We start from the raw sequence: 55,465 nt of genomic DNA, 5'->3' as shown, positions 1-55,465 counted from the left end.
GGTCGCGTGGCTCAATGACGGTGACCAGGACTGCCCTAGTTATGTCCGGGCGGCCATGGCCCACTTCAACCTGGTCAAGATCCACCCCTGGCGTGACGGCAACGGCCGGATGTCCCGCGCGCTGCAGACGCTCGTCCTGGGCCGGGACCAGATCACGCTGCCGGAGTTCTCCTCCATCGAGGAGTGGCTCGGCCAGCAGCGCACCACCATCGACTACTACGACGTGCTCGGCCAGGTCGGCGGGCGGCGATGGAGCCCTCACGGGAGCACGTTGCCGTGGGTGCGCTTCTGCCTAAAGGCGCATCACATGCAGGCCCAGCGGGTCCTCCAGCGTCTCGGCGAGGCCGGGGAGATCTGGATGCTGCTGGAGGAGCAGGTCGACGGCGACGGTCTCAACAGCCGGAGCGTCTCCGCCCTCTACGAGGTGTTCGTCAACAGGCGTCTGCGCCGGAGTCGCTACCAGGCCGACGAAGGGCTCAGTCAGGGCCAGGCCGCCCGCGACCTGCGCGACCTTGCCGCCAAGGGCTGGCTCCAGCCGTACGGCGAGACCAAGGGCCGCTTCTACGCCCCCGGTCCGCGGATGGCCAGGATCAAGGCCGACTTCGCCGAACGCGTCACCCCGCTGCGCGACCCCTACCGCCGGATGACTGACGCGAACGCGTAGCGTGGCCGACCCATCACCCGCAGACCGCCGACCAATCGCGGGCCCCCGACCGACCGCAGACCCCCGACCGACCGCAGACCCCCGACCGACCGCAGACCCCCGACCGACCGCAGACCCCCGGCTAACCGAAGATCACGGTGTCCAGGCCGGATCCCGGCCGATGAGGCCCAGCAGGCGGTCGAACGCCGGGGCGTCGTTCGGTACCGCCACCGGCGGCCCGAAGACGCCGCGCTGCCTGCCCATCTCCACCATCCGGTCGGTGAAGTCCAGCGCCCGCGTGACGGCCTCGGGCTCCGGCTCGTACTCCTGACCGGTGGCCTTGGCCAGGTCCCAGCCGTGCACGACCAGGTCGATAAGGTACATGTGGGCCAGCGCGGTCATCGGCATACCCATGTCGGGGCTGGTTCCCTCCCACGCCTCGCGCCGTGACCAGGCGGCGAGCGTGCGTTCCGCTCGCTCGGGGAAGTCGCCCGCGTAGGGCCCCTGCTCCAGGCGCGGCCCCTTGCGCGCCAGCGACTCGAACATCTCCGCCACCCACTCCAGGTGGTTGATCAACTCTTTGACGTCGAACTTCGCGCATGGCGTCGGTGACCCGAACTGTTCCTCTCGCACCGCGGCCACCAATCCCGAGGCACGTTCGGTGGCACGCGTCATCAGCGGCATCATGTCGTCCATGGCAGCCATGGTGCCCCGCCCACCGCAGGCGCGGCTTGTAGAAACGCGACAGCGCGGCTGGGTCGACCCGTACGCGGGACTCAACGCCTTCAATTTCTCCCGCCAGGCGCCATTGCCCGAAATTTCGGCGTATGTGGAGCACTTCTGGGTCGTCACCTGGACCGACCTCCCCGAGCCGTACGAACAGCGCATCGTCTCCCATCCCACCGTGAACATGACCATCACCCGGGACTTCCACCGGATCGCGGGAGTGATCAGGGGCGGGTTCTCGTACACGATGCGGGGCAGCGGCCGGGTGCTCGGCACGCGCTTCCGCCCCGGCGGCTTCCGGCCGTTCCTCGGCGGCCCGGTTTCCGAGCTGACCAGCCGCTTCGTGGAGATCGGCGAGATGTTCGGTGCGGCGGGCACGACCTTGGTCGAGCGGGTCCTGGCAGAACCCGACCCCCGGGCCGCTATAGCGCTAATCGAGACGTTCCTGCTGAGTATGGGGCCGGAGCCGGATCCGCTGGCCGAGGAGGTCGCGGCGCTGGTGTCGATGGTGGAGGACGACGTGTCCATGACCAGGGTCGACGAGCTGGCCGCCAACTCGGGGCGGTCGGTGCGCTCGCTGCAGCGGTTGTTCCGGGACTATGTCGGTATCGGCCCCAAGTGGGTGATCCGCCGTTTCCGGCTGCACGAGGCCGCGGAACGCGTCTACCAGGGCCTCGATCTCGCCACACTGGCCACCGAACTCGGCTACACCGACCAGGCGCACCTGACCCGAGACTTCACCGCCGCGGTCGGTATGCCACCCGCGGCCTACGCCCGGCTCAGAGGCTATACACCTGATCCTCACGTCCGCCAAGAGTCCTCTCCCCTGACCGGGAGGTAGAGGCGCGCGGTTGGTCTAGTCGGGCGGTTGGTCTGAGCGGGCGGTGGAGGCGGGCGGCTGGTCTTATCGGGAGGTAGAGGCGTGCAGCTGGTCGAGTAGTTCGGCGGCGACGGCCAGGATGCGGCACTCCGCCGGGGTGAGCCGCTGGGCCATCGCCTTGGCCAGCCACACGTCCGTGGTGCCGGCCTGCTCGGTGAGGATCGCGGTGCCGCGTTCGGTGAGGACGATCTGGTGCCGGCGGCGGTCGTCCTCGTCGCGGGAGCGGCGGATCAGGCCCTGTTCGTCCAGCGCGGCCAGGACGCGGGTGACGGACTGCGGTTGCAGGTGTTCGGCCGATGCCAGCTCTCCGGCGGTCATGGCGCCGCGCCGGTGCAGGTGGCCGAGCAGCGAGAGGGCCAGGGCGCCGAGGCCGTGTGCGGGGCGCTCCTCGCGCAGGCGCCGCGCCAGGCCGACGGCTGCGCGGCGGAGTGACACGGCCGTGGCTCGTAGTTCCGCATCGTCCATGATTATTACGTTAGCACTTACTAAATGTCCGTCTGTACTTGGTGTTCACGTGGTATTTACTACGCAATGCGTATAGATAGTGCTAGGCTCCCGCGTCGGGAGGTGTCGACGTGGGGATCGAGACGCGACGTATGATCGCCGCCGCGCTGGGGCTCGGCGGGCCGGTCGCGTGGGGTGTCGCCGCCGGACATCCCGACCTGGGCGCGCTGGCCGCCATCGGCGCCCTCGCCGTGAGCGGGGTTTCCCTGAGCGGAGGCCGGGCGGTGGTGACCCTGAGCGGAGGCCGGGCGGTGGTGAGCGGAGTCTCCGTGGGCGGAGGCTTGGCGGGCATGACACGCGCCGACGGCGTCGCCGCACCCACCAGGGGCGCCTCTTTGGCTGAGGGGCTGGTGCGCGGAGGTTACGCACTGGTGGCCACGACCGGGGCGGGGCTCGTCGGTGTCATCGCTGGCGGGCACGGCTGGATCACGGCGGTGACCGTCGTGCTCGTCGCGGCCGTGGTGGCGGTGGTGGGCGGGATGAGCCGTCCCATGGCCGAGCACACGACGCGCTTCATCGTCTTCATGGTCATCACGACCGGCCTGGGCGCCCAGGGCGCCGCTCCCGTCGCCGCCGCCGTACTGCTCGCCGAAGGGGCGATCTGGGGCCTACTGGTCACGGCCCTCGTCACGGCACTGCCCACCGCGCCAGCCACCGCACCGCCCACCGCGGTGGGCGCCCGAACACGACGACCACCCCAAAGGGAGCGCACATCCACGAGCAGAGCGCTTCTGAAGCGCTGGTGGCGGACGCTCGGGACCGTGCGCGGCTGGCAGTACGCCATCCGCCTGACCACCTGCCTGGCCGCCGCCGAGGTCATCGGCCTGGTGTGGCCGCAGCCGAACGCCTCCTGGATCGCCGTCACCGTCGTGATCGTGGTCAGGCGACAGCTGGACGGCGCGCTGCGGCGGGCGATCGAGCGGGCCGCGGGCACCGCCGCCGGAGTGCTGGCCGGGTCCGCCGTGCTGCTGTGGGTGCCGCCGTCGTGGCTGTTCGTGCTGCTCGTCTCAGTACTGGCCGCGGTCCGCCCGGTGCTCAAGGATCGCCAGTACACCCTGTACGCGACCGTCATGACGCCGCTCGTCCTGCTGCTCATGGAGGGCGGCGGAAGAGTGGCCCCCGCCACGATCGGGTACCGGCTGGCGGACACGGCCATAGGCTGCGTGCTGGCTCTGGGGATCGGCTATCTACCCTGGACAGTACGCCGGGAGAGGAGCGTACGTGCCATCGTGGACTGACCATGCGATCTGGTGGCAGGTCTACCCGCTCGGCTTCACCGGAGCGCCGGCCACCGCCCAGGAGGGTGTGCGGCACCGGCTGCGCCACCTGGAGGCGTGGCTGGACTATGTCGTTGAGCTCGGCTGCTCGGGGCTGCAGCTCGGGCCGATCTTCGCCGCCGAGACCCACGGCTACGACACCGTCGATCACTTCAGGATCGACCCGCGCCTCGGTGACGACGCCGACTTCGACTCCCTCGTCGCCGAGGCGCGGCGGCGCGGGCTCCGGATCATCCTCGACGGCGTGTTCAACCACGTCGGCCGGTCGTTCCAGGCGGACGAGCGATGGTTCAGGAGGGGGCCCGACGGCTACGAGGTATTCGAAGGGCACCCGGGGCTTATCGCGCTCGACCACACCGAACCGGCCGTGCGAGACCACGTCGCCGCCGTACTGAACCACTGGCTCGACCGCGGCGCGGCGGGCTGGCGGCTCGACGCGGCCTATGCCGTTCCGGCGTCGTTCTGGCGGGAGGTGCTGCCCGAGGTGCGGGCGCGGCACCCGGAGGCGTGGTTCGGCGGCGAGGTGATCCACGGCGACTATGCCGGATATGTCGCCGAGTCGGGGCTCGACTCCGTCACCCAGTACGAGCTGTGGAAGGCCATCTGGAGCTCCCTGAACGACCGGAACCTCTTCGAGCTGGCCTGGGCCCTCGACCGCCACGACGGATTGCTGGACAGCTTCGTCCCCCTCACCTTCGTCGGGAACCACGACGTCACCAGGCTCGCCACCCGCCTCGAGAATCCCCTCCACCTCGGCCACGCCCTGGCCGTGCTCTTCACCGTCGGCGGCCTGCCGAGCGTCTACTACGGCGACGAGCAGGCGTTCCAGGGACTGAAGGAGGAGCGGGCGGGTGGTGACGACGCGATCAGGCCGGAGTTCCCGGCGGAGCCCGGCGGCCTCGCCCCGGACGGGATCGAGGTCTACCGGTTGCACCAGCGGCTCATCGGCCTGCGCAGGCGCCACCCGTGGCTGGTCAGAGCCCGTACCACCGCCGAGCACCTGACCAACACGGCCGTGGCCCTTCGCTCCCGCCCGCGCGACGGCGGCGGCGACGGGACGGAGATCGTCACGCTGCTGAACCTCGGCGACCAGCCGCACCACTTCCCGCTCGGCCGGGCCGACCCGGCCGAGCCGCGGCACGGCGTGATCGATCCGGCCGTCGTCCCGGCGCACAGCTGGAGTGTCGTGACGCAGGTCACCGAGGAAGTAGGGAATAGCGGGAAGCAGTCAGGCCGTTAACAATGGCGTGAACGAGGCATACGTGACAGACCAGAGCGCCCGCAGCGGCGCCGGATGTTGCTGTATGGGGCGAATGTCCGCTATGGGCTGCCAGGTCCGCTAACCAGCCGTCCCTCCTCGAAGGTCACCCATGCTTACTCCCAGTTTCGTGCTGCGCAGGTTGAGCCACCTGCCCTTCCACCCCGGCACCCGTTAGACCGCCCGCCCGCGGGCCCTCCAACGATGTTGATGTCGATTTCAGCGGCGTGCTGCCGCTCTTAGTGGTGGGGATTTTTCGTGATTCAGGCGTCCGGCCTGCGCAAGGTGTACGGGAACACCGTCGCTCTCGACGGCGTCGACATACACGTACGCGAAGGTGAGATCTACGGCGTGCTCGGTCAGAGCGGCGCGGGCAAGAGCACCCTCCTGCGCTGCGTCAACCTGCTCGAACGCCCCACAGCGGGCACCGTCACCGTCGCCGGACAGGACCTGACCGCGCTGCGCAGCGGCGAGCTCAACCGCGCCAGGCAGCGCATCGGCATGATCCACCAGCACTTCGCGCTGCTCTCCTCGCGCACGGTCGCCGGGAACGTCGCCTTCCCGCTGGAGGTCATGGGCGTGCCCAGGGCCGAGCGGGAACGCCGCGTCGCCGAACTCCTCGACCTGGTCGGCCTCGGCGGCCGGGGCGGCGACCGCCCGAACCAGCTCTCGGGCGGGCAGAAGCAGCGCGTCGGCATCGCCAGGGCACTCGCGGGCAACCCGTCGGTCCTGCTGTCGGACGAGGCCACGTCGGCGCTCGACCCGGCCACCACGCAGTCGATCCTGGCCCTGCTCAAGCGGCTCAACACCGAGCTGGGCCTGACGATCCTGCTGATCACCCACGAGATGAACGTCGTCAAGAGCATCTGCGACTCGGTCGCCATCATGTCGGACGGCCGCGTCGAGGAATCGGGCACGATCGCCGACCTGATCAGGACGCCGGGATCGCGACTGACGCGCGAGATCTTCCCGCTGCCCGAACCGGCGCCCGCGGGCTCGGTCACGCTCACCTTCACCGGCGACCCGCGACAGGCGGTGGTGTCGGAGGTGGTGCGCAAGTTCGACGTGGACGTGAACATCCTGGGCGGCTCGATCGAGGACCTCGCGGGTGGCGCCGTCGGCCGCCTGCGGGTGTCCTTCTCGGGGGGCGAGGAGGCCGGCGCGCTGGACTTCCTGCGCTCGCGGGGGGTGCTGGTGTCGTGATGAAAACCAACATTCTTCTTGTACGGCACAGCACGGTGGGCCCCACCCGCCGTCCGGGGCGGGCGTCTGTCCAGGGACACGCTCCTCCGGTGGAGGTGGCTGAGCGCCGTGACGTGCGCCTTCTTGGCCCCGGTCCGTGGTTTTCCGGGAAAGGCCCCGATCCCTGGCTTTCGGAGGAGGACCCGGTTCGTGGGTCTTCGGGGGAGGACCCGGTCCGTGAGTTTTCGGGGGAGGAGTCGGCATGACCTGGGATGAGATGGGGCCGTTGCTCTGGGAGGCGGCCGGGCAGACCGCGCAGATGGTCGGCTGGTCGACCCTCTTCACGGTGCTGTTCGGGCTGCCGCTGGGCGTGGCGCTCGTGGTGTTCGATCGCGGGGGGCTGCGGCCGGTGCCGGCGTTGAAGTCGGTGCTGGGCGTCGTGGTGAATGTGGGGCGGTCGCTGCCGTTCATCGTGCTGATGATCGCCATCATTCCCTTCACCCGGCTCGTCGTGGGCACCACCATCGGCACCGCGGCCGTGGTCGTGCCGCTCACCGTGGGGGCGGTGCCGTTCTTCGCCAGGCTGGTGGAGACGGCGCTGCGCGAGGTGGGCGCCGACGTGGTGCAGGCGGCTCAAGCGATGGGCGCCGGTCGTACCACGATCGTGCGCAAGGTGCTGCTGCCCGAGGCGCTGCCCGGCCTCGTCGCGGCGGTGACCGTCACCGTCGTCGCGCTCATCGGCTACTCCGCCATGGCCGGGACCATCGGCGGGGGCGGGCTGGGGGACCTCGCCGTCAGGTACGGGTACCAGCGGTTCGAGACCCTGCTCATGATCGTCACTGTCGTGCTGCTCGTCGTACTGGTGCAGCTGATCCAGAGCCTGGGCGACCTGGTCGCCCGCCGGCTATCGCATAAGTAAGGAAAAAAATAATGAAATTTCGGACCATTGTGGGCTCTATTGCCCTTGCCCTGTTGCTCGCCGCATGCGGAACGTCGCAGGGAGCGACGAGCAAGACCGCCGAGTCGGCCGACACCGTGCTGAAGGTGGGCGCCAGCCCGGTCCCGCACGCCGAGATCCTGAACTTCGTCAAGCAGAACCTGGCTCCGGCGGCCGGGCTGAAGCTGGACATCGTGGAGTTCACGGACTACGTGCAGCCGAACGTACAGCTCAGTGAGGGCCAGCTGGACGCGAACTTCTTCCAGCACAAGCCCTACCTGGACGACTTCAACGCCTCCAAGGGCACCAAGCTGAGCTTCGTGGCGCCGGTGCACCTTGAGCCGCTGGGGCTGTACTCCAAGAAGGTGACCGCCTTGGCCGCCCTGCCGCAGGGCGCCACCGTGGCCGTGCCCAACGACGCCACGAACCTGGGCCGCGCCCTCAAGCTGCTCGCCGACAACGGCGTGGTCAAGCTCAAGGACGGCGCCGGCACCGCGGCGACCGAGCGTGACGTGACCGACAACCCGAAGAAGCTGGTGTTCAAGCCGCTGGAGGCCGCGCAGCTGCCCCGCTCGCTCGACGACGTCGACGCCGCGGTCATCAACGGCAACTACGCCATCGAGGCCGGACTCAAGCCCGCTTCGCAAGCCCTGGTGCTGGAGAAGGCCGAGGGGAACCCGTACGTCAATGGGCTGGTTGTGGCCGCTGGGCATGAAAAGGACGCGAATATCGTGACCTTGGGCAAGCTCCTTCAGGACCCGAAGGTCAAGGAATTCATCAAGCAGAAGTACGCCGGTTCCGTGATCGCTGCCGGATAATAACCGATAAATCCGGAAGATCGGGAAAATCCTCTTATCCCGTCACCTGTGGTGTTAAGTCGGTTGAAAGTGCGTGGCAATCGGTCAGACGTACGAAGGCTGGGTCAGCAATACCTCTCCCGAGGAGGCCCTCGTGCGATTCGTTTCGCGAATCCTGATCGGCGTCGCAGCCACCACCGTGGTGGCCATCGGCGCACCGGCAGCGGCCACTGCCACCACCGTCACCACCGCCACTCCAGCCACGACCTCGTCGAGCTTCTACGACGCGAGCTGGGGACCCTACTTCTCCAGCGATCACAAGGCCAAGGCGGAAGGCCACGTGAGCGTGGACAAGAAGCGGTTCAAGTTCTGGCACTGGAAGACGTTCTTCGTCAAGACGAAGGTGTGCACCTTCGACAAGAAGACGCACAAGAAGCACTGCGAGTTCGTCGTCAAGAAGATCAAGAAGCGCGTGTGGGAGTGGCGGTTCAGCTACTTCTTCACCGTCGACAGCACTCTCACCAACTACAAGTGGTGGGGCCACAACAAGTGCGCGTGGGAGACCTTCAAGGTCGTCGGCAGCGACGGTCACGCGTCGTTCAAGTCCTTCTCCACGTGCGGCAGGCACCCCGCGGAGTTCTCCTTCTCGGGTAAGGACGCCGCCCACATCTTTGTGGACGTGAGCAGGGGCAACCGGCACGGACCGACAGGGTTCCACTCCGGGTGGCAGGACGTGTATCACGCCGCCTGAGCAGAACGCGGAGCCGCGATCTCGACGCTGAGATCGCGGCTCCGCCGTATTCACCGGGCCTTCCGAGATCGCTGGCATTGCGCGCACGTTCCCGAATAGTGTTCGGTCATGTACCCGGGAGCCATCGCGGCCGTCACCCCCGACAAGCCCGCTGTGATCATGGCCGGCTCCGGCCAGGTGGTCACCTACCGGCAGCTGGACGAGGAGTCGAACCGGCTGGCCCACTTGTTCCGCGCCGCCGGGCTACGGCCGGGTGACCACGTCGCCTTCATGCTCCCCAACCATCCCCTCTTCCTGGCCATCGCCTGGGCGGCGCAGCGGTCGGGCCTGTACTACACGGCGATCAGCTCCCGGCTGGGCACCGACGAGCTCGCGTACATCGTGAACAACTGCGGCGCCCGGGTGTTCATCTCGGACGCCAGCCTGGCGGAGGTCGCCACTTCGATCACCGCCGTGACGCCCGGTGTCGAGCTGCGCCTCATGCTGGACGGCGCCGCCGAGGGCTACGACTCCTACGAGCAGGCGGTGGCGGGTCAGCCGGCCACGCCGATCGCCGACGAGTGCCAGGGCTCCGACATGCTCTACTCCTCCGGCACCACCGGCAGGCCCAAGGGCGTCAAGCCCCCTCTGCCGCGTACACCGCTGACGGAGCCGAACATGCTGCTCCAGCTCATCCAGGGCCTGTTCGCGCCGACGGCCGACAGCGTCTATCTGTCGCCCGCGCCGCTCTACCACGCCGCGCCGCTGCGCTACTGCCTGAGCTTCCAGCGGCTCGGCGCGACGATCGTGGTGATGGAGCGCTTCGATCCCGAACGCTATCTGGAGCTGGTCGAGAAGTACGGGGTGACGCATTCGCAGCTCGTCCCGACCATGTTCATCAAGATGCTCAAACTGCCCACCGAGATCCGGAAAAAGTACGACCTGTCATCCCTGCAGTGCGCCATCCACGCCGCCGCCCCCTGCCCCATCCCCGTCAAGGAGCAGATGATCGCCTGGTGGGGCCCGATCATCCACGAGTACTACGCGGGCACCGAGGGCAACGGCTTCCTCTACACCGGCTCGCAGGACTGGCTGGAGCACCGGGGCACCGTCGGCCGCTCGCTGCTCGGCACCGTGCGCGTCTGCGACGAGGACGGCAATGAACTGCCGGCCGGCGAACACGGCACGATCTACTTCGACAGCTCCACCCGCTTCGAATACCACGGCGACCCGGACAAGACCCGCTCCGTCCAGGACCCGCAGGGGAGGGGCTGGACCACGCTCGGCGACATCGGCTACCTGGACGCCGACGGCTTCCTCTACCTCACGGACCGCCGCTCGTACATGATCATCTCGGGCGGCGTGAACATCTACCCGCAGGAGGCGGAGAACATCCTGTGCCTGCACCCGAAGGTCGCCGACGTGGCCGTCTTCGGAGTGCCGGACGAGGAGATGGGCGAGCAGGTCAAGGCCGTGGTGCAGCCGGCGTCGATGGCCGAGGCGGGGCCGGAGCTGGAGGCGGAGCTGATCGAGTATTGCCGGGCGCGACTGGCCCACTACAAGTGTCCCAAGTCGGTGGACTTCCGCGTGGAGCTCCCGCGCCACCCCACGGGCAAGCTCTACAAGCGGTTGCTGAAGGACGAGTACTGGCCCACCGGCGCGTAGGCCCCGCGCCCGCGCCGAGCGCGCGTACTTGACCTCTGACCGGCCGCTTTCCGTCAAGATCCGGCTAAAGATCGACCGCGCGCCCGCCGCCGAACGGGCGCTGCCGCGCCATTGACACCGCTGGGGAGACGACCTAGCTTGCTTATTGCAGACGTGTTTCGTCTAAATTAACCGCGGCTCCACCTATCTCTCCCCACGCCGCTTCCGAGAGCAGCTCCATCGCGGAACTCCCCCGAAGCCGCAGCTCGGCTGCCGAAGCAGCCCGACCCCCCTCACGTACCAAGTCGCCACATCGGACCTCCGCATTCTCGAGAGCGGATGGCCCGGTTCACTTCCCCCATTTCTCCTTCGCCCCCCGGAAGGAACCCATCATGGTGAGCGAGAGCGTCCCCTTGCAGCCCGAACCGATCACCGCACCGGCCACGGCGGGCAAAACCCGTCCAGTCGTGGCCTGGGGCATGACGGTGATGCTGGTCGGCGTCATGCTGATCGCGTACCTCGACAAGGCGATCCTCGGGCTCGTAGCCCAGCCGGCCATGGCCGACCTGGGGCTCACGGCGGCCGAGTTCGGGGCCATCGGCAGCGCCGCGGGCCTGCTCGGCCCGCTCTCGGTCTTCCTGTACGCGCTGGTGGCCGACAGGTTGCCCGTCAAGACGACCCTCTTCACCGTCGTCCTCATCTGGTGCCTGCTCCAGCTGCCCGTCTTCTTCGCCGCGTCAGGAGGACTGCTCCTGGCGACGCGGTTCCTGCTCGGCCTGGCCGAGGGGCCCGCGACGCCGACGGCGTACGCGACCGCGTACAGCTGGTGGCCGAACGAACGGCGTGGCCTGCCCACGGCGCTGCTGACGACCGGGGCCTCGTTCGGCAAGCTGCTCTTCGCCCCGCCGCTGGCGCTCATCATCGCCGCCTTCAGCTGGGAGGCGGGGTTCCTCGCCGTCGCGATCCTCGGCCTGCTCTGGGCCGTGGGCTGGCTGTTCATCGGGCGCGAGGGACCCTACAGCCAGGCGGTCACCACCAAAGCGCGGCCGGAGGCTCCGGCGGCGCCCGGGCCGCGCGCGCCCGTCCGCGCCATCCTGCTGACCGGCACCTTCGCCGGCTTCGTGATCGCCAACGGCGCCGCCGCGATGATCGCGATCGTGGTCCTCACCTGGCTGCCCTCCTACTTCCAGGTGGGCCTGGGGTTCTCCGCGGTGACGGCGGGCTCGCTGTTCGGCGTGCCGAGCATCGCCGCCATGGTGTTCCTGTACGGGTGCGGCGCCTGGAGCGACCGGCTGCTCAAGCGGGGGACGACGGCCCGGCGCGCCCGAGGGCTGATGGGCGGCGCGGTGCTGGGGCTGGGCGGGGTCTTCCTCGCGGCTCTGCCCCTCGCCTCCGGAGTGGCGTTCCCGATGGGCCTGCTGATGCTGGGCTACGGGCTGGCCATGACCGTCAACGCCATGACCAACCCGGCTCTCGTGCAGATAGCGCCGGTGGGCCAGCAGAGGAGCATCCTGTCGATCGGACTGGCCGTGACCGGCATCGTGGCGGCCGGCGGGCCGTTGCTCACGGGCCGCGTGCTGGACAGCGCGCGGGCGACGGGTGCGCTCGCCGAGGGCTACACCACGGTCTTCGCGCTGATGGGCGGCATCGCCATCGTGGGCGGGCTGCTGTTCGCCCTGGTGGTGAACCCCGAGCGCGACGCGGCCAAGGTGGAGGCGGCCCGGCTCGCGCGCTAGCGGCGGTCCTGACGGCGGTCCAGCAGCCGCTGAGCCAGGCGGTCGAGTGATCACAGGTGCCAGCCGAGCAGGTTCCAGTGCTGGCAGAACCAGAGGAGGGCGAGCAGTCCCGCCAGCACGACCACCTGGTGGCCGCGGGCCAGGACGCCCGCGCGCCGCCAGGCCCTCACGGTGGTGGCGACCCCGGCGACGGTGAGTGCGAGGACCAGCAGCGGCAGCACCAGGAGGACCTGGACGTTGGCCGGCACGCCGTACAGGATGCTCGTGTCGCCGGTCAGGACCAGCGTGAACAGCACCACGAACACCAGCCCGACCGCGGCGGCGAGCCCGGCCAGGACACGCCCGGTGCGCCAGGCACGCGGAACGGGACGCTTCTTGACCAGGCGGACCACAGCGGCCACCGGCACGCCGAGCACGGCGGTCAGGGCGGTGACGGCGAACAACAGGACGATGACGACGTTGACCGGCGGGGTGTCCCACCAGGGGACGCGTTGGTAGGCGGGGCCGTCCGTGGCCACGTACGCGACACCGCTTCCGCCGGCCACCAGCGCCAGCCGCCGCGTGCCGCCGTCCTGCTGATAAAGCCCGGGCCCCAGCGGGCTCCACGTCGAGCCCCCGAAGACGAGCTTCCCGCCCGCCACCCGCAGCCGGGTGGAACTGGTCAGGGCGACCACCTTCTCGATGCTGGACTCGGCGGACCGGGTGAGCTTGTAGAAGCCTTCGACAGGCATGACGGGAGCGCCGCCGTCGGGCACGGCGCGCTTTCCGGGCAGGAAGCGGTCGAAGAAGGCAGGAATGATCTTGGTGGCGGCATCGGTCCCGCCCGGACTGTTGGTGGAGATGAACAGGCCGAGGTCGGCGTCGGGCACCAGCAGCAACGCGCTCTCGAAGCGCTCCCAGCCGCCGTCGTGCATGATCACGCGATGCCCGTTGAGCGTCTGCTCCTTGAACCCGTGGGCGTACCCGTCGATGCGCGGATCGGCCGCGAACGTCCGCCGGTGCATGAGCCGGCCCGTGGGCTCGTCGAGGATGCGCTGGTCGCCGAAGCGTCCGTCCCGCAGGTGGGCGATCATGAAGTGGGCCATGTCGTTCGCGGTGGCGCTGATCGACCCGTCGGGGGCGAGGTTGTCGAAGACGAACGGCTTGCGCCGGTACGCCCCGCCCTCGTAGTCGTAGCTGCGCGCCAGATCCCCGGCCAAGGGGGCGGGGGCGGGCTCGGCGGCCGTGCTGTGCCGCATCGCGAGCGGTTCGAGGATGTGGTCGCGTATGTACTCGTCGTACGGCTGCCCGCTCACCCGCGACACGATGTATCCGGCCAGCGCCGCCCCATAGTTCGAGTACGCCGACACCTCGCCGGGCGGGCGCACCCGCGCGGGCATGTTGTCGGCGAGATAGTCCCCCAAGGGCGGCACGTCGTCTTTGCTCCGCGCCCCCACGCCGATCGCGCGGTCCTCGAATCCGGCCGTGTGGTCCATCAGGTCCTGCAGCGTGATCGGCCGGGGGAAGGTCGCGGGGATCCGGAACGCGGTGAGGTAGCGGTTCACGTCCGCCTTCAGGTCCAGCTTGCCCCGCTGGACCTGCTGCATCACCGCGGTCCAGGTGAACAGCTTGGTGATCGAGGCGATCCGGACCATTGAGGTGCCGGGGTCGAAGGGCCTGCGGTTCTCGACGTCGGCCAGTCCGTACCCCTTGCTGAAGAGGATCTTCCCGCCGCCCACCACCGAGACGACCGCGCCCGGCACGTGGTTGGCCGCCAGCCCGTCCGCCATCGCGGCGTCGAAGAAGTCTGCCAGAGCACGTTCGGTCGGAATATCGGTAGCTGCCGCGGCGGGACGCGGCACGAGGATCGTCAGCGCCGCGCACACCGCGACGAGCATCGAACGGAAGACATACACGGGACGACTCCTCACCCTGTCGAGGCCATCCACGGTGCGGCCGGCGAGGGGGCGGCCGCATCGCCATCGCGGCCATAGCCGTCTCCGACGAAAGTGGGAGACGGCCCGGCGTCCGGCACCGACGCTGGTATGAGGTGGCGCGCCGCCGCCCTGACTACGCTGGACCGATGCTGTTGTACCGCGCGGCGTCGCGGCGGTCGGCCGCGCTCGGGCCCCACGCGATCAGCGCGGCCTCCGTGGCGCTCTGCCTGTTCCTCACCGTCCTGGCGGTCAAGACGCCGTGGGCGCCGCTGCCGCGACCGGTCATCGCCGCCGCCGGGCTGGCAGGCACGGGTGCGGTGTGGTTCCGGGGCCGGTGGCCGGTCGCGGTGGCCGTCGTCGGGGCGGGCGCGTACGTGCTGTCGGGCAACCCGGGGCCGCTGCTGATCAGCCTGTTCTCCGGCGCGGGCACGCGTTTCCTGGCGCTGGCGGCGATCGGCATGGCGGGGTTCCTGGCCCAGCAGTGGGTGGACGGCGGCCGGTTGGGCACGGACGCGCTGATCTCGGCGGTGACCGCCACCGGGGTCACGCTGGCGGCAGGGGCGTACGCCGCCACCCGCCGCGAGCTGACCCGATCACTGCGCGAGCGCGCCGAACGCGCCGAGACCGAGCAGCGGCTGCGCAACGAGCAGGCGAGGTCCGCCGAGCGCGGCCGGATCGCCCGGGAGATGCACGACGTGCTCGCGCACAAGGTCACGCTCATCTCGCTGCACGCCGGCGGCCTGGAGGTGAACGCGAGCGCCGGGCCGGAGCGCGTCGAGCGGGAGGCGGCGCTGATCCGGGTCAGCGCGCAGGAGGCGCTCGAAGAGCTGCGCAAGATCCTCGGCGTGCTGCGCGCCGGGCCCGACGATGACGACGACGGCTTCCCCGACCTGCGGCGGCTGGTCGACTCCTGGGTATCGATCGGCGGCACCGTCACCCTGCACGGCGATATCGGCACGTGGCCGCCGGAGACGGCCAGGGCCGCCCATCGCCTCGTCCAGGAGGGCCTGACCAACGCGCACAAGCACGCCCACGGAGCCCCGATCACGGTCACGGCGACCGGGAGCAGGGAAGACGGTGTCACGATCGCGGTGGTCAACGGACGATCGCTTCAGCCAAGTCTGGAGACCGGCGCCGGGGTCGGTCTGGTGGGCCTGGCGGAGCGTTTCCGGCTGATCGGCGGAAGGGTGCGCGGCGGGCCCGACGATGCGGGAGGCTGGCGTCTTGAGGGCCGGCTGCCGTGGCACGCCGCGGACACATCGCCGGGGGAATCACATGATCAGGACGCTGCTGGTTGACGACGAGTCGCTGATCCGCGCGGGGCTGCGGTTCATCATCGAGTCCGCACCCGACGTGGAGATCGTGGGCGAGGCCGAGGACGGCAACCAGGCCGTCGAGGCGGTCCGCCGCCTCGGGCCCGACGTCGTCCTGATGGACATCAGGATGCCCCGGTACGACGGCCTGGCCGCCACCGGGGCCATCCGCCGGCTCGACCGGGCACCCGCGGTGATCATCCTGACCACGTTCGACAGCGACGAGCACGTCTTCGCCGCCCTGGAGGCCGGGGCCTGCGGGTTCCTGCTCAAGGACACCTCGCCGCACGACCTGATCCGGGCGATCCGCCTCGCGCACGGCGGCGACTCGATGCTGTCCCCGCGGGTAACCCGGCGGCTGATCCACCGGCTCACCACTGACCAGCCCATTCGGCGCCGCCGTGACGCGCTCGCCCGGCTGGAGGCCCTGACCGCCCGCGAGCGCGAGGTGCTCACCGAGGTCGGGTTCGGCCGCTCCAACACCGAGATCGCGGCCCGCCTGAACATGAGCGAGGCCACGGTCAAGAGCCACATCTCCCATCTGTTCGACAAGCTCGCCGTCACGAACCGCGTACAGGTGGCCATCGCCGCCTACCGCGCCGGTCTGGTCGACTGACTCAGCCCAGCCTCGTCTCGAATAAAGATCTGGAACATCTTTACAGACGGCTTTCGTCTATATACATTTCGGGGGGCGAAAGGAGTGAACATGTCGATGAACCTCGATGCCGTCGGACAGACCTGGGAGTCGGGCGAGCACACGTGGACCTCGAAAGACGCCATCCTGTACGCCCTGGGGGTCGGCGCCGGAGCGCAGGATCCGCTGGCCGAGCTGCCCTTCACCACCGAGAACTCACACGGGATCGCCCAGCAGGTGCTGCCCACCTTCGCCGTGATGCTCGGCGGCGGCGGAGGCGGCCCCAAACTGGGCGACTTCGACTTCGCGCAGATCCTGCACGCCGAGCAGTCGATCCGGCTGGCCGGTCCGCTGCCCGTGGACGGCCGGGTGCGCTCGACCTCCCACGTGGCGGGCATCTACGACAAGGGCAGCGGCGCGCTGGCCATCATGGAGTCCACGATCGTCGACGCCGATACGGGCGCGCCGGTCGTGGAGGTCAGAACCGGGATCTTCGTCCGTGGCGAGGGCGGTTTCGGCGGAGAGCGGGGGGAGTCGGCCCCGTGGGAGCGGCCCGACCGCCCGGCCGACCACGTCGTCGTCTACCCGACCCGCATCGATCAGGCGCTTCTGTACCGGCTGAGCGGGGACCGCAACCCCTTGCACTCCGACCCGTGGCTGGCCGCCCGCGCCGGCTTCGAACGCCCCATCCTGCACGGGCTGTGCACGTACGGGTTCACCGGCCGGGCCCTGCTGCACACGCTGTGCGGCTCGGACCCGGCGGCGTTCGGCGGGATGTCGGCCCGCTTCGCCGCTCCGGTGGTGCCCGGACAGGAGCTCGCCGTGCACATCTGGGACGACGGCCGGTTCATCACCAAGGTGGGAGACACCGTGGTGCTCGACCGCGGCGTGTTCACCGGGGCGTCGCGGTGAAGCCGCAGCCCACGCCGGAGACGGCGCCTTACTGGGAAGGCGCCCGCCAAGGCGAGCTGCGGGTGCAGCGCTGCGGCGCCTGTGACCGTCACTACTTCTACCCGCGCCCGTCCTGCCGCTACTGCTTCTCGCAGGAGGTGCATTGGGTGACCGTGTCCGGCCGGGCGCGCCTCGTGTCCTACGTCATCAACCAGCGGCCGATGAAGGGCCTGGAGGGACTGTCGCCGGTGATCGCGCTGGTCGAACTGGACGAAGGACCACGCCTCATGACCAACATCGTGGGCGTCGAGCCCACACCGGAGAACCTGCCGCTGGACCTGCGGCTACAGGTCTGCTTTCAGGATGACGTGCCGGTCTTCCAGCCGGAGGGAGTGACGGCATGAGCATGCACGGAGGCGATGTCGCGATCGTCGGAGCGGCGGAGACCGAGCAGGTCGGCGTACTGCCCGACGTCTCCATGATCGAGCTGCACGCGCGGGCGGCGCGCCGCGCCCTCAAGGACGCCGGCCTGACGCCGGCGGACGTGGACGGCATCGCCACCGCCGGCCCGCTGGCCATGGAGGTCTCCCACCACCTGGGCATCACGCCCCGCTGGCTGGACGGCACCATGGTCGGCGGCTGCAGCTTCATGCTGCACGTCCGGCACGCCGCCGCCGCGATCGCGGCCGGGGCCGCCGACGTGGTGCTCATCACGCACGGCGAGTCGGGCAGATCACGCGTGGGCATGCCGCAGTACGGCATGAACGCGGCCTCCGCCGGGGGCCAGTTCGAGATGCCGTACGGGGCGGTGCTGCCGTACGCCACCTTCACCCTGCCCGCCCTGCGCTTCCTGCACGAGCGCGACATGGGCCGGGAGGACCTGGCCCAGGTGGTGGTGGCCCAGCGGGAATGGGCGGCCAAGAACCCGCGCGCCATGCGCCGCGACATCGTGACCGTGGACGAGGTGCTGGCCGGGCCGGTGATCGCCTACCCGTTCACCAAGGACATGTGCTGCGTGGTCACCGACGGCGGCGGCGCCCTGGTGCTGACCAGCGCCGAGCGGGCGGCCGATCTGCCCGGGCGCCCGGTGTACCTGCTGGGCTCGGGCGAGTCGGCCGAAGGCGCGCTGGTCTCCCAGATGGAGGATCCAGGCTCCAGCCTGGCCTTCCGGCGCTCCAGCGCGGAGGCGTTCGCCACGGCCGGGGTGAGCCACGGGGACATCGACCACTTGATGTGCTACGACGCCTTCGCCCACGTACCGCTGTACATGCTCGAGGACCTCGGCTTCGTCGGCCGCGGCGAGTCGGGCGCCTTCATCGCCGACGGCCACACCCGGCCGGGCGGCTCGCTGCCCATGAACACCAACGGCGGCGGGCTCAGTTACACCCACACCGGGATGTACGGGATGTTCGCCATCCAGGAGTCCGTCCGCCAGCTCAGGGGCGAGGCGGACGCGCAGGTACCGGATGTGGAGATCGGGTTCGTGCAGGGCGTGGGGATGTTCTTCGCGGCCTCGGGGAGCCTGGTGCTGTCCAACCGCAGGCCCTGAACCTTTCCTGATCCAGAGCCGCAGGTCCTGAACCCGAACGCCAACCACAGGCCCTGAGCCAGAACGACCCAGCAACGCGACAACAGGAGGACAAAGCCCATATGAGCGGTATCTGTGAAGGCCGGGTGGCGATCGTGACCGGCGCGGGGCGCGGTCTCGGCCGTACACACGCGCTGGAACTGGCGCGGCAGGGGGCCCACGTGGTGGTCAACGACCTCGGCGGCGCCACGGACGGCACCGGGTCCGACGCCGGCGCGGCGCAACTGGTGGTGGACGAGATCGTGGCGACGGGCGGTAAGGCCGTCGCCAACACCGACGACGTCGCCGACTGGCAGGGCGCGAAGCGGCTCATCGACCAGGCGATCGGCGAGTTCGGCGGCCTGGACGTCCTGGTGAACAACGCCGGCATCCTGCGCGACCAGACCATCGCGTCCATGACGGAGGAGAACTGGGACGCGGTGATCCGGGTCCACCTGCGTGGCACCGCCGGGCCGACCCATTTCGCCGCCGAGTACTGGCGCGCGCGGGCCAAGGAGAGCGGGCAGTCACTGCGCGCCCGGCTCATCAACACCACCTCGGCCTCGGGCATCTACGGCAACTTCGGCCAGTCCAACTATGGCGCGGCCAAGGCCGGCATCGCCGCGTTCACCCTCATCGCGGCCACGGAGCTCGGCCGCTACGGTGTGACCGCGAACGCCGTCGCGCCCGCCGCGTTCACCCGGCTCACCGAGGCCGTCATGCCGGTCGATTACGCCGCCGGTCTCGGGCCCGAGCAGGTCTCGCCGCTGGTGGCCTGGCTGGCCAGTACGGAGAGCGACGCCGTCACCGGGCGGGTGTTCGACGTCGGCGGCGGGCGAATCGGTGTCGCCGAGGCGTGGCGGCTCGGCCCGGAGGTGACCAAGCAAGACCTTTGGGACGCCGCGGACCTCGGCAGCGTGATCCCGGACCTGGTCGCCAAGGCCGCGCCCAACGTCGACATGAGCGGTCGACCGGCCGCCGGTTGACCTTCCCCACTGAGGTGGCGGCGTACTGCAGCGTCCGCGCCGCTACGAGCTCCGCTCCGACCTGAGGCCATACGAGCGCGTCGATGTACGCTGCCCCCACGAGTAACCTCCCACTCGGCTTGGAGGGCCATGTTCGGCATCGGCGTTATCGAGCTCATCATCGCGTTAGCCGCGATCCTGGCCATCGCGATGTTCGTTTTCGTGGTGATGGTCGCCAACCGCCGCAAGAGATGAGGCAGTAGCGCCCTCGAGATGAAGCCGGCATAGCTGTGACGGGCAGTTAGTCGAAGGGGATGCCGTCGAAGGTGCCCGACAGGGACGGGTGGGTGGAGAACGCCGTCCAGGTCAGCGTTATCTCGTGGGTGCGCTCGCCAGTCTCGGCACGGAGCGTGGCGGTGGCGCGGCCGTCGGAGGTGAGCTTGATCGGTCCGCTGACCCGCAGGTCGCGCACGAACCGTACCTCGTCGAGTGTGATGTCCTGACCGAAGGTGACCTGGCCGCCGCGCAGCCCTGGTTCGTTCTGCAGCCTTGCATAGACGTAGCCGTTGGGGTTACGGCGGGCGGTGGCGTCCGTGGCGGTGGCGAAGGTGGCCGCGAGCACCCGCCGCTGGGCGATGCTGAGCTCGCGGGCCGGAGCCGGCGGCACCTCTTCGACGGTCTGGGGGAAGGCGCCGAGGGCGCGATAGTTCTCGCCGGTGCAGTGCTGGTCGGTCACCTTCTTGGTGGTCAAGAAGGTACGCAGCATGCCACGCACGCAATCACCCATCGGCGATGTGCCAGAGGTCAGCGCATGCGGCCCGAATGGGACCCGCACGATGGTCGCGTTCGGGAAGGCCCGCAGCGATTGGGTTACTTCGGCGGGGCTGTTCATGTCAATCTCCCCGGCCATCACCAGGACGGGTACGGCGGGCAGTGCCTGTCCAGCTGGGCGCGGCGGGCTGTGGCGCGGAGTCGGCCAGTTGACGCACGGCTCGACGCTACCGATCCCAGAGGGAAGAATGTCGGTGATCTGATACGGCCCCAGCGGGCGTACCCGCTCGTAATAGCGCTCGGCCTGAACCTGGCGCTCGGCCGCCGAGGCAAGTCGGTCGAAGGGGAACGTACCGTCGCCGCAGCGAAAGCCCAAATATCCGGCAACGTCCGGATCATTGGCCGGTGGAAGCGTCGCGGGAATCAGTCGGGCCAGGCGGTGCAGCGGAGCTGGGTCGCCGCGCAGATAGGCGTCCGCGGCCGCGGTGGCCTCCCGGCCGAACACCGGCTCCCACACGTTGCTGAGCGCTACGGTCTGGAATACCGACACCTTCGGATCGGGCCGCTCCCGCAGCCGATCCACCAACCGAGTCCAATTGTCGGAAGCGCTGCCCGGCAGCGCGTCGCACGCCGTCGACCGTGCGCAGACGAGATCAAGTTGGCGGAGCCTGGACCAGTAGTTCTTCCAGCTCGCGTATCCGTCGCGGTCCACGACCACGGAGCTGTCCAGGAAGATCGCGTCCAGGCTACCTGGATACCGAGCGGCGTACGCCTGGGCGTACAGGGTGCCGTAGGAATTGCCGTAGAAACTCACCTTGCCCAGACCAAGCGCCCGCCGAATCGCGTCAAGATCGTGCGAGGCCTGGTCGGCGGTGAAGTACGCGCCCCGCGGACCCACGCTCTTGGCACAGGCGGCGATGGTCTCGGGCTTCTCGAGGCCGGCTCCTGGGCAGAGCAGCGGCGAGGACTTCCCCATCCCGCGCGGATCCATGACCAGGAGGTTCTTGCGTTCGAGCACAGGTCCGAGTACCCGCTGCATCTCGGGAACGGTCAGCAGAGTCTGCCCTGGCCCCCCGAGGTTGGCGACCACGGTCCCGTCGGCGTCCTTGGCCGGCATCCAGGCGAAGGCTACGGAAATGCGCTCGGAGGAGGGATTTTCCCAATCGAGAGGGACATCGAGGCTGCCGTCGCAGCGGGTGGTCGCATTCGCGCAGTCATGCGGGCCGGTCGAAGCGGCTGGGGTACCAGGCAACAGGGCCGCAGCCAGCGCGAATCCCAAGGCTTTTGCGATCATGCCGATAGCTTCGTCTGCCGTGCACCGGATTTCCTCGGCCTGCCGGAGGATTCCCCCTGGGAGCCAGCTCCCAGGGCTGTGAGCGACTAAGGGATGATCTCGGTTCCCTGCTCCAGGTAAGGACGCCTTATCGCCTGGTCGACGGGGTTGCCTGGAAGCCCTTTGGCACAACGATGAGATTTGCTGGAGTGTTCGGGAACTGCCAGAGTGACGAAATGTCACGACTTGTCCCTGAACTGATCTGCTCCGACATCCAAGCCAGTCTGGCCTTCTATCGTCTGCTGGGCTTCGAGATTCGCTACGAGCGCCCCCAGGAGCGATTCGCTTACCTTGAACGTGACGGGGCGGCGGACTTGATGTTGGAGCAGCCGTGGAGCCAGGACCGTCTCTACCCACGCGCGGAGCTGGACCACCCGTACGGGCGTGGGATCAACCTGACGGTTGAGGTGGACGACGTGGAGCGGACTCACACCACGCTGCTTGCCGCCGGTTACGACATGTGGTTGCCGTTGGAAGAGCGCTGGTACGAAAGGAGCGTCGATGCCGTGGGCGTGCGCCAGTTCGCCGTGCAGGACCCGGACGGCTACCTACTGCGCGTCTCTCAGCAGCTTGGGACCCGCCCTCGATAGCCGCCCACGTGGTGCCGCGGTTGTAGATCGCCTCAGCTGCCGCCGACCGGCCCGTTGTAGACGAGCTTCGTAGACTCCGCGGGCAGGATGATGGCGGCCACTTCGACCACCAGCTCGCCCGCGAAGTAGCTGCGTTCGACGACCATCACGATGCTGCCGGCGCTGATGCCGAGCGTCCGCGCCTCCTCCCGTGCGGCCGGCCGCGCCCACACTTCCTCGTCCCAGGTGTCGACCTGGATGCCGATCGCCGCCATCCGGTGGGTCACGCCGAGTCCCGCGTGCTGGCCGCCTTCCGGCACCGCGATCGGCGTACCCTTCGTGAGGCTCAACGGCTCCCAGCTGCCGTGACGATCCGCTCCTGCATGAGCCCGGCGAACGGCGACCCGGCCTGCCGCTCCCGGAACCAGCTGTGCACAAGGGAGCGGCGCTGGGCGGCGAGCTCACGGTTCACGGACAGGTGTGGCTTTTGGGCACCTGCCCGAACGCGACAACGCCGTTGAACGAGTTGTTCTGGGCGCAGAAGTTTACGCTCGGGTCACCGTTCGGCATCGGCCTGCACTGGACTCCCACAGGAGTATTCGGCGGGGCGACGATCCCAAGAAGCCCCAACAAAGTGCTGATTGCGGGGTCGCTGCTGTTTTGGACAGCGTTGCACGCCATTGGGATGGTTTGGGCGGCTTGGGCGAGGCCCGTGCCGGTAAGGGGAAGGGTGAGCGCGAGAGTTGCGATGGCCACGATGCCGCTGAGGCGGCTGAGAGGCATCTTCACCTTGACTCCTTAGAGGAAGTGGTGGACGGGTTCCATACAGAAGTGGGACTCCAGCAGCGTGTGCTCTGCCGCCTTTCAGTTGACGTGCCGGCAGGCGATCTGTCAGAGATCCGGTCGAAGCGGAACGACATCCGGCTTCGACATACCGAGCTCCCATGGTTCTGTTGGCGGTGACCGTGCAAACAGCGCGGCCTGAATTCGCGGTCGCGAACACGACCCCTTTCCCACTGGCGAGCCGGTCGATTTGCCGGTCATGGGCGAGCGGCGGCGGTTAAGCGTGGCTTTCGGCGGACGTGGGCAGCGCTCCGGCGCCGCCTTCCTCGACTGAAGGATCGTGGCGTGACCGCGATCATTTTCTCCGCGCGACGAGCCCGGGACGGGTCACCGCGCATACGGGTTTAGGGAGCTTTTTATGAATCCTGCCCGTCCCGAGCGACGATCCAGATTGATGGATCGCGAGACGGAGGAGGGGCCCGTAACAGTGTTCTACGGGCAATGGCTTCTCTGGGGTTCCCGCAGAAAGTTCGAGTCTGTGAGGAGAGTTTTGTCGGGCAGGGCAACGCGGCGAAGCGCTGTAAAGGCCCTTACGCGGGTCGCGCACCCAGCCCGAGCACTGCGTCGGCCCCTCAGTTCATCGTGGTATCGACAACATCACCACTCGCGGGCGCCGATCAAAGCTTCCATATCCACGTCCGCGAAACCGTATGCCGACGCCACGAACCAAAAGTCCTCGGCGATCACTTCTCGCGCGACGGTCTCGATCTCACTGTCGGCCGCCTCGAACTCAGCCTCCAGCGCGTTGAACTCCTCCGTTGCGACCTCCGTGAGCAGATACAACGCCGCCAGATCCGAAGGCCGCTCGGCCTCGATCCGCTCGCACAGCCTCAGCAGGATCGCTTTCCCCTTGTCGACAACGTGATCGGGAAAATACCCGTCGTCGTACATGCCTCTGAGAAATGCGTGGTTGACCACTCGCTCGTTTGTGGGCGGCACCGGGATCCCCTGTTCTCCCCATCGGTCGGGTTCTTCGGCGACTCCGGCTTCGCGTGCAGCGGATCTGATCGCCATCGGAGGCAGACTAGCGGCGTGCGGGATCAAACGTGCTCGTATCTGCCCACGTTCAAGGACGGTCGCCCCGGCTGACGAGTGCGTCGAAGAGAGGCCAGCCGTCCAGTTCCGTCTCACCAGGGATTGCGGGCAGGGCATCGCGCGCCGCTGTCTCGTCGAGGAGTCGCCGGACGACCCCCGGCTCGTGGAGGTTGAGCAGATCTCCGCGACCATTGGTGATCGAGCCCGCGTACCAGTGCCCCTCGGCGACATAGCGGCCGGGACCCGCGCGAAAGACGATGCGCAGGGTCACACCGGCGCCCTCGCGGTGAAGAGAGAGGATCTCGCGGCATTCGGCATGTTTGTGATGTACCGACCACCGCCAGGTCGCATCACCAACGACGAGGCTACGGAGCCGACGGTTGGTCCCCATCCCTGCACTCTATGAGGCGAGATGCGGCGGCAGGAGCTTCCCGGGTCCTCACCCTTTCGGGGAGAAGTCTGTAGCGGGTTGGCCGATACGCCCGACGTGCAGCACTTTATGCAATTGACTGAATTCTTACAGTGATTGACGCTGGTTGTGGCCTCGCACAAAGCAATGGCCGCCAGTACGTGAAGGAGCACATCGCATGGACTCGCCAGAATTCTTCACCCACGTCTACACCGCAGGCCAAGCATGCATACGCGAAGGCGACTTGTGTAGCGGCATCGCTGGGCCGGTCGGCCGATGCTGCCCGGGGCTGGTCTGCTGCTCGCTCGCCCCCGACCTCTCCGTGTGCGGGCGCCGCTGTCGATGAAGATCGGCTGGGGGCGGCAGACGGTGCTGGCCGGACTGGCGGCCGGTGGGGCGGTGCTGGCGCGCACCGATACCGCGATCGGCGCGTATCTCAACGCGCCGGCGGCTCGCTGGCTGCGGCGGATCACCGCGGCCGGGCTGGACGAACCGCCCGGGCAGGCGGCCCTGACCTGCTTGCGGGTGTGGGCGAGCGCGGGCCTCATCACGCTGGACGACCAGGCCGCGATTCTGGTCGGCGATCCCGAGATCGAGGAGTACGAGGAGCGCGGCCGATCCCTGCGGCGCGACCTGCTTCAGCGGGCCGCCCTGTTCCCGCGAGTCGGCATGCCGATCCTGGCGGTCGGGGTGGGCCGTGACTGCGCCTACTGCGACCAGCTCCTGACCGACCTGGCCGCCAACGCGCCCTTGCGGGACGGCGGTGTGGTGGTGTCCGGCGACGATCGGATTCGGCTGTTCGGAGCCTTTTCCGGCACCGGACTCGATCGGCTGGCCGACCTGCCCGACCTGCCCGACCTGCCCGACCTGGCCGAGCTGGCCGATCTGCCCGAGCTGGCCGATCTGGCCGAGATGGCCCGAGCGGCCGCGCCCCTGGGCACGCCCAGCGGCGTGCTGCTCCACCCAGGCGCGCCCCCGCGGATCCTGGAGGGCTACCACCAGGTGAGTGCCGTGATCGTGTCGATGCTCGGGGACGAACCCGACCGAGTGGTGATGGAAACCCCCAGTTCCTGCTCGGTGAACGTCACCTCCGGCGAGGGCACCTCGGTGCGGCCGGTCCGCGCCGGCGACCGCGTCGTGGGGATCGCCACCCGGGGTGCGGTCACCGGCGAACTCGACGGCTGGCTGTCGGCGCACACCGCCGACGCCGCGTACGCGCCGGCCACCCTCACCGTCGAACGGCCCCGGAACCTCTATCTGGTGTATCGGGGCGGCGCAATGATCGCCCGGCACAGAACGCCGGCCGACACCATCGCCTGCCTGGAGACGATGCTCGCCGGGTACGCCGACCACGCCGGCGCCGCCGAGGACGAGGCCGACGTCGGCTGCGGGGTGCTGTGGCATCCCGACCACGCGGCCGTGCTCATCCCCAACCACTGGCTGTCGCCGATGGCCAGGAAGTCCTCCCGGCTGCGCCGCAGTGGCTGGCAGCTGTGCCCGCAACCGTACGTCCGGCTCGGCATGCGCGACGGTCAGGCGTGGGCGCGGGTGCGTCCGCTCGGCGAAGATCCCCGGATGGCACCGGTCGCCTTCCTGGCCGTGGATCCACCGGCCCCGGCCACCGACGAGCGGCCCGCCCGCACCCCCAGCACCGAAGAACGCGCGGCGCAACTGGTGTGCTGGGCGGTCCGGCCGCTCACCCCGCCGCACCTGCGCGCCCTGGCCGCCACCGCCCACCACATCCCCATCCGTACACTGGGCCCTGACCCGATCCTCGCCCAGCTCCCCGACCTGGTACTCGCGCGGGGAGCCGACCCGCTCAAGCGGACGAGGGCCGATTAAACCGTCCCTGACCTGTGTGGTTGCCGCCCAAGGTAAATTTCCGACCAGGTTCATACGGATAACCGGGCCGTGACCAGCTGTGATAAGGCTGCCGTCAACCCTCTCATACAGTTCTGATCACCGGCTTAACCTGCACTTACGCGCTCCTTGGCACTCTTGAGTCATCGGTAATTGAGGAGATGACGATGAACGCGAACGAGCCTCGCGAGCAGGGCGCCGGCGGCTGGAGCCAGTTCGGCGACCAGCCGCCCTCCGCCGGGGGCTTTCCCCGGCGAGAGACCGTGATCATGAACCAGCCTCCGCCGCCCAAGCCGCCCAGGCAGGGCTTCTCCGTCGGGCGGAAGACGATCGCCGGGCTCGCCCTGGCGGCCATGGCCGTTGGGGGTGGCGCAGTGGGGGCCGTCGCCGCCACGGCGTTCCAGCCCACCACAGTCGTCTCCGCGCCGAGCCCGGTCTTCAAGCAGGCCTCCAACCAGCTCACCGTGGCCCAGGTCGCGCAGAAGGTGCAGCCTTCGGTCGTGATGATCCAGGGGCAGACCGGCGAGGGGTCGGGCGTGGTGCTGTCCGACGACGGGCTCATCCTCACCAACAACCACGTGGTCGTCGGCGCCGGACAGGGCGGGCAGATGACCGTCAAGTTCAACGACGGCAAGACGGCCAAGGCGTCGGTCGTGGGCACCGACCCGTCCACCGACCTCGCGGTCATCAGGGCCGACGGCGTCTCGGGCCTGACCAAGGCCTCGCTCGGCGACAGCGACCAGCTTCAGGTCGGCGACGCCGTACTGGCCATCGGCAGCCCGCTCGGTCTCGACGGGTCCGTCACGGCGGGCATTGTCAGCGCGCTCAACCGCACGGTCACCGTCGGCGGCGAGCAGGACCAGCAGCAGCAGCTTCCGCCCGGCTGGGGCCAGCAGCGGCAGCAGCAGCCGGGCCAGGAGAGCGGGGCGACGACGCTCGGCGACGCCATCCAGACCGACGCGGCCATCAACCCGGGCAACTCCGGCGGCGCGCTGGTCAACGCGGCCGGTCAGGTGATCGGCATCAACAGCGCCATCGCCACCAACGGCGGCAGCAGCGGCAACATCGGTGTCGGCTTCGCCATCCCGGTCAACACCGCCAAGCAGGTCTCCGACCAGCTCATCAGCGGTGGCAAGGTGACTCACGCGTTCTTGGGCGTGAGTGTCACCGACGCCACCGGCGACGTGCCTGGCGCGCTGATCCGCCAGGTCACCTCCGGAAGCCCCGCCGACAAGGCCGGACTGAAGGAGGGCGACCTCATCACCAAGATCGGCAACACGCCGGTGGAGGGCGGAGATACAGTTGTTGGCCAGGTCAGAGGTTTCAAAGTAGGCCAACAGGTTCAGATCACTTATATGAGGGACGGAAAGTCGAGTAACGTCTCCGTCACCCTCGAAGAGAAGAAATAACCGGACCCCCTCACGGACGGGTGTGCCGTCGAGATCGCTGCGGACTCGGCGGCACACCCCCCGTTCGAGGAGGGACCAGAGGAGGGGTCAGGAGAAGCGGCGGCCCTCGTCGCGCCGGTAGGCCCAGCCCGCCGCCAGCGCCGCGATCACGGTCCACACGCCGAGCATGACCACCGCGACCATGTTCGGCGAGGTTCCCGTCGTCACGGCCCAGATCAGCTCCCCGGCGCCACGGCTCGGCACGAACGGCGACACCTTCTGCACGAAGTCCGGCATGATCTGCGGCGGCAGGAGCAACCCGCCCAGGATCGCGATCGGGAAGAACACGACCTGCGACACGCCGATGGCCGCCTTCGAGGCCAGCACGAAGCCCAGGAACAGGCCGATCAGCATGAACGGCACCGCCCCGCCGAGCAGCGCGAGCAGCCCGATCAGGAAGTTGGGCACCGTGATGGTCGCCTTGGTGAGCAGGGCCGCGATCGCCACCGTCGGGATCGTCGACACCAGCATCGTGGCCATCGTCGTGAGGATCCGCCCGGCGAAGCGGGGGAACGGTCCAGCGGGCAGCGTGCGCACGTAGGGGTTCCACGGTAGCTCGCGGTCCTGCGCGACCGTGATGCTGAGCCCCATGAGCGCGGCCGACATGGCGCCGACCAGCATCATCGACCCCGTCGCCCGCGTCGAGGCCACCGGATCGTCCGCCGTGAACGGCACCGCGAACGCCAGCATCGACGCGGCCGGGAAGAACGAACTGGCGACCAGGCCGATCGGCACCCGGATCTGCTCCAGCATCAGATAGCGGGTGTGGGCCAGGATCAGGCTAGACATGCTCGGTCTCCTTGGCGGTGATGGCGAGGAAGGCTTCCTCGAGCGAGGTCGGCCTGATCTCCAGACCGGAGAACGGCGTGCCGCTCCGCACCAGCTCGACGACCAGCCGGTCGGGGTCGGTGGTCACCAGGTTGATCCGGCCGTCCGTACGCTCGCTGGCGAGCACGCCGGGCAGTTCGGGCAGGTTCTCGGCGACCAGCGAGACGCGCCGCACCCCCACCATGTCGCGTACGGCCCGCACGGTGTCGTCGGCCAGCACCCGGCCGTGACCGACGACCACGACCCGCTGGGCCAGGGCCTCGATCTCCTCCAGGTAGTGGCTGGTGAGCAGGACCGTGCCGCCGCTCTCATGGAAGTCCTTGACGCCGTCCCAGAGCGCGCGCCTGGCCTCCACGTCGAGGCCGGTGGTCGGCTCGTCGAGGAAGACCATCCGCGGGTTGCCGGCGAAGGCCAGCGCCACGCCCAGCCGCCGCTTCTGGCCGCCGGACAGGCCGCCGATCTGCCGCTTGACCAGGTCGTCGAGGCCGAACCGGGCGAGTAACTCCCCTTTATCAGCCTTTTTCGGGTAATGGGCGGAGACGAAGTCGACGATCTCGCCGACCCTCAGCGATTCCGGCAGGCCTGTCTCCTGCGGCGTGACCCCGATGCCTCGGCGTACCACCGGATCCTGCGGGGAGCCACCGAGCAGCTCGACCGTGCCGGACGTCTGTTTGCGCAGGCCCACGAACAGGTTGATCAGCGTCGACTTGCCCGCGCCGTTCGGGCCGAGCAGGCCGACCAGCTCTCCCGCCCTGATGTCGAGCGAGACGCGGTCGAGCGCCAGCACGTCGCCGTAGCGCCGGGTGACCTCCACCGTTCTGGCGAGGATGGTCATGAAGTGCCTCCTGCGGAGTCGAGTAGGGCGCGGATCGCCTTGGTGTAGTCGTCGAAGGCGACCCGGCCGCGCTTGGTGAGCGAGACATAGGTGACCGGGGTACGGCCTTTGTGCGTTTTCGTGATCTGGACGTAGCCGACTTCCTCGAGCTTGGTCAGGTGGACCGAGAGGTTGCCGGCCGTCATGCCGAGCAGATCCTTGAGCGCCGGGAAGGCGATCTCGTCGCCCCCGCCCATCGCGTTGAGCGTCGCCACGACACGTAGCCTGGCCTGCGCGTGGATCACCGGATCGAGCTCCGGAACGTCCCCGGCCGTCACCGGCACTGCCTCCGCCGCCACCACAGGCCCACGACGATCTGCCCGAAGCCGAGCAGCACCGCCGTCAGCAGCGCGTGCCAGCCTGGGCCGAGCAGCACGCCCAAGCCGTTGACGGCGGTCACGCCGACGCCGACGAAGAACATCGGCCAGTACAGGAAGATCGCGCCGCCGGCCATGTACATGACGCCCACCACCAGCATGGAGACGCCCGACCAGACCAGGCCGGCCTCCGCCTCCGGCAGCATCGGGCTGACCCGGATGGCGATGATCGACATCACCATCATCCCGGCGAACCACGTGTAGCCGTACATCGTGCCCCTGGCCGAGCTCTCGCCCCGGACGCCCGAGTTCATCCTGGTGATCTCGTACGCGGCCAGGGAGCCCGCGATCACCATGGAGATCATCAGGACGGCCAGCGCCTGCGTCTGGGAGATCGGCGCGTACGGCTTGCCGTCGAGCCCGTAGTGCAGGAAGAAGCAGGTGAAGCCGACCAACCACGCGACGCCCCAGGGGATGTACAGGAGCAGGGGATCGCCCCTGAATCTTCGCACCGTGGCGGCCCGCTGCTCCTCGATGAGGCGCAGAGTCTCCTCCGGGCTGGGGGCTTGCTCGCCGTCGTCTACCATGACAACTCCTCTTAGCCTCAAACTGGTTTGTACTTTAAACCAGCTTGCGCCGCCAACACAACCTGCGAGGCGAGGAGAGGGGTTAGAGGGTGGGAAACCCTCTGGTCCGCCAGGTGTCGCCGCTCGCGGTCACCGCGAACGCCTCCAGGTTGGAGGTCTCCTCCACCCAGTCGCGGGCGGTGTCGCCCATCGCGAACGCCGCCGTCGCGAAGGCGTCGACGGCGGTCAGGCGGGGGCCGACAAGAGTGATGGACAGCAGCGCGTCGGCGGCGCGCCCGGTGTGGGGGTCGAGGATGTGCGGGCCCCGCTCGGCGTTGCCCGAGGTGGCGATGGCCAGGTCGTGGCCGGTGACCACGGTGCAGAGGGCGCCGGGGCGGGCGGGGTGCGCGATGCCGATCCGCCACGGTGAGGGGTCGGGGCCGAGCTGGATGTCGCCGCCGCCGTTGACGCAGTGGCGGGGCGCCCCCGCCTCGGACAGGATCCGGGACGCCTCCTCGATCGCCCACCCTTTCACCAGGCCGGACGGGTCCAGGCGGCCACCGGGGTACATGGTGAAATATCCGTTTGTGTCGTGTTCTGTCTGGGCGCACAGCGAGAGCACTTGGGCCACCTCGGGCGGGCAAGCGGACAGCTCGATCTCGCCCCGGCCGAGGCGGCTGATCGCGCTGCCCGGCCGGTAGGTGGAGAAGACCGCGTCCACGTGATGCAGCCAGGCGACCGCCCGCGCCACCGCCTCGTCGGCGGTGCCGTCGGAGTCGGCGTCGCGTACGTCGAAGGAGAAGACGGTCCCCATCGCGTGCTCGACGTGGCGGGTCACAGCCCGGCCCGGTCGATGGCGCTCTGCAGGGAGCGGGTGTAGCCGTCGCTGGTGTACGTGGCGCCCGAGACGGAGTCGATCTGGGCGCTCTGGGCGGTCAGGGCCTCCTCCTGGAGTACGGGCAGCGCCCTGTCGTTGATCTCGACGTCGCGCCGGTTCTCGTTCGGCGCCTGGAGTACCTGGACGTCGGAGATCTTGCCGTCGCTGACGCTGATCCGCACCTGCACGGGTCCCCAGCGCGTGTCGGCCACGTCGCCGTCGACCGTCCGGGCACCCGTGGATCCCTCAGCCGAAGTGGGAGCGGACGTCTGGGCGAGGGCGGCGGGTGGTTGAGTGGCCCCGGTGACGTCGTGCGGCTTGAACGACAGCAGCAGCACCAGGCCGATGACGGTGGTGACCACCGCGAGCAGCGCTCTTTTCATGGAGGGAACCCCTAGAACTCGAAAGACTCGTGATGGATCCGGTGGGCGGGCACGGCCGCCGACCGCAGCGCCTGGATCGCCGACGCCGTCATCTCGGGCGGCCCGCACACGTAAGCGTCGTGCTCGCGCAGGTCGGGGAGCAGGCGGTCGAGCCCGGCGAACAGCTCTGGGGACCTCGGGCCGACCGAGCAGTAGAGCCTGGCGTCCCCGCGTGCTCTGGCGATCTCCTCCAGTTCGTCCCTGAACAGCAGTTCCTCCGGCGTACGAGCGCGGTAGAGCAGGGTCACCTGCCCGGGCAGTGTCTCGAACAGGGTGCGCAGCGGGGTGATGCCGACGCCGCCGGCGATCAGCACCGACTTGCGAGCGCGGCCGAGACGCGCGGTGAACCCGCCGTACGGCCCCTCGGCGATGACCCGGGTGCCCGGCCGCAGCCGGGCGAGCGCCGCGCTGTGGTCGCCCAGCGCCTTGACCGTGATGCGCAGCCCGCCACGGTCCGGCGCGGCGGACAGCGAGTAGGGGTTGGCCGACCACCACAGATCGCGGGTCAGGAAGCGCCACCGGAAGAACTGGCCCGGCTCGGCGCCGAGCCGCGCCAGGCTCCGGCCGGTGAGATGGATCGAGACGACCCCCGGCGCGTCGGCGCTGACGTGGGCCACCCGCAGCCGGTGGCGCGCCCACACCCGGACCGGGCCGAGGAAGCGGTACCAGACCAGCAGCGCGGCCACCCCGAGGTAGAGGGCGTACCAGGCGAACTGGGCCACTCGATCGCCGGTGAACTGGGCGCCGGTCGCCAGTTGGTGCCCGAACGCCAGCCAGGCCGCCAGGTAGGTGTAGAAGTGCAGGTAGTACCAGGTCTCGTAGCGCAGCCTGCGGCGGGCGGCGCGGGCCGACACCAGGGCCACCCCGAGCAGCAGGAGGAAGGCCACGGTCGCCTTCAGTACGTCGGGGAAGGACAGCGCCATCGTGACCGCCTCGTCCACCACCCCGGCCTGGTCGGCGACCGCGTACCCCCAGATGATCGTCAGGACGTGCGCGGTGACCAGCCCGATGACGTACCGGCCGCCCATGGCGTGCCAGCGGGCCAGCCGGTCGCTGCCCACGCCGCGCTCCAGAGCCGGGACGCGGGCCATCAGCCCGAGCAGCACGGCCATGCCGTACCCGGACAGCAGGCCCGTGACGCGGCCGGCCTCGGTGAGCCAGCCGTCCAGGCCTGTCACGGACGGCGTGCCGCGCCACCACAGGACGACGACCGCGACCGCGCCGGCCACCACGGCCGCCAGCACGGGCTCGGGCCGTAGGCGGCGGCGCGGCGGCGCCATGACAGCGACCCGAGCCGGTGCTTGAAGAGTGGTCATGGGAGTAGACCGTGCCTGGCGAACCTCTGTTTTCCCTATGAACGGGCTCTTCAGCGGATTCTCAGAAGAACCTCGTATTTTGTGACGAATAGGAGGGAACATGAACAGCCTGCTGCGCCCGGACGGCACACCGATCCGCGTGCTCGTCGTGGACGACGAGCCGGACCTCCTCGAGGTGCTGGAGAAGACGCTGTGCCAGGAAGGCTGGCAGGTACGCACCGCGGCGAGCGGGGCCGCCGCGATCCGCGCGGCCGAGGAGTTCGCGCCGGACGCCGCGATCCTGGACGTCATGCTGCCCGACCTGAACGGGCTGGAGCTCATGAACCGGCTCCGGGCGCTGCGGCCCGAGCTGTGCGTACTGTTCCTGACCGCGCGCGACGCGGTCGAGGACCGGGTCGCGGGCATCACGGCGGGCGGCGACGACTACGTGACCAAGCCGTTCAGCCTGGACGAGGTGCTCGCGCGGCTGCGCGGGCTGCTGCGCCGGGCGGGTATGGCGCGGCCCGGCAACGAGGACCGGCTCGTCGTGGCCGACCTGTCCATGGACGAGGAGGCCAGAGAGGTGAGCAGGGCCGGTACGCCGGTCGAGCTGACGCCCACCGAGTTCGAGCTGCTGCGGCTGCTCATGTGCAACCCGCGCCGGGTGCTCAGCAAGGCGCAGATCCTCGACCACGTCTGGTCCTATGACTTCGGCGGCCAGGCCCACATCGTGGAGCTGTACATCAGCTACCTGCGCAAGAAGATCGACGCGGGCCGCCGGCCGCTGATCCACACCGTGCGCGGCGTCGGGTACGTGCTCAAGCCGTGAACCTCGTCCCTCGCACGCTCAGGGCCCGGTTGATCGCCGGATTGCTCGTACTCCTCGCGCTGTCGTGCGCGGCCGTCGGCGTCGCCACGTCGGTGGCGATGGAGCGGTTCCTGCTCGCCCGCGTCGACCAGCAGATCGCCGCCGACGGCCCGCGGTTCGCCGCGAGCCTGGAACACGGCGAGGACACGCGGGGACAGGCGCGGGGTACGTTCGGCGCGCGGCTGGTCAACGGGCGCGTCACCCATGCGGCGGTGGTGTCGGAGCGGGACGGCACCCACCCCGGCCTCAGCCCTGACGACGAGGCGATCCTGGCGGCGCTGCCGGTCGGGGGGCCGCCGCAGACCGTGGACCTGTCCAGCCTGGACGACTACCGGCTCGTCGCCGCCGCGGGCCGGGATGGCGACGTCATGATCACCGGGCTGTCCCTGCACGGTGTCGAGGAGACGCTGAACCGCGTGTGGCTGTTCGAGCTGGTGATGTTCGCCGGCGCGCTCGCCGTCACGGGTGTCGCGGGCGCCCTGTGGGTACGGCTGGCGCTGCGCCCCCTGCAACGCATCGCCACGACGGCCCGCAAGGTCGCCGAGCTACCCCTGGCCAGCGGCGAGGTGACTCTCGCCGAACGCGTACCCGACACCGACCCGCGCACCGAGACGGGACAGGTCGGCGCCGCCTTCAACCGCATGCTGGGCCACGTGGAGGCGGCTCTGGGCCGCCGGCACGCCGTCGAGCAGCGGCTGCGCGCCTTCGCCGCCGACGCCAGCCACGAGCTGCGCACGCCGCTGGCCGCGATCCGCGGGCACGCCGAGCTCGCCCTGCGCGGCGACGAGCCGATGACGGACGGTGTACGGCACGCGCTCGGCAGGATCGACGCCGAGTCGGGGCGGATGAGCGAGCTGGTCGACGAGCTGCTCCTGCTGGCCCGGCTCGACGCGGGACGGCCGCTGGCCCGGGAGGAGGTCGACCTGTCCCGCCTGGCCATCGAGGCCACGGGCGACGCGCGGGCCGCCGGGCCCGGCCACCGCTGGCGGCTGGAGCTGCCGGAGGACCCCGTCACGGTGACCGGCGACGCGCTCCGGCTGCACCAGGTGATCGCGAGCCTGCTGAGCAACGCCCGCGTCCACACCCCTGACGGCACCACGGTCGTCGTGGCCGTACGGAGGCTGCCGGCCGCGGTGGAGGTCACCGTCGTGGACGACGGTCCCGGCGTGCCGGCCGGGCTGGAGGAAGAGATCTTCGAGCGGTTCTCCCGCGCCGACCAGGGCCGGTCACGCGCCACCGGAGGTGCGGGGCTCGGGCTGGCGATCGTCCGCGCCGTGGTGGCCGCGCACGGGGGCGCGGTGGACGTACGGAGCCGTCCGGGCCGGACCGAGTTCCGGCTGCTCCTGCCTTCGGAGGGCTGATCGTGAAGGCGCCCGGCGGGCTACCAGTGGGGCTTCTCGCCGGGCGTCTTCGTACGCGTGGTCAACGGGCCTCGATCGGGCCGCCGATGGTGGCCACGTCCTCGGCGGCGTCGCCGAGGAGCTTGTCGGCCAGGTCCATCAGCGCCCGCCCTGCGGCCAGCTCGTCGCCGATCTCCGGCACGGCGCGGTCCTCGGGGTTGCGCCTGGCCACGCCGACGCTCTCATGCCACCCGCTCTCCTCGGCGGACAAGACCGCACGGGCCAGCGTGCGCTCATCGGTGTCGTCCTCGCTGATGTAGATCTGCACGGTCCACTGCTTGCTCCGCATGATGCCTCCCTGTACGTCCTCGGTACGTACTGGGCATCTGCCCCCACAGGATGCGGTGTCACGGACTTCCGGACACCGGCCTGCGCCATATGCCAGCATGTCCGCATGCTGGCGAGTCTCGACACGATCGACTGGGCCGACCTGACGCACGCCTACGGCCGCGCGAAGGATGTGCCGGACCAGATCCGGGCCCTGCGCTCTCCCGATCCCGGCATCCGGGACAAGGCGCTGCACAGCCTGTACGGGAACATCTTCCACCAGGGCACCCGCTTCGAGGCGAGCGCCCACGCTGTGCCGTTCCTGCTGGAACTGGTCGCCGACCCCGAGACGCCGGACCGCCCGGCCGTGCTGCACCTGCTGACGCAGCTGGCCATCGGCTACGGGGAACAGCTCCTGCCGTCCGGCTATCCCCTCGACGACCATCGCGCCGTGGCGGCGGGCGGGGACCTGCTGCTGGCCGCCGGCAAGCAGTTCACGGACGTTGAGGATGAAGACGACGAGGATGAGGACGAAGAGGACGAAGACGAGGACGACTGGGGCGAGGATGTCGCCCTGTTCCAGTACCTCCAGACGCTTGAGTCGGCCGAGGAAGAGCGGCTGTTCGCGTACTTCGCGCTGATGGCGTACGACGCGGTCGGTGCCGGGCTGCCGATGTTCCGCGACCTGCTCGCCGACGCGGACGCCCCGGTGCGCGCCGCCGCGGCCTACGCCCTGGCCTGGTACCCCGAGGAGCGGGCCGCCAGCCTGCCGCCGCTGCTCAGGGCAGCGGCCGACGAGCACCCGGCGGTGGCCACCACCGCCCTGGTCGCGATCGGCCTGCTCGGCGTGACGCCACCGCAGGAGACGGCCTCTGACCTGGCATCCGAGACGGCGACCGTGCTGGACGCCGCCCTCGATGATCCCCGCGACGTGGTGCGCTGGGGCGCGGCCATCGCGCAGGCCCGGCTGCGGGGCCCGGAGGCGGATGCCCGGGTCGCGGAGGAACTGCGGGGCTGGATCGGCCGCGACGACGCCGCGCACGAGGAGATCGCGTTCAACCACGGCGACCTCCGGGGCTATGCCGAGCTGGCGCTGCGCGAGCTCGGCGACGAGCCGCCGGCCTGACCCGGAGTCACTACGCTGGCGGGACCTCTTCACCGAAAGGCCGATCATGCGCAGCTCCGTCTTCGACAACCTCGATCCGCGCCAGGTTCCCGCCGGCTTCTCCCTGGCGAACGGCAAGATGCTCCGGGTCCAGCTCCCGCACGAGGTGCTGGCTAAGCAGGGCTCGATGGTGGCCTTCCAGGGCCAGATGGACTTCGAGTACGAGGGCGCGGGCGGCATCGGCAAGCTGCTCAAGAAGGCCGTGACAGGTGAAGGCGCGTCGCTGATGCGCGTGCGCGGCCAGGGCCAGCTCTATCTCGCGGACAACGCCGACGACATCCATCTGTTCTACCTGGAGAACGAGGGGCTGACCGTCAACGGGCGCAACCTGCTCGCCTTCCAGCCGCAGCTCACCTGGGACATCCAGCGGGTGCAGGGCGCGGGCGTCGCGGCGGGCGGGCTGTTCAACACCACGCTCACCGGTACCGGGTGGGTGGCGGTCACCACGCACGGCACGCCGGTGCTGCTGGACGCGGCGGCCATGCCGACGTACGCGGACGGGCAGTCGGCCGTCTGCTGGAGCACCGGGCTGCACGTCGGCGTTAACCGGACGATGAAGGCCGGTGCGCTGATCGGCCGGGGGAGCGGTGAGGCCATGCAGCTCGCCTTCCAGGGTCAGGGGTTCGTGCTGGTGCAGGCGAGCGAGGGCGTGCCGGTGGTGAAGTCGCAGTAGCCATCCGGCCGAAGGAGCAGTGGGGCGCTGCCCGGTGACGGCTCGGGATTGTCCGCGACCTTCTCAGCGGCTCCTGGCGACGACGTGGACCAGCACGGATTCGTCGGGGAACAGCGGCGGCACGGCGATGCCCGAGCCGGCCAGCGCGGAGCCGGGCAGGGCGAAGTCGCCGGTCGTCCAGGTCGGGGCGGTCCCGTGCGAGGTCACGGGCATGAGCGGGCGGACCGAGTAGACGGTCGCCGGGTCGAGCCCGGGCAGCCGGAGCCGGCCCGGCGGCCAGGTGGACGGGCGGTCCAGCATGGCGATCTCATAGACGGCCTCGGAGGCGTCGGCGGCGACGACGCCGTGGGCCTGCACGCTTTCGGGAGCGTCGTCCACGCGGACCACCACGCCCGTGTGCAGCAGGTGGCGGTGCCTTTTGTGCAGGGCGACCCACGAAGCCAGGTCGTCCAGCTCGCCGTCGGTGAGCGTGGTGAGGTCCCATTCGATCCCGTAGTGGCCGAAGAACGCGGTGGTGGCACGGAAGGCGAGATCGTGGCGGCGGCCGGTGGTGTGGGAGCGGCCTGCGCCGATGTGGCTGCCGATCAGCTCGGGCGGCAGCAGTTGCCCGGTCCAGCGCATGATCTGCTGGCGTTCCGCCGGGTCGATGCAGTCGCTGGCCCAGACGCGGTCGGTACGCTCAAGAATGCCGAGGTCCACCCGGCCGCCACCGCCCGAGCAGGACTCGATCTCCAGGCGCGGGTGCTCGGCCCTGATCTCATCGAGCAGCCGGTAGACGGTGTGCGTCTGGGCGTGGACGGCGGCCCGGCCGCCTCTCGCCGTGGAGCCCGCGTCCACGAGGTCGCGGTTGTGGTCCCACTTGATGAAGTCGAGGTCGTACTCGCGGATCAGGGCGAGCAGCCGCGTCTTGACGTACGCGTACGCCTCGGGGTTGGTCAGGTCCAGCACCTGCTGATCGCGGGCGAGCGGCGGCAGGCGGTCGCCGGTCTGCATGATCCAGCCGGGGTGGGCGCGGGCCAGGTCGGAGTCCGGATTGATCATCTCTGGCTCGAACCAGAGCCCGAACTGCATGCCGAGCTCTCTGACCCGCTTGACCAGCGGCGTCAGCCCGTCCGGCCAGACGGCGGCGTCCACGGTCCAGTCGCCGAGCCCGGCCCGGGCGTCGCGGCGGCCGTGGAACCAGCCGTCGTCCAGCACGAACCGCTCGACCCCGATCCTGGCGGCCCGTCCGGCCAGCTCCAGCAGGCGGTCGAGGTCGTGCTCGAAATAGACGGCCTCCCACGTGTTGAGCATCACGGGCCGGGGCCCGGACGGGTGCGCGGGCCTGGCGCGCAGGTGCTCGTGGAAGCGGCGGGCCGCGGCGTCCAGGCCGCGCCCGTAAGTGGCGTAGAGCCAGGGGCTCCGATAGCTCTCACCTGGCGCCAGGATGATCTCGCCGGGCAGCAGCAGCTCGCCGCCGCCCAGCATGGTCCGGCCGCTGGAGGTGCGCTCGGCGTAGTGGCGGTGGTTGCCGCTGAAGCCGACGTGCAGGCCCCAGGCCTCGCCGCGCCGGAAGCCGAGGTCCGCGGTGCCCGCGAAGAGGACGGTGGCGGCGTCGGGGCCGGTCCTGCCGCGGCGGTTCTCGCGCAGGTGGACGCCGGTGGTGAGGGGGCGGCGCTGCGGGATGCGTTCCTTGGCCCACCGCCCGGCCTGGTCGAGGAGGTCCGTGGGGGTTCCGGGTACGGGGAAGGCGAGATCGAGCGCGTCCAGGGTGTAGGGGGACTGGGACTGATTGCGCAGGTCCGCCCGGGCCCGCAGGAGGCCTGAGTCGCCGAGCTCGATGATGATCGTGAGGCCGAGGCGGGCGTGCTCGTCCCTGGCGGTGACGGTGAGGGCCTGCCCGGTCCGCTGGTAGGCGACGCTGGTGAAGGCGGGGGACCAGTTCTGTCCCTGGTGATGCCCGGACAGGCCGGGCAGGCCCATCCAGCCGGTACGCGCCTCGGGCACCAGCGGGACCCGGACGGGCACGTCGACGCTGACGTCGAGCCGCGGACGGAGATCGGCCGCCAGGTGGCCCAGTGCCTCATCCTCGAGCGGGCCCAGGTCCGGACCCCAGTGCAGGATCGCGGGCAGGGCATCGGGCGGACACTCGATCACCACGGACACGCCGGCGGCTCTGAAGTGCAGAATCTCCATGGACGGCGGTTTCATCCTTTCAGTCCTCCGCTGAGCAGGTCCAGCCGCCAGAAGCGCTGCAGGCTCAGCAAGAGGACGATGAGCGGGATCACCGACACGGCGGCGCCCACGATGGCGATGCCGTACAGGGTGGGCTGGCCCGAACCCTTGCTGAGCACGGTGTACAGGCCCACGGTGATCGGGAATTTGGACTCGTCCGACAGCATGATGTAGGGCAGCAGGAAGTTGTTCCAGATCCCGACGAACTGCAGCAGGAAGATCGTCACCATGCCGGGCACCATCATGGGCATCCCGATCGAGCCGAAGATGCGATATTCGCTCGCTCCGTCGATCCTGGCCGCCTCCATCGTCGAGTCCGGGACGGAGGCCATCGCGTAGACCCTGGCCAGGTAGATGCCGAACGGGGAGATGAGGCTCGGCAGCAGGACCGACCAGTAGCCGCCCACCAGATCGAGCTCGGACATGATCAGATATTGCGGGATGGCCAGCGTCATGCCGGGCACGAGGACGCCGGCCAGGATGGCGTAGAACAGCAGGCTCCGGCCGCGGAACTCGTACTTGGCCATGGCATACCCGGCCAGCGCCGAGATCAGGGTCGAGGCCGCGGCGCCGGCGATCGCGTACAGGGCGCTGTTGGCCGTCCACCGCAGGTAGAGGCCGTTCCCGTAGGTGAACAGGTCGCGCAGGTTGTCCAGCAGGCCCGTCCCCGGCGCGAAGGTGAACGTCGAGAACAGCTCGCCGCTCGACTTGGTCGAGGCCACGAGCACCCAGGCGACCGGCACCAGGCAGTAGATCGAGCCGAGGAGCAGGACGATGGTGGGCAGGATCTGGGCGCGCCGGTGCGTGAGCACGCTGTTGGCGGCACTCATTGCATCCCTCCGAACGCGCGCTTCTGGGTGACCTTCAGGAGCACGACCGAGACCACGAGCGTGCCCACCGCCAGCAGGACGGAGGCGGCCGAGGCCAGCGCCAGGTCGTCGCGGACGAAGGCGTCGCGGTAGATGTGCATCAAGGGCACCCAGTCCCCGGAGATCTCCGGCGTCATCGGTTTCACGGTGGTCGGCTCGCCGTACACCTGCAGCGTTCCGATCAGCGAGAACAACCCGGTGAGCACGAGGGCCGGCGCCACCAGCGGGATCTTGACCCGCCAGGCGATCTGCCATTCGGAGGCGCCGTCGATGCGCGCCGCGTCGTACAGCTCCGACGGGATGCCGCGCAGCGACGTGAAGATGATGATCATGTTGAAGCCGACGCCGCCCCACACCGCGATGTTGGCCAGCGACGGGTAGATGCCGCCCGCCCCGAGAAACGGGATCTCGCCCAGCCCCAGCTCCCGCGTCAGGTAGCTGAACGGGCTGGTCGAGGGCAGGTACATGAAGCCCCACAGCAGCGAAGCCGTCACGCCGGGTACGGCGTACGGGATGAAGATCGCCGTGCGGGAGAACCTCTTGGCCCGCGACCCGGCGTGGTCGAGGAGCAGCGCGAACAGCAGCGCCAGCCCGAGCGTGAGCGGCACGCTGATCAGGCCGTAGAGCGCGAGCCGGCCGAAGCCGGCGAAGAACCCGGGGTCGGTGAGCGTCTTGACGTAGTTGTCGAGCCCGACGAAGACCTCTTCGCGCGTGCCGAAGATGCCCTTGCCGGTCAGCCTCAGGCCGCGCGCGCTGAGGTAGATCGCGTAGCCGATGGGGACCGCCAGGAAGGCGACGAAGAGCAGCACGGCGGGCGCCACGAAGAGATACGGAGCCCGGGACCTGCGCTCCGCCCTGGGCAGGGCGGTCATGGGCCGGCGACCTTGAAGCCGGTGGTCTTCATGTCCGCCACCACGAGGTTCTGCGTCTTCGTCAGCGCGTCCCGCAGTGGGGTGTGATCACGGACCGCGGTGGCGACGGCGTCCTGGAACGCGCTGCTGGCGGTGCTGACGTTCGGGCCCCAGCTGATGTGCGGAATCGTGCGCTGAGCCGCCTTCGTGGCGATGTCCCAGTAGTCCTTCTGGTTCGCCGTCAGCTTGGGCGGCGCGCTGGTTCTCGCGGCCTGCTGCCCGGCCAGCGACGCCGGGTACTCGCCCAGCTCGATCTGGACAGCGTTCGCCGCCTTGTCGGTGTTCATCCACTTGGCGAACGTGGCCGCGGCCTCGGCGTGCTTGGAGGTCTTCGTGACGGTCAGCGCGGACCCGCCCTGGAAGGCCACCCGGTCGTCGCCCTCCTTCCACTGAGGGAGTGGCGCGATGGCCCAGTCGCCCGCCTGCTTCTCCGCGATGCCGTAGAGCACGCCCGGCGCCCACAGCGCGCTCGGCCAGGTGAGGATCTTGCCCTTGTTCAGCTTGTTGTTCCACTCCGGGGTGAGCAGCGGCTCGGCCTTGACGAGGTCCTTGTCGATGAGCCCCTGCCAGAAGTCGGCCACCGCGAGGGAGGCCTGGTCGGCGATCCCCACGGTCCACGTCTGGTCCTGGACCTTCCACCAGGACGCGCCGGCCTGCTGGGCCAGCCCGGCGAAGTTGCCGAACTCCGCGGGTGCGAAGGACGCGAGGTAGGTCTCCGGGTCCTTCTTGCGTACGTCCGCCGCGACCTTCGCGAAGTCCTGCCACGTGGCCGGCGGCTCGATCTTCAGCTCCTGGAAGCGTTTCTTGTTGTAGACCAGGACCATCGGGCCGACATCCTGCGGTACTCCGTACACGGCGCCGTCGAAGCTGGTCAGGTTCCACACTTCCGGGCTGAAGGCGGTCTTGACGTCGCCGGTGTGGGCGGAGATGTCGGCCAGCGCCCCGGCCACGATCATGGAAGGCAGGGTGTCGTACTCGATGCAGGCGGCGTCGGGGCCGTTGCCCGCCCGGGTCGCCGTGAGCAGCTTGGCGGCGGTGTCCGTGCCGCCTCCCACGTCGGTGTGCTTGACCTGGATGTCGGGGTGTGACTTGTTGAACGCTTCGATCTTGGGCTTCTGAGTGGTGCCCCAGCACCAGAACTCCAGCGTGACCGGCCCACTGGCCGCTGCCGGCGTGCTGGCGCTCCCGGACGTCGTGCTCCCGGACGTGCCCGATGAGCAGGCCGCGAGGACGGCGGCCGTGCTGAGCGCCGCGATCGAGCCGGCGAGCCTCGTGATACGCATTCGTGCCTTCTTCCTACAAAGCGGGCTGGCTTTGTAACAGAGCCAACCTAGGGAGAAGGTGAGAGTCATGTCACTACTTGTGCACAGATTTCTTGCGTGTTATGTGAACACGCTGTGACGTAGTGGACATGCTAGCTTTGCCGCGAAATCAAGTGAGAGGGCTGGCGCTGATGCGGGTGGAGCCTCAAGGATGGTGCGGCATGTGGGACGTCTTGCCCGACGCGGCACGCTCCATCGTCAAGGAGCTCATCATCCACGGTCCGCAGTCCAGGACCGCGCTGGCCAGGACCCTGCGCCTGTCCACCGGCAGCCTGACGCGGCTGACCAAGCCCATGGTCGACGCCGGGCTCCTCGTCGAAGGCGACGTGGTCCACGACCCGGTCAACGGCCGCCCGACCCGCCCCCTGGACGTGGCCGCGGGCGAGCACTGTTTCTTCGGCGTCAAGCTGACCGCGGACCGCGTCCACGCGGTCGTCACCGACCTGCGCGCCCAGATCGTCGCGGCCCGCGACGAGCCGATCTCCGACCACCGCCCCCAGGCCGTGTGCCGCCAGATCAGGGGGCTGCTCGATGAGCTGTCCGGCGGCGAGCGGACGCCTGTCGGGGCCGGTGTCACGCTCGGCGGCGACGCCCGCTCGGCGGTCCAGCTCGGCGGTGAACGGCTGGTCGACTCGTCGTATCTCGGCTGGCGGCAGGTGCCGCTCAAGTCACTGCTGGAGCAGGCTCTGGGCATCCCGTGCGTGGTCAAGAACGACGTGGCGGCGCTGGGCCACCAGCATCACTGGTTCGGGGCGGCCCGCGGGCTGCGCGACTTCGCGCTCGTCTCGATCGGGGCGGGAGTCGGCTACGCCTTGGTCGTACACGATCATCTGGTGACGGCGGCCGAGTCGGACCTCGGCATGTTCGCCCACCTGGTGCTGAACGCGGGCGGGCCGATGTGCGGGGACGGCCACCGCGGCTGCGCCTCCGCCTACCTGGCCAGCGAGTCCATCGTGACCGCCGCCGGGCAGGGGCTGCGGCGGCCGGTGACGTACGAGGAGGTGATGCGCCTGGCCACGGAAGGGGACAAGGTGTGCCTCGGCGTCGTCGCCGAAGCCGCGGACGCGCTCGGCAGGCTCATCGCCCACGTCGCGACGTTCTCCATGGTCAAGACGGTGATCGTGGCCGGTGAGGGCGTGGAGCTGGCCCGCGTCGCCAAGGACGGTCTCGACCGGGCGCTCAGCGCGAACCGGCGCGGCCGGGTGAACTCGGTCGACGTGCTGATCGAAGTGGACGACTTTCGCGAATGGGCCCGTGGCGGCGCGGTCGTGGCCATCCAGAGTTTCGTAACCGGCAGCGACTGATCAGCGGCCGTGACACCCCCAGTTGGAGAGAGCATGTATTTCGGCGGAGACTACAACCCCGAACAGTGGCCAGAGGATGTCTGGCTGGAGGACGTCCGGCTGATGCGGGAGGCGAAGGTCAACCTCGCCACCGTGGGGGTCTTCTCCTGGGCCCGGCTTGAGCCGTCGGAGGGCGTCTACGACTTCGGCTGGCTCGATCGCGTCATGGACCTGCTGCACGACAACGACATCCAGGTCAACCTGGCGACCCCGACGGCCTCCCCGCCGCCCTGGTTCGGCTTGTCCCATCCCGACGCGATGCCGGTGCGGGCCGACGGGACCCGGCTCACACATGGCAGCCGTGACACGTACTGTGTCAACGCGCCCGCGTACCGGGCGGCCTCGCGCCGCATCGCGACGGCGCTCGCCGAGCGGTACGGCGCCCATCCGGCGACGGCCATGTGGCACGTGCACAACGAGTACGGCACGACCTGCCACTGCGATCACTGCGCGACGGCCTTCCGCGCCTGGCTGCGTGACCGGCACAAGTCCCTCGACGCGCTCAACGACGCGTGGACCACGGCGTTCTGGAGCCAGCACTACTCGGCGTGGGAGCAGATCATGCCACCACGGACCACCCAATACCGGTCGAACCCCGCCCACCTGCTGGACTACCGCCGCTTCTGCTCCGACGCGCTGCTCGCCCACTACCGCGAGCAGCGTGACATCCTGCGCGTCCATGGGCGGCAACCGGTGACCACCAATTACGTCATGGCGGGGTGGACGCCGCTGGACCACTGGAAATGGTCGGCCGAGGTCGATCTCGTGGGCATCGACCACTACACCGACGAGCCCGGCGACGGCGGGCTCGCCCAGGTCGCCTTCGCCTCCGACCTGGCCCGCTCCTGGGCCCGCGGGAAGCCGTGGCTGCTGATGGAGCAGGGCGTCGCGGCCATGTACACCCCCGATGGGACGCTCCCGCTGGAGCCGGGAGAGCACGCGCGGCGCAGCCTCGAGTACGCGGCCCGCGGGGCCACCGGAGTGCTGCACTTCCAGTGGCGCGCCTCCCAGGGCGGGGCGGAGCAGTGGTGCCAGGGCATGGTCCCGCACGCGGGCGCCGACAGCCGGATCTTCCGCGAGATCGCTGACCTGGGCCGGACGCTCAGCGCCCTTCCGCCCGCGGAGCGCGTCGAGGCCGAGGTGGCCATTCTCTGGGACGACGAGGCCGCCTGGGCCCTGCGGAACCCGGCCCTGCCCGTGACCGGGCTGGACTTCCGCGCGTCGATGGAGCAGACGCACCGGGTGCTGTGGCAGCAGGGCCTCGCCACGGACTTCGTCCACCCTTCTCACGATATTTCGCGCTATCGGGTGGTGCTGATGCCGTCCCTGTACCTGATCTCTGACGAGGCCGTCGCCAACCTCACCGCGTACGTCGAGGGCGGGGGCACCTTGATCGTGTCGTACTTCAGCGGCATCGCCGACCCCGACACCCGCGTCCGGCTGGGCGGCTATCCCGGCGCGCTGCGCGACTTGCTCGGCGTCCGCGTCGAGGAGTTCCGTCCCCTGACCGGCCCCGTCGCACTGTCCGACGGGACGGCCGGCGCCTTCTGGAGCGAGACCGTCCAGTTGACCGGCGCCACGGCGGTCGTGACCTACGTCGGCGGCGGCCCGGCGGTCACCCGGCACCAGGCAGGCGCGGGCAGCGCCTGGTACGTCTCGACCCAGCTGGACGCGTCCGGACTCGCGAACGTCCTGGCACAGGCCGGCGTCTAGCGCCGGTTCGCCCGCTTCCCCCGCCGGCGGAAGCACCGGCTCGAAGGAGACCGATGATCGACGTACTTGACCTGGAGTCCACTCCAGCTGGCAGCGTCTTCCCTGTTGCCATTTCCGCGAAGTCAGGAAGAGTACGAGATGAATGATTCATTCCGGATCTTGGGACGTAGCGGCCTGCGGGTGAGTGCGATCGGGTTCGGGGCATGGGCGATCGGCGGACCCTTCATGGCCCGTGGCAAGCCGGCCGGATGGGGTCAGGTGGACGACGAGGAGTCAGTGGCGGCCGTGCGCCGGGCGCTGGACCTGGGGGTCACTTTCTTCGACACGGCCGACGTCTACGGCACCGGACACAGCGAGCGGGTGCTCGGGAGAGCGCTGTCCGGCCAGTGGGACGAGGTCGTGATCGCGACCAAGTTCGGCCTCACCTTCGACGCGGCGACGCGAACGCTCACCGGCGAGGACACCTCGCCCGGATACATCCGGCGGGCCTGCCGGGCGTCGCTGGAGCGGCTGGGAACCGATCACATCGACCTCTACCAGATGCACGTCGGGGACGCGCCGCCGGAGCGGGTGGACGAGATGATCGCCACGCTGGAGGAGCTCGTCGAGGAGGGCCTGATCCGGGCCTACGGCTGGAGCACCAACGACCCCGAACGGGCGGCCGCGTTCGCGAAGGGGCCGCACTGCGCCGCCGTGCAGCATGACCTCAACGTCCTGCACGACACCCCGGCGATGCTGGCGGTGTGCGACACCCACGAGCTCGCCTCCGTCAACCGGGGGCCGCTGGCGATGGGGCTGCTCACCGGCAAGTACGGCCGGGACTCGCGGCTGCCGATGGACGACGTACGCGGCGATTCTCCGCAGTGGATGACCTTCTTCAAGGATGGCCGGCCCGCCCCGGAGTTCCTCGCCATGCTGGACGCGATCCGCGACATCCTGACCTCGGACGGGCGTACCCTCGCCCAAGGCGCCCTCGGCTGGCTGCTGGCCCGCAGCGGGCGCACGGTGCCGATCCCCGGCATCAGGACGGCCGACCAGGCCGAGCAGAACGCCGGCGCGCTGCGGCACGGGCCGCTGGCCCAGGCGCAGATGGAGCGGATCCACGAGCTGCTGCAGCCGCACGCCGACTGAGAGATGTAACGCAATCGCCTGTGAGTTTTAACCTAAGTCTTGTTAAGAGCTTGGCTGCTTGCTAAAAAGTGAGGGCTTTCGACCCCCCAGCTCTTAGGAAGCCCATGCATCGTCCCTCACGCCGATCCTTCCTCGGGATCGGCGGCTCCGCCCTTGCCCTGGCCTTCACCACCAACCTCGCCGACCCCTGGACGGCCCAGGCCACCGCCAGGGCCGACTACCCCTTCCAGTTAGGTGTCGCCTCCGGGGATCCGCTGCCCGACCGGGTGATCCTCTGGACGCGCCTGGCCGTCAGTCCGTTGGAGCCGCTCGGCGGCATGCCGTACGGCAGGATCCAGGTCGACTGGGAGATCGCGGAAGACGAGGCGTTCACCCGCCGCGCCGGGCGCGGCTCCGCGTGGGCCACGCCCGAGTACGGTCACTCGGTCCACGTGGACGCCACGGGGCTGCGGCCCGGCCGCGAATACTTCTACCGCTTCCGCACCGGCGGCCAGATCAGCCCGGTCGGCCGGACCAAGACCGCCCCGGCGGCCAGGAGCAGGCCCGACGCCCTGAAGCTGGCCTTCGCCTCGTGCGCCTCGTGGCAGGACGGCTACTACAGCGCCTACCGCCACCTCGCGGAGGAGGAGCCCGATGTGGTCTTCCACCTCGGCGACTACATCTACGAGTACGGCATCGTGCCCACCGGTGGCCTGCGCAACACCCCGGTGCCCGAGCAGTACCGGGTGCAGTGCGACACCCTCGACCGCTTCCGCATCCAGTACGGCCTCTACAAGAGCGACCCCGACCTGCAGGCCGCGCACCACCGCGCGCCGTGGATCGTCACCTGGGACGACCACGAGGTGCTGGACAACTGGGCGGGCAAGTACGGTCCCGGCGGCGAGGTGACCGAGCAGGACTACCTGGTGATCCGCGCCAACGCCTTCCGGGCCTACTGGGAGAACATGCCCATCAGGGTGCCCGCCGTGCAGGGCCCCGACGCCCGGATCTACCGCCGGTTCACCTTCGGCGACCTCGCCGAGTTCAACGTGCTGGACACCCGGCAGTACCGCGACGACCAGGCCTGCGGCGACGGCCAGCAGATCGACTGCGCCGACCGGCTCGACCCGGCCCGGCAGATGCTCGGCGCCGAGCAGGAGAAGTGGCTGCTCGACGGACTGGACAGGTCCCGCGCCAAGTGGAACGTGCTGGCCCAGCAGATCGCCATGATCCAGCTCGACTACGACCCCGGCCCCGCCCAGAAGCTCAGCATGGACCTCTGGGACGGCTACAAGGCCGCCAAGGACCGCGTCATCAACGGCATGATCGACCGCGAGGTCAGCAACCCCGTGGTACTGACCGGCGACATCCACTACAACCTGGCCGGCGAGCTCAAGGCGAACTTCGACGACCCCGCCTCGCGCACGGTCGGCGTGGAGTTCGTCGGCACCTCGGTCACCAGCGGCGGCAACGGCAACGCCACCACCGGACTGCCGGCCGGGGGCAGCGACCCGACCAACCCGCACCTCAGGTTCTCCAGCTACCAGCGCGGTTACGTCTCCTGCGAGGTCACCCGGAGCCAGTGGCGGGCCGACTTCAAGGTCGTCCCGTACGTCGACAAGCCAGGCGCGCCCGTCTCCACCAGGGCCAGCCTCGTGACCCTCGACGGCACCCCCGGCCTCCAGGCCCTCTGACCCCGGAAAGGAATGATCATGCGACACCTCACCGCCGCGCTGGCCGTCGCCGCCGTCACGGTCCTGACCGGGCCGGGCGCGAACGCAGCCGCTCCGCAGCAGGACCCCTCACCCGCCGCCCAGCCGCCCGAACAGCAGCCCGCCTCCGTCACCTCGATCAACGTCAGACCGGGCAAGTCCAAGGGCACCGGCAAACTGACCCCCATCGCGGGCGCCGACAAGCTCATCGCGCCGCTCGGCGTGGACCCCGCCTGCCCGGCCAAGATCGAGATCGGGATGCGCAGCGACGCCAAAAAGGCCGCATACTCCGACATGCAAGTGGAGATCGACCAGCCGCTCAGCGCCTCCCGCTCGATCCTGTCCAGCTACCTGCCGCCCGGCTACGAACTCGGCGCGAAACTGCTGGTCGCCGTCCCGCCGACCACTCCAGAAGGCCAGTACGGCCTGCGCCTGCGCACCGGGGACCGCACACTGGCCGTACCCGTCGAGGTGGTGACCCCGGACAAACTCGACAACGGCGGCAACCTCGCGCTGAGGCGGCAGGTCACCGCCTCCTCCCAGCACGTCAACGCCAACTACCCGCCCTGCAGCATCGCCGACGGCGACAACGGCTCCAACGGCTGGGCCGGAGGCAACGGCTGGAACGACGCCACCGCCAGAGCCTGGCCGGACACCGTGGCCATCGCGCTGGGCAGCGCCAAGCAGGTCTCCCGCGTGGACCTGTACACGTTGAGCACCGAACGCTACCCGGCCTCGACCTTCGGGTTGCGCGACTGGGACGTCCAGGTCCAGGTGGGGGGCCAGTGGCAGACGGTCGCCCAGGTACGCGGCAACACCGCCGGCAACGCCCGCTCGGACTTCGCGCCGGTCACGGCGGACGCCGTCCGCATCGTCGCGCTGGCCTCGAACGGCGCCAACGACTACACCCGCATCGTCGAGGTCGAAGTGCGCTGACGCCCGGCGATCATCGTCTGGTCAGGACTTCCGACTCCCAAAGGTCGCGGTAGTAGCCCGGCTTGGTGACGAGATCGTCGTGGTGGCCGCGCTGAACCACGCGCCCGTCCTCCAGCACGACGATCTCGTCCACCTGCTCCAGGCCCCGGAGCCGGTGGGTGACCAGCAAGGTGGTGCGGTCGTGCGTCACGTCGAGCAGGTCGGCCATGAGCGCGTCGGCGGTCTCCTCGTCGAGCGCCTCGGCCGGCTCGTCGAGCAGCAGCACCGGCGGGTCGTACAGCAGCGCCCTGGCCAGGGCCAGCCGCTGCAACTGCCCGCCGGACACGGTCCGGCCGTCCTCTCCCAGCTCGGCCTCCCACCCGGCCCGCTCGACCCACTCCTCCAGACGAGCGTCTCGTACGGCCTGCCGCAGCTCCTCGTCACCGGCCTCGGGACCGGCGAGCCGCAGGTTGGCGCGCAGGGTGGTCTGGAAGATGTAGGGGTCCTGGGTGAGCCCCGTCATCATGGCCCGTACGTCGTCCGAGGCCAGCCCCCGGATGTCCACGTCGTTGACCCGGATGGCGCCGGACTCGGGCTCGACCAGGCGCATCAGCGCGGCCAGCAGGGTGCTCTTCCCGGCCCCGCTCGGCCCCACCAGGGCCACCCGCTTGCCGGGGGTCAGGCTCAGCGACACCCCGTCGACGGCCGCCCGCTGCTCCGGCGCGTGCCGTACGACCAGGTCGTCGATCTCGACCGTCAGCGGCGACCGCGGGAGGGGGGATGGCGGTTGAGCGGACAGTGTGGGAGCCGACGGCGGTTGAGCGGATGGTGCCGCAGTCGACGGCGGGGGAGTGGACGGCGGGGGAGTGGCCGCGGTGTCCGGCTCTGTGACGGCGGGCGGGGCGGCGCTCACCTCGCGCAGGCGTCTGAGCGCGGCCAGGATGCCCGCCAGGCGTTCGCCCGCCGCCGCCAGTGGGAGCACCGGCTCGAAGGAGACCAGCGCGGTCAGGGCGAGCACCGCCATGGCCACCCGGTCGGTCCCCGCGGCCTGGGCGAGCAGGACGATCGCCGCCACTGTCAGGCCCTGCACCAGCGTGCCGGCCCCCAGGGCGGTGGCGTGGACGCGGGCTTGGCGGCGCTCCAGCCCGGCCAGGGCCTCGTCGGCGGCGCGGGCCTGGGCGAGGGCGCGGTCGCTGGCGCCGTACGCGGCCAGGTCGGCGGAGCCGTGGACCAGGTCGGCCACTCGTTCGGCGAGGGCGGCTCTGGCGGGGGCGATCCTGGCCGACCAGCGGCGCGCGGCGGCGGCCGTGGCGGCGGGCAGCAGGACGCCCGCCACGACCAGCCCAGCCAGCAGGACCAGGGCCGCGACGGGGAGCAGGGTGAGGCCGATGGCCACGGCGGCCAGGCCCGCGAGCGCGGCGGCCGTGGCGGGGAGCAGGCAGCGCACCAGGAGGTCCTGGACGGCCTCCGTGTCGTCCACCATCCGGCTGAGCAGGTCGGCGCCGCCGTGCCGGGGCCGCTGCGGGGGGATGAGGGCCTGATAGAGGCGCTCGCGGGTGCCGGCCTGGGCGCGCAGGGCGACGTCGTGGCCGGTGAGCCGCTCGGCGTAGCGGAAGACGCCCTTGCTGGTGGCGAACGCCCTGGTGGCCACGATGGCGATGCTCAACGCGGCCAGCTCCGGCTGCTCGGCGGCCCGCGTGATCAGCCACGCCGCCGCCGCGATCAGGCCCAGCCCGGCCAGCTCGGCCGCCGCTCCGGCCAGCACCGCCCAGGTGAGCCGCAGGCCCATGCGCCGGTTCATCGGTCACCCCTCATGGCCGTGCTCGTATCGAGGTCGGAGCGGGTCGCGCTCGTACCGGGTCCGGAGCGGGTCGTGCCCGTACCGAGGTCCGAGCGGGCGCCGCCCGTACCGAGGCCGGCGCTGTCGGCGATCACCCGGCCCTCGTGGATGCGGACGACCCGGTCGGCGAGGTCGATCATGGCCGGCCGGTGCGCCACGATGATCGCCGTGCGGTCCCGGGCCAGGTCGCCGGTGGCTGTCACGACGGCCGCCTCGCTGCGGCCGTCGAGCCGGGCCGTGGGCTCGTCCAGCAGCAGGACCGAGGTGTCCGGGCGGCAGAAGGCGCGCGCCAGGGCCACGCGCTGCCGCTGGCCGGCGGACAGGTTCGCGCCCCGTTCGCCCACCGCCGTGTCGTAGCCGTCGGGGAGCGCCTGGATGAAGTCGTCGGCGTAGGCGGCCGCGGCGGCCTGCCGTACCTGCTCCAGGGAGGCGGACGGGGCGCCGAGACGGATGTTCCCGGCGACCGAGGTGGCGAACAGGTGCGGGCGCTGCGGGACGAAGGCCAGCCTGTCGCGCCAGGCGTCCAGGTCGAGCTCGCGCAGGTCGGTGCCGTCGACGAGGACCCTGCCTTCGGACGGCTGGACGAAGCCCAGGATGAGGTGCAGAAGGGTGCTCTTGCCGCCGCCGCTCGCGCCGACCAGGGCCACGCGTTCGCCGGGCTCGATGGTGAGCGAGACGTGCTCGAGCGCCGGGTCGTCGCGGCCGGGGTAGCGGACGGTGACGTCCTCCAGCCGGATCGACGGGGGCGCGGCACCCTGCGGCAGTCGCTTCCGAGACGCGGCCGCGGGTTCGGCGTCCGGCCCGGCCGCGGGCTTGCCATCGTGCCCGGCCGCGGGCTCGGCGTCCAGTACGGCGAAGGCCGCGTCCGCCGCCGCCACCCCTTCCATGGAGGCGTGGAAGCGGGTGCCCATGGCCCGCAGTGGCAGGTACGCCTCCGGTGCCAGCAGCAGCACCAGCAGCGCCGTCGTCAGGTCCAGCGACCCGCCCAGCAGCCGCAGCCCGATCGGCACCGCCACCAGGGCCAGCGACAGCGACGCGCACAGCTCCAGCACCAGCGACGACAGGAACGCCACCCGCAACGTACGCATGGTGGTGGCCCGATGCGCCTCGGCCACCTGCTGGATGACCGTCGCCTGGTAGCGGGCCCGGCCGAAGGCGCGCAGCGTGGGCAGGCCGCGTACGACGTCGAGGAAGTGCCCGCCGAGCCGCGACAGCGCGCGGAACTGCTGCTCCGTGACGGCCTTGGTGGTCATCCCCACGAGCGCCCCGAAGAGCGGGATCAGCGGCAGCGTGACCAGGACGATCACCGCGCTCGCCAGGTCGGCGGCGAACAGCCGGACGAGCACCGCCAGCGGCACCACCGCCGCGACGGCGATCGAGGGCAGATAGCCGGTCAGGTAGGCGTCGAGCCGGTCGAGGCCGCGTCCCGTGAGCGTGACCAGCTCACCCGAGCGGTGACCGGCGAGCCTGGCCGGACCCAGCTCCTGCAGCCTGGCCAGCAGCCGGTGCCGGAGCGCGGACTTGACGCCCGTCGCCGTACGGCCGGCGAAGATGCCCTGCGTCCACCCCAGCAGCGCGCGGAGGCCCACCACGGCGGCCAGGCCCGCCAGCGCCACGGTCGTGAACCGGCCGGACAGGACCCCTGCCAGCAGCTCCGCCTGTACGAGCACGAGCAGCCCGGCCGCCATCGCCGCCGCGAAGGTGACGGCCAGGTGGCGCCGCACCGACTGCTCGGCCCGCATGAGCCGCAGGAGATCTTTGTGCACGAGCCCTCAAAAGAACGACGGGATCCGGACGGCGTCCTTGCCGGGACGGAAAGTGCGCCACACCCATCCTTGCGCGATGAGGACGATCGGCGCGAACGGCAGCGCCATGACACTCAGCACATTCAGCGTCTCGGCCGGCGCGGTGTGGTCCAGCAGGTACGGCATGCTGCCCAGGAGCACCCCGAGGGCGGGGATCGCGGCCACCGCCCCGGACACGGCCAGCGCGCGCCCCGAGCGGTTGACACCGGCCAGGCCGGGGGAGCGCCAGGCCAGGAACGTCCAGCCGTGGAAGGCCAGCAGCAGCGTCATCACCACGCCCAGCATCAACCCCACCGGGTTCAGCAGGGACGAGCCGAACCCGGTGGCGGCCGCGTACAGAGCCACTCCCCAGCCGAACGTGAGCCCCAGCGAGCCGAGCGCGATCATCAGGTCCCAGAAGCCCCGCCAGGCCGCGCCCCCGATCCGGCGACGGAACCACAGCCCGGCGTCCCGCAGGATCCAGGACAGCAGCATGGCCACCACCAGCGGATACAGCCCGAACAGCACCTCGCCCTCGAGCGCCGGATAGACGCCGAACAGTGTCCCGGCGATCGCCACCAGCCACACCTCGTTCGCCAGCACGAACGGGGCCATGGCCGCCACCATGCGATCCTTGCTGTCGGCCGACGTGCCGAGGATCGGCAGCAGGAGCCCGACCCCCAGGTCGAAGCCCTCCAGCGCGAAGTATCCGCCCAGCAGCAGCGTGAAGCAGGCGAACCAGATCAGTTCCATGTCACGACTCCTAGTAGGTCAGGGCGGGCTCGCGGACGGCGCCGAGGTCGAGCTCGCGCGGCCCGCGCCTGACCACCCTGGCGATGAGGACGTAGTCGACGATCGCCAGCAGCACCAGCACGCCCACGAAGGCGATCAGTGAGCCGGTGATCATCGGCGGGGTGAGGCCGGGCGTCATGGCGTCGGCGACGGTGAGCTTCTGCCAGATCATCCACGGCTGCCGCCCGACCTCCCTGGCCAGCCAGCCCATGATGGCCAGGACGAACGGCAGCGGCGTCATCAGCATGAGCAGTGGATGCGTCCACCGCCAGCGCGGCAGCACGCGGATCAGCGGCAGCATCGCGAACAGCACGACGAGCGCGAGCAACTGCCCGATCTCGATCATGATCCCGAGCGGCACCGCCCCCGTGTCGCCCGCGAACTTGCCCTCCTGGATGCCGGCGAACTGGGCGTAACCGAAGCCGACGGTCAGGAAGATGCCGATCGCGGCCGTGGTCACGCCCGTGCGCAGCGACTTGGTGAAGAACTCCACCTCGGACGTACGGCGGCGCAGCTGGTAGGCGCTCGCCCCGACCAGCACCATCGCCCCGGTGAACAGCCCGGCCCCGATCACGTGCGGGAAGGAGAAGATCAGCGCCTTGTTGGTGAACATCGCGCCGATGTCGACCAGCTCCATCCGATCGCCCCTGACGACGGCTCCGGCGGGGTTCTGCAGGAAGGAGTTGGCCGCCATGATGAAGAAGGCGCTGCCGTACGCCGTGAGCGTCACGAGCCAGATGCAGGCCAGATGCGCCCATTTCGGCAGCCGTCCCCAGCCGAAGATCCACAGGCCGAGGAATGTCGACTCCAGGAAGAACGCGACCAGTGTCTCCATGGCCAGCGGAGCGCCGAAGACGTCGCCCGCGTAGTGCGTCAGCCCGCTCCACGAGAGCCCGAACTGGAACTCCATCACGAGCCCGGTGACGATGCCCAAGGCGTAGTTGATGACATAGATCTGGCCCCAGAACCTGGTCAGCCGCTTGTGCAGCGGCTTGCCGGCCAGTGCCCAGCGCGTGTGCATGATCGCCACCAGCGGCGCGAGCCCCAGCGTGAGCACGACGAACAGGAAGTGCAGGTTCCCTGTCATCGCGAACTGCAACCGGGCCAGTTCCAGCGCTTCCATGCGCCGGCCCCCTTTCGTTGTGCCTGCCTACCTATAGCCAGTCTACATATAGACGGCCTACATGTAGACTGGCTACTCAACGAAGGGTTATCTAGGATCGGAGTCATGAACCCCGACGCGCTGCGCGGCCACATGGACGCCCTGCTGCTCTCTGTGCTGGAGGGTGAGCCGCTGCACGGCTACGCCATCATCGAGGCCCTGCAGGCGCGCAGTGGGGGCGCGCTCAACGTGCCGACCGGCACCGTCTACCCGGCGCTGCGCAGGCTGGAGCGGATCGGCTACCTGGCCAGCGAGTGGGCCACGGTCGGCGGGCGCAAGCGGCGCACCTACCGCCTGACCGATTCCGGCAGGAAGCAGCTGGAAGGGGAGCGGTCGGCCTGGGCGGAGTTCGCCAGTG

54 protein-coding genes (2 of these 54 cut by a window edge) are annotated in these 55,465 nt (G+C 69.9%); 29 read left to right on the top strand and 25 right to left on the bottom strand.

Annotated features, from left to right (window positions below):
- Positions 1-664, top strand: partial view of a Fic family protein gene (locus ACGFJ2_RS53370; RefSeq protein WP_393482056.1) — the 3' portion only. Its footprint begins 485 nt before the window's first position; the window shows 664 of its 1,149 coding nt (coding positions 486-1,149); its start codon lies beyond the left edge, outside the window; its stop codon occupies positions 662-664.
- 132 nt (positions 665-796) lie between these two features.
- On the opposite strand, the gene ACGFJ2_RS53365 is transcribed toward ACGFJ2_RS53370, so the two are convergent.
- Positions 797-1,339, bottom strand: a complete 543-nt coding sequence (locus ACGFJ2_RS53365; protein ID WP_393482054.1) for a TIGR03086 family metal-binding protein — start codon at positions 1,337-1,339, stop codon at positions 797-799.
- Between ACGFJ2_RS53365 and ACGFJ2_RS53360 the strand changes: the two genes are divergently transcribed.
- The gene (locus tag ACGFJ2_RS53360) at positions 1,338-2,210 is read left to right on the top strand and encodes a DUF6597 domain-containing transcriptional factor (protein ID WP_393482051.1); all 873 of its coding nucleotides are present in this window, start codon (positions 1,338-1,340) and stop codon (positions 2,208-2,210) included. The genes ACGFJ2_RS53365 and ACGFJ2_RS53360 overlap by 2 nt on opposite strands.
- A 63-nt stretch (positions 2,211-2,273) precedes the next feature.
- Here ACGFJ2_RS53360 and ACGFJ2_RS53355 read toward each other — a convergent pair whose 3' ends face one another.
- On the bottom strand, positions 2,274-2,714 hold the full coding sequence (locus ACGFJ2_RS53355) for a MarR family transcriptional regulator (RefSeq protein WP_393482048.1): 441 nt from the start codon (positions 2,712-2,714) through the stop codon (positions 2,274-2,276).
- 110 nt (positions 2,715-2,824) lie between these two features.
- Here ACGFJ2_RS53355 and ACGFJ2_RS53350 point away from each other — a divergent pair, with 110 nt between their 5' ends.
- The 8 genes from ACGFJ2_RS53350 to ACGFJ2_RS53315 all read left to right on the top strand — a co-directional run bounded on the left by ACGFJ2_RS53350 (position 2,825) and on the right by ACGFJ2_RS53315 (position 12,314).
- Positions 2,825-3,991: an FUSC family protein gene (locus ACGFJ2_RS53350; protein ID WP_393482046.1), complete on the top strand. Its 1,167-nt coding sequence runs from the start codon at positions 2,825-2,827 to the stop codon at positions 3,989-3,991.
- Positions 3,975-5,270, top strand: a complete 1,296-nt coding sequence (locus ACGFJ2_RS53345; protein ID WP_393482043.1) for an alpha-amylase family glycosyl hydrolase — start codon at positions 3,975-3,977, stop codon at positions 5,268-5,270. Before ACGFJ2_RS53350 ends, ACGFJ2_RS53345 begins: the two co-directional genes overlap by 17 nt.
- 276 nt (positions 5,271-5,546) lie before the next feature.
- Positions 5,547-6,491, top strand: coding sequence for an ATP-binding cassette domain-containing protein (locus ACGFJ2_RS53340; protein WP_357946275.1), 945 nt, complete (start codon positions 5,547-5,549; stop codon positions 6,489-6,491).
- A 241-nt stretch (positions 6,492-6,732) separates the two neighbouring features.
- Complete coding sequence (locus ACGFJ2_RS53335; RefSeq protein WP_358197364.1) at positions 6,733-7,389, top strand: methionine ABC transporter permease; 657 nt, start codon at positions 6,733-6,735, stop codon at positions 7,387-7,389.
- Between the two features lie 11 nt (positions 7,390-7,400).
- On the top strand, positions 7,401-8,225 hold the full coding sequence (locus tag ACGFJ2_RS53330; protein ID WP_393482038.1) for a MetQ/NlpA family ABC transporter substrate-binding protein: 825 nt from the start codon (positions 7,401-7,403) through the stop codon (positions 8,223-8,225).
- Between the two features lie 133 nt (positions 8,226-8,358).
- On the top strand, positions 8,359-8,955 hold the full coding sequence (locus ACGFJ2_RS53325; protein WP_393482035.1) for a hypothetical protein: 597 nt from the start codon (positions 8,359-8,361) through the stop codon (positions 8,953-8,955).
- Between the two features lie 108 nt (positions 8,956-9,063).
- Positions 9,064-10,599 (top strand): AMP-binding protein, encoded by a 1,536-nt coding sequence (locus tag ACGFJ2_RS53320; protein ID WP_393482032.1) that lies wholly within the window; start codon positions 9,064-9,066, stop codon positions 10,597-10,599.
- Positions 10,600-10,970: 371 nt separating this feature from the next.
- On the top strand, positions 10,971-12,314 hold the full coding sequence (locus ACGFJ2_RS53315) for an MFS transporter (RefSeq protein ID WP_393482029.1): 1,344 nt from the start codon (positions 10,971-10,973) through the stop codon (positions 12,312-12,314).
- 50 nt (positions 12,315-12,364) lie between these two features.
- On the opposite strand, the gene ACGFJ2_RS53310 is transcribed toward ACGFJ2_RS53315, so the two are convergent.
- A complete protein-coding gene (locus ACGFJ2_RS53310) occupies positions 12,365-14,209 on the bottom strand; it encodes a serine hydrolase domain-containing protein (RefSeq protein WP_393482026.1) in 1,845 nt (614 codons plus the stop codon).
- 167 nt (positions 14,210-14,376) lie between these two features.
- On the opposite strand from ACGFJ2_RS53310, the gene ACGFJ2_RS53305 reads away from it, so the two are divergent.
- The 6 genes from ACGFJ2_RS53305 (at position 14,377) to ACGFJ2_RS53280 (ending at position 19,621) form a co-directional block, all read left to right on the top strand.
- Positions 14,377-15,528, top strand: a complete 1,152-nt coding sequence (locus ACGFJ2_RS53305; protein ID WP_357946293.1) for a histidine kinase — start codon at positions 14,377-14,379, stop codon at positions 15,526-15,528.
- On the top strand, positions 15,506-16,159 hold the full coding sequence (locus tag ACGFJ2_RS53300; protein ID WP_357946296.1) for a response regulator transcription factor: 654 nt from the start codon (positions 15,506-15,508) through the stop codon (positions 16,157-16,159). The genes ACGFJ2_RS53305 and ACGFJ2_RS53300 overlap by 23 nt, the downstream gene beginning before the upstream one ends.
- Positions 16,160-16,249: 90 nt before the next feature.
- On the top strand, positions 16,250-17,089 hold the full coding sequence (locus tag ACGFJ2_RS53295) for a MaoC/PaaZ C-terminal domain-containing protein (protein ID WP_357946299.1): 840 nt from the start codon (positions 16,250-16,252) through the stop codon (positions 17,087-17,089).
- A complete protein-coding gene (locus tag ACGFJ2_RS53290) occupies positions 17,086-17,472 on the top strand; it encodes an OB-fold domain-containing protein (protein ID WP_357946302.1) in 387 nt (128 codons plus the stop codon). The genes ACGFJ2_RS53295 and ACGFJ2_RS53290 overlap by 4 nt, the downstream gene beginning before the upstream one ends.
- Entirely contained in the window at positions 17,469-18,617 is a 1,149-nt protein-coding gene (locus ACGFJ2_RS53285; protein ID WP_358197313.1) for a thiolase, read from the top strand. The genes ACGFJ2_RS53290 and ACGFJ2_RS53285 overlap by 4 nt, the downstream gene beginning before the upstream one ends.
- 101 nt (positions 18,618-18,718) lie before the next feature.
- Complete coding sequence (locus tag ACGFJ2_RS53280) at positions 18,719-19,621, top strand: SDR family oxidoreductase (protein WP_393482020.1); 903 nt, start codon at positions 18,719-18,721, stop codon at positions 19,619-19,621.
- Positions 19,622-19,901: 280 nt separating this feature from the next.
- Here ACGFJ2_RS53280 and ACGFJ2_RS53275 read toward each other — a convergent pair whose 3' ends face one another.
- Positions 19,902-21,488: an alpha/beta fold hydrolase gene (locus tag ACGFJ2_RS53275; protein ID WP_393482017.1), complete on the bottom strand. Its 1,587-nt coding sequence runs from the start codon at positions 21,486-21,488 to the stop codon at positions 19,902-19,904.
- Positions 21,489-21,880: 392 nt separating this feature from the next.
- Between ACGFJ2_RS53275 and ACGFJ2_RS53270 the strand changes: the two genes are divergently transcribed.
- Positions 21,881-22,294 (top strand): bleomycin resistance protein, encoded by a 414-nt coding sequence (locus tag ACGFJ2_RS53270; RefSeq protein WP_393482014.1) that lies wholly within the window; start codon positions 21,881-21,883, stop codon positions 22,292-22,294.
- A 32-nt stretch (positions 22,295-22,326) separates the two neighbouring features.
- Here the strand turns inward: ACGFJ2_RS53270 and ACGFJ2_RS53265 are convergent, their stop codons facing one another.
- The 5 genes from ACGFJ2_RS53265 to ACGFJ2_RS53245 form a co-directional block, all read right to left on the bottom strand.
- Complete coding sequence (locus ACGFJ2_RS53265) at positions 22,327-22,623, bottom strand: UTRA domain-containing protein (protein WP_393482011.1); 297 nt, start codon at positions 22,621-22,623, stop codon at positions 22,327-22,329.
- A complete protein-coding gene (locus ACGFJ2_RS53260) occupies positions 22,620-22,745 on the bottom strand; it encodes a hypothetical protein (protein ID WP_358197287.1) in 126 nt (41 codons plus the stop codon). Before ACGFJ2_RS53260 ends, ACGFJ2_RS53265 begins: the two co-directional genes overlap by 4 nt.
- Positions 22,742-23,062: a hydrophobin family protein gene (locus tag ACGFJ2_RS53255; protein WP_393482008.1), complete on the bottom strand. Its 321-nt coding sequence runs from the start codon at positions 23,060-23,062 to the stop codon at positions 22,742-22,744. Before ACGFJ2_RS53255 ends, ACGFJ2_RS53260 begins: the two co-directional genes overlap by 4 nt.
- Before the next feature lie 651 nt (positions 23,063-23,713).
- Entirely contained in the window at positions 23,714-24,130 is a 417-nt protein-coding gene (locus ACGFJ2_RS53250; RefSeq protein WP_393482005.1) for a DUF5713 family protein, read from the bottom strand.
- A 52-nt stretch (positions 24,131-24,182) separates the two neighbouring features.
- Entirely contained in the window at positions 24,183-24,542 is a 360-nt protein-coding gene (locus tag ACGFJ2_RS53245) for a hypothetical protein (RefSeq protein WP_393482002.1), read from the bottom strand.
- Between the two features lie 342 nt (positions 24,543-24,884).
- On the opposite strand from ACGFJ2_RS53245, the gene ACGFJ2_RS53240 reads away from it, so the two are divergent.
- Both ACGFJ2_RS53240 and ACGFJ2_RS53235 read left to right on the top strand, forming a co-directional pair.
- Positions 24,885-26,402: a hypothetical protein gene (locus ACGFJ2_RS53240; RefSeq protein ID WP_393481999.1), complete on the top strand. Its 1,518-nt coding sequence runs from the start codon at positions 24,885-24,887 to the stop codon at positions 26,400-26,402.
- A gap of 185 nt (positions 26,403-26,587) precedes the next feature.
- Complete coding sequence (locus ACGFJ2_RS53235; protein WP_357962340.1) at positions 26,588-27,829, top strand: trypsin-like peptidase domain-containing protein; 1,242 nt, start codon at positions 26,588-26,590, stop codon at positions 27,827-27,829.
- A gap of 87 nt (positions 27,830-27,916) precedes the next feature.
- On the opposite strand, the gene ACGFJ2_RS53230 is transcribed toward ACGFJ2_RS53235, so the two are convergent.
- The 7 genes from ACGFJ2_RS53230 to ACGFJ2_RS53200 form a co-directional block, all read right to left on the bottom strand.
- Positions 27,917-28,657 carry an ABC transporter permease gene (locus tag ACGFJ2_RS53230; RefSeq protein ID WP_393481996.1) on the bottom strand — a complete coding sequence of 247 codons (741 nt, stop codon included), beginning with the start codon at positions 28,655-28,657 and terminating at the stop codon, positions 27,917-27,919.
- Entirely contained in the window at positions 28,650-29,531 is an 882-nt protein-coding gene (locus ACGFJ2_RS53225; RefSeq protein ID WP_357962345.1) for an ABC transporter ATP-binding protein, read from the bottom strand. The genes ACGFJ2_RS53230 and ACGFJ2_RS53225 overlap by 8 nt, the downstream gene beginning before the upstream one ends.
- The gene (locus tag ACGFJ2_RS53220; RefSeq protein WP_357962348.1) at positions 29,528-29,848 is read right to left on the bottom strand and encodes a transcriptional regulator; all 321 of its coding nucleotides are present in this window, start codon (positions 29,846-29,848) and stop codon (positions 29,528-29,530) included. The genes ACGFJ2_RS53225 and ACGFJ2_RS53220 overlap by 4 nt, the downstream gene beginning before the upstream one ends.
- A complete protein-coding gene (locus tag ACGFJ2_RS53215) occupies positions 29,845-30,474 on the bottom strand; it encodes a hypothetical protein (protein ID WP_393481992.1) in 630 nt (209 codons plus the stop codon). The genes ACGFJ2_RS53220 and ACGFJ2_RS53215 overlap by 4 nt, the downstream gene beginning before the upstream one ends.
- 82 nt (positions 30,475-30,556) lie before the next feature.
- Positions 30,557-31,291 carry an FAD:protein FMN transferase gene (locus ACGFJ2_RS53210; protein ID WP_393481990.1) on the bottom strand — a complete coding sequence of 245 codons (735 nt, stop codon included), beginning with the start codon at positions 31,289-31,291 and terminating at the stop codon, positions 30,557-30,559.
- Positions 31,288-31,713, bottom strand: coding sequence for an FMN-binding protein (locus tag ACGFJ2_RS53205; protein WP_357962357.1), 426 nt, complete (start codon positions 31,711-31,713; stop codon positions 31,288-31,290). The genes ACGFJ2_RS53210 and ACGFJ2_RS53205 overlap by 4 nt, the downstream gene beginning before the upstream one ends.
- An 11-nt stretch (positions 31,714-31,724) precedes the next feature.
- Entirely contained in the window at positions 31,725-33,068 is a 1,344-nt protein-coding gene (locus ACGFJ2_RS53200) for a ferric reductase-like transmembrane domain-containing protein (protein ID WP_393481986.1), read from the bottom strand.
- A 100-nt stretch (positions 33,069-33,168) separates the two neighbouring features.
- On the opposite strand from ACGFJ2_RS53200, the gene ACGFJ2_RS53195 reads away from it, so the two are divergent.
- Together ACGFJ2_RS53195 and ACGFJ2_RS53190 are read left to right on the top strand one after the other, a co-directional pair.
- Positions 33,169-33,876: a response regulator transcription factor gene (locus ACGFJ2_RS53195; RefSeq protein ID WP_393481983.1), complete on the top strand. Its 708-nt coding sequence runs from the start codon at positions 33,169-33,171 to the stop codon at positions 33,874-33,876.
- Positions 33,873-35,276: a sensor histidine kinase gene (locus ACGFJ2_RS53190; protein WP_393481980.1), complete on the top strand. Its 1,404-nt coding sequence runs from the start codon at positions 33,873-33,875 to the stop codon at positions 35,274-35,276. Before ACGFJ2_RS53195 ends, ACGFJ2_RS53190 begins: the two co-directional genes overlap by 4 nt.
- Positions 35,277-35,337: 61 nt before the next feature.
- On the opposite strand, the gene ACGFJ2_RS53185 is transcribed toward ACGFJ2_RS53190, so the two are convergent.
- A complete protein-coding gene (locus ACGFJ2_RS53185) occupies positions 35,338-35,604 on the bottom strand; it encodes a DUF1876 domain-containing protein (protein ID WP_393481977.1) in 267 nt (88 codons plus the stop codon).
- Positions 35,605-35,709: 105 nt separating this feature from the next.
- On the opposite strand from ACGFJ2_RS53185, the gene ACGFJ2_RS53180 reads away from it, so the two are divergent.
- Both ACGFJ2_RS53180 and ACGFJ2_RS53175 read left to right on the top strand, forming a co-directional pair.
- Entirely contained in the window at positions 35,710-36,708 is a 999-nt protein-coding gene (locus tag ACGFJ2_RS53180) for a HEAT repeat domain-containing protein (RefSeq protein ID WP_393481974.1), read from the top strand.
- A 46-nt stretch (positions 36,709-36,754) separates the two neighbouring features.
- Positions 36,755-37,420 (top strand): AIM24 family protein, encoded by a 666-nt coding sequence (locus ACGFJ2_RS53175; protein ID WP_357962375.1) that lies wholly within the window; start codon positions 36,755-36,757, stop codon positions 37,418-37,420.
- Positions 37,421-37,483: 63 nt separating this feature from the next.
- On the opposite strand, the gene ACGFJ2_RS53170 is transcribed toward ACGFJ2_RS53175, so the two are convergent.
- Genes ACGFJ2_RS53170 through ACGFJ2_RS53155 form a run of 4 tightly spaced genes read right to left on the bottom strand, consistent with a single transcriptional unit; the run spans position 37,484 to position 42,697 of the window.
- Positions 37,484-39,595, bottom strand: a complete 2,112-nt coding sequence (locus ACGFJ2_RS53170; RefSeq protein ID WP_393481971.1) for an alpha-galactosidase — start codon at positions 39,593-39,595, stop codon at positions 37,484-37,486.
- Between the two features lie 11 nt (positions 39,596-39,606).
- Positions 39,607-40,464 (bottom strand): carbohydrate ABC transporter permease, encoded by an 858-nt coding sequence (locus ACGFJ2_RS53165; RefSeq protein WP_393481968.1) that lies wholly within the window; start codon positions 40,462-40,464, stop codon positions 39,607-39,609.
- The gene (locus ACGFJ2_RS53160; protein ID WP_357962382.1) at positions 40,461-41,375 is read right to left on the bottom strand and encodes a sugar ABC transporter permease; all 915 of its coding nucleotides are present in this window, start codon (positions 41,373-41,375) and stop codon (positions 40,461-40,463) included. Before ACGFJ2_RS53160 ends, ACGFJ2_RS53165 begins: the two co-directional genes overlap by 4 nt.
- Positions 41,372-42,697: a sugar ABC transporter substrate-binding protein gene (locus ACGFJ2_RS53155; RefSeq protein ID WP_357962385.1), complete on the bottom strand. Its 1,326-nt coding sequence runs from the start codon at positions 42,695-42,697 to the stop codon at positions 41,372-41,374. Before ACGFJ2_RS53155 ends, ACGFJ2_RS53160 begins: the two co-directional genes overlap by 4 nt.
- 200 nt (positions 42,698-42,897) lie before the next feature.
- Here ACGFJ2_RS53155 and ACGFJ2_RS53150 point away from each other — a divergent pair, with 200 nt between their 5' ends.
- From ACGFJ2_RS53150 to ACGFJ2_RS53130, 5 genes are all read left to right on the top strand, one after another.
- Positions 42,898-44,040, top strand: coding sequence for an ROK family protein (locus ACGFJ2_RS53150; RefSeq protein WP_393481964.1), 1,143 nt, complete (start codon positions 42,898-42,900; stop codon positions 44,038-44,040).
- A 33-nt stretch (positions 44,041-44,073) separates the two neighbouring features.
- Complete coding sequence (locus ACGFJ2_RS53145) at positions 44,074-45,792, top strand: beta-galactosidase (RefSeq protein WP_393481961.1); 1,719 nt, start codon at positions 44,074-44,076, stop codon at positions 45,790-45,792.
- 138 nt (positions 45,793-45,930) lie between these two features.
- A complete protein-coding gene (locus ACGFJ2_RS53140; protein ID WP_393481958.1) occupies positions 45,931-46,923 on the top strand; it encodes an aldo/keto reductase in 993 nt (330 codons plus the stop codon).
- 104 nt (positions 46,924-47,027) lie between these two features.
- Positions 47,028-48,596, top strand: coding sequence for an alkaline phosphatase D family protein (locus tag ACGFJ2_RS53135; protein ID WP_357952538.1), 1,569 nt, complete (start codon positions 47,028-47,030; stop codon positions 48,594-48,596).
- An 18-nt stretch (positions 48,597-48,614) separates the two neighbouring features.
- Positions 48,615-49,550: a discoidin domain-containing protein gene (locus ACGFJ2_RS53130; protein ID WP_393481956.1), complete on the top strand. Its 936-nt coding sequence runs from the start codon at positions 48,615-48,617 to the stop codon at positions 49,548-49,550.
- Positions 49,551-49,560: 10 nt separating this feature from the next.
- On the opposite strand, the gene cydC is transcribed toward ACGFJ2_RS53130, so the two are convergent.
- From cydC to ACGFJ2_RS53110, 4 genes are read right to left on the bottom strand one after another with little or no spacing between them, the layout of a single operon-like run.
- A complete protein-coding gene (gene cydC, locus ACGFJ2_RS53125) occupies positions 49,561-51,330 on the bottom strand; it encodes a thiol reductant ABC exporter subunit CydC (protein ID WP_393481954.1) in 1,770 nt (589 codons plus the stop codon).
- Positions 51,327-53,135: a thiol reductant ABC exporter subunit CydD gene (gene cydD, locus ACGFJ2_RS53120; protein ID WP_393481951.1), complete on the bottom strand. Its 1,809-nt coding sequence runs from the start codon at positions 53,133-53,135 to the stop codon at positions 51,327-51,329. Before cydD ends, cydC begins: the two co-directional genes overlap by 4 nt.
- Positions 53,136-53,141: 6 nt before the next feature.
- Entirely contained in the window at positions 53,142-53,906 is a 765-nt protein-coding gene (locus ACGFJ2_RS53115) for a cytochrome d ubiquinol oxidase subunit II (protein ID WP_393481948.1), read from the bottom strand.
- Between the two features lie 10 nt (positions 53,907-53,916).
- Positions 53,917-55,068, bottom strand: a complete 1,152-nt coding sequence (locus ACGFJ2_RS53110; protein ID WP_393481945.1) for a cytochrome ubiquinol oxidase subunit I — start codon at positions 55,066-55,068, stop codon at positions 53,917-53,919.
- Positions 55,069-55,173: 105 nt separating this feature from the next.
- Here ACGFJ2_RS53110 and ACGFJ2_RS53105 point away from each other — a divergent pair, with 105 nt between their 5' ends.
- Positions 55,174-55,465 carry the 5' portion of a helix-turn-helix transcriptional regulator gene (locus ACGFJ2_RS53105; RefSeq protein WP_357646300.1) on the top strand. The gene runs 44 nt beyond the window's last position, so the window shows 292 of its 336 coding nt (coding positions 1-292); the start codon lies at positions 55,174-55,176; the stop codon falls past the right edge of the window.

Source organism: Nonomuraea sp. NPDC049028 (assembly GCF_043197735.1).
Lineage (GTDB): Bacteria > Actinomycetota > Actinomycetes > Streptosporangiales > Streptosporangiaceae > Nonomuraea.
This window is presented reverse-complemented; position numbering and strand designations above follow the sequence as displayed.

Excerpts from the sequence above, each read along its gene's own strand:
- ACGFJ2_RS53180 (WP_393481974.1), top strand. The coding sequence starts at position 35,710 with ATGCTGGCGAGTCTCGACACGATCGACTGGGCCGACCTGACGCACGCC.
- ACGFJ2_RS53150 (WP_393481964.1), top strand. The coding sequence starts at position 42,898 with ATGTGGGACGTCTTGCCCGACGCGGCACGCTCCATCGTCAAGGAGCTC.
- ACGFJ2_RS53270 (WP_393482014.1), top strand. The coding sequence starts at position 21,881 with ATGTCACGACTTGTCCCTGAACTGATCTGCTCCGACATCCAAGCCAGT.
- ACGFJ2_RS53130 (WP_393481956.1), top strand. The coding sequence starts at position 48,615 with ATGCGACACCTCACCGCCGCGCTGGCCGTCGCCGCCGTCACGGTCCTG.
- ACGFJ2_RS53145 (WP_393481961.1), top strand. The coding sequence starts at position 44,074 with ATGTATTTCGGCGGAGACTACAACCCCGAACAGTGGCCAGAGGATGTC.
- ACGFJ2_RS53165 (WP_393481968.1), bottom strand. The coding sequence starts at position 40,464 with ATGAGTGCCGCCAACAGCGTGCTCACGCACCGGCGCGCCCAGATCCTG.
- ACGFJ2_RS53205 (WP_357962357.1), bottom strand. The coding sequence starts at position 31,713 with ATGAAAAGAGCGCTGCTCGCGGTGGTCACCACCGTCATCGGCCTGGTG.
- ACGFJ2_RS53160 (WP_357962382.1), bottom strand. The coding sequence starts at position 41,375 with ATGACCGCCCTGCCCAGGGCGGAGCGCAGGTCCCGGGCTCCGTATCTC.
- ACGFJ2_RS53360 (WP_393482051.1), top strand. The coding sequence starts at position 1,338 with ATGGCAGCCATGGTGCCCCGCCCACCGCAGGCGCGGCTTGTAGAAACG.
- ACGFJ2_RS53250 (WP_393482005.1), bottom strand. The coding sequence starts at position 24,130 with ATGGCGATCAGATCCGCTGCACGCGAAGCCGGAGTCGCCGAAGAACCC.
- ACGFJ2_RS53115 (WP_393481948.1), bottom strand. The coding sequence starts at position 53,906 with ATGGAACTGATCTGGTTCGCCTGCTTCACGCTGCTGCTGGGCGGATAC.
- ACGFJ2_RS53355 (WP_393482048.1), bottom strand. The coding sequence starts at position 2,714 with ATGGACGATGCGGAACTACGAGCCACGGCCGTGTCACTCCGCCGCGCA.
- ACGFJ2_RS53235 (WP_357962340.1), top strand. The coding sequence starts at position 26,588 with ATGAACGCGAACGAGCCTCGCGAGCAGGGCGCCGGCGGCTGGAGCCAG.
- ACGFJ2_RS53280 (WP_393482020.1), top strand. The coding sequence starts at position 18,719 with ATGAGCGGTATCTGTGAAGGCCGGGTGGCGATCGTGACCGGCGCGGGG.
- ACGFJ2_RS53275 (WP_393482017.1), bottom strand. The coding sequence starts at position 21,488 with ATGCCGGCCAAGGACGCCGACGGGACCGTGGTCGCCAACCTCGGGGGG.
- ACGFJ2_RS53195 (WP_393481983.1), top strand. The coding sequence starts at position 33,169 with ATGAACAGCCTGCTGCGCCCGGACGGCACACCGATCCGCGTGCTCGTC.
- ACGFJ2_RS53225 (WP_357962345.1), bottom strand. The coding sequence starts at position 29,531 with ATGACCATCCTCGCCAGAACGGTGGAGGTCACCCGGCGCTACGGCGAC.
- ACGFJ2_RS53185 (WP_393481977.1), bottom strand. The coding sequence starts at position 35,604 with ATGCGGAGCAAGCAGTGGACCGTGCAGATCTACATCAGCGAGGACGAC.
- ACGFJ2_RS53155 (WP_357962385.1), bottom strand. The coding sequence starts at position 42,697 with ATGCGTATCACGAGGCTCGCCGGCTCGATCGCGGCGCTCAGCACGGCC.
- cydC (WP_393481954.1), bottom strand. The coding sequence starts at position 51,330 with ATGAACCGGCGCATGGGCCTGCGGCTCACCTGGGCGGTGCTGGCCGGA.
- ACGFJ2_RS53365 (WP_393482054.1), bottom strand. The coding sequence starts at position 1,339 with ATGGACGACATGATGCCGCTGATGACGCGTGCCACCGAACGTGCCTCG.
- ACGFJ2_RS53330 (WP_393482038.1), top strand. The coding sequence starts at position 7,401 with ATGAAATTTCGGACCATTGTGGGCTCTATTGCCCTTGCCCTGTTGCTC.
- ACGFJ2_RS53170 (WP_393481971.1), bottom strand. The coding sequence starts at position 39,595 with ATGGAGATTCTGCACTTCAGAGCCGCCGGCGTGTCCGTGGTGATCGAG.
- ACGFJ2_RS53315 (WP_393482029.1), top strand. The coding sequence starts at position 10,971 with ATGGTGAGCGAGAGCGTCCCCTTGCAGCCCGAACCGATCACCGCACCG.
- ACGFJ2_RS53300 (WP_357946296.1), top strand. The coding sequence starts at position 15,506 with ATGATCAGGACGCTGCTGGTTGACGACGAGTCGCTGATCCGCGCGGGG.
- ACGFJ2_RS53335 (WP_358197364.1), top strand. The coding sequence starts at position 6,733 with ATGACCTGGGATGAGATGGGGCCGTTGCTCTGGGAGGCGGCCGGGCAG.
- ACGFJ2_RS53245 (WP_393482002.1), bottom strand. The coding sequence starts at position 24,542 with ATGGGGACCAACCGTCGGCTCCGTAGCCTCGTCGTTGGTGATGCGACC.
- ACGFJ2_RS53135 (WP_357952538.1), top strand. The coding sequence starts at position 47,028 with ATGCATCGTCCCTCACGCCGATCCTTCCTCGGGATCGGCGGCTCCGCC.
- ACGFJ2_RS53320 (WP_393482032.1), top strand. The coding sequence starts at position 9,064 with ATGTACCCGGGAGCCATCGCGGCCGTCACCCCCGACAAGCCCGCTGTG.
- ACGFJ2_RS53175 (WP_357962375.1), top strand. The coding sequence starts at position 36,755 with ATGCGCAGCTCCGTCTTCGACAACCTCGATCCGCGCCAGGTTCCCGCC.
- ACGFJ2_RS53215 (WP_393481992.1), bottom strand. The coding sequence starts at position 30,474 with ATGGTAGACGACGGCGAGCAAGCCCCCAGCCCGGAGGAGACTCTGCGC.
- ACGFJ2_RS53140 (WP_393481958.1), top strand. The coding sequence starts at position 45,931 with ATGAATGATTCATTCCGGATCTTGGGACGTAGCGGCCTGCGGGTGAGT.
- ACGFJ2_RS53295 (WP_357946299.1), top strand. The coding sequence starts at position 16,250 with ATGTCGATGAACCTCGATGCCGTCGGACAGACCTGGGAGTCGGGCGAG.
- ACGFJ2_RS53110 (WP_393481945.1), bottom strand. The coding sequence starts at position 55,068 with ATGGAAGCGCTGGAACTGGCCCGGTTGCAGTTCGCGATGACAGGGAAC.
- ACGFJ2_RS53285 (WP_358197313.1), top strand. The coding sequence starts at position 17,469 with ATGAGCATGCACGGAGGCGATGTCGCGATCGTCGGAGCGGCGGAGACC.
- ACGFJ2_RS53200 (WP_393481986.1), bottom strand. The coding sequence starts at position 33,068 with ATGACCACTCTTCAAGCACCGGCTCGGGTCGCTGTCATGGCGCCGCCG.
- ACGFJ2_RS53230 (WP_393481996.1), bottom strand. The coding sequence starts at position 28,657 with ATGTCTAGCCTGATCCTGGCCCACACCCGCTATCTGATGCTGGAGCAG.
- ACGFJ2_RS53305 (WP_357946293.1), top strand. The coding sequence starts at position 14,377 with ATGCTGTTGTACCGCGCGGCGTCGCGGCGGTCGGCCGCGCTCGGGCCC.